The 46392-nt window shown below is 69.4% G+C and carries 49 protein-coding genes and 1 riboswitch; of the genes, 28 read left to right on the top strand and 21 right to left on the bottom strand.

What is annotated here, in order from left to right:
* The first annotated feature begins 90 nt into the window (after window positions 1-90).
* Window positions 91-1071: a calcium/sodium antiporter gene (locus HA630_RS13640; RefSeq protein WP_166834604.1), complete on the top strand. Its 981-nt coding sequence runs from the start codon at window positions 91-93 to the stop codon at window positions 1069-1071.
* On the opposite strand, the gene HA630_RS13645 is transcribed toward HA630_RS13640, so the two are convergent.
* Window positions 1044-1973, bottom strand: coding sequence for an SDR family oxidoreductase (locus HA630_RS13645; RefSeq protein ID WP_166834606.1), 930 nt, complete (start codon window positions 1971-1973; stop codon window positions 1044-1046). The genes HA630_RS13640 and HA630_RS13645 overlap by 28 nt on opposite strands.
* 78 nt (window positions 1974-2051) lie before the next feature.
* On the opposite strand from HA630_RS13645, the gene HA630_RS13650 reads away from it, so the two are divergent.
* Complete coding sequence (locus HA630_RS13650; protein ID WP_166834608.1) at window positions 2052-3083, top strand: CDP-6-deoxy-delta-3,4-glucoseen reductase; 1032 nt, start codon at window positions 2052-2054, stop codon at window positions 3081-3083.
* A 56-nt stretch (window positions 3084-3139) separates the two neighbouring features.
* Here HA630_RS13650 and HA630_RS13655 read toward each other — a convergent pair whose 3' ends face one another.
* Genes HA630_RS13655 through HA630_RS13675 form a run of 5 tightly spaced genes read right to left on the bottom strand, consistent with a single transcriptional unit; the run spans window position 3140 to window position 7229 of the window.
* On the bottom strand, window positions 3140-3745 hold the full coding sequence (locus HA630_RS13655) for an SCO family protein (protein WP_166834610.1): 606 nt from the start codon (window positions 3743-3745) through the stop codon (window positions 3140-3142).
* Between the two features lie 5 nt (window positions 3746-3750).
* A complete protein-coding gene (gene cyoE, locus HA630_RS13660) occupies window positions 3751-4656 on the bottom strand; it encodes a heme o synthase (RefSeq protein WP_166834612.1) in 906 nt (301 codons plus the stop codon).
* On the bottom strand, window positions 4653-5804 hold the full coding sequence (locus HA630_RS13665) for a heme A synthase (protein ID WP_166834614.1): 1152 nt from the start codon (window positions 5802-5804) through the stop codon (window positions 4653-4655). Before HA630_RS13665 ends, cyoE begins: the two co-directional genes overlap by 4 nt.
* A gap of 2 nt (window positions 5805-5806) precedes the next feature.
* A complete protein-coding gene (locus HA630_RS13670) occupies window positions 5807-6532 on the bottom strand; it encodes a hypothetical protein (protein ID WP_208300060.1) in 726 nt (241 codons plus the stop codon).
* Window positions 6489-7229 carry an SURF1 family protein gene (locus HA630_RS13675; protein ID WP_166834616.1) on the bottom strand — a complete coding sequence of 247 codons (741 nt, stop codon included), beginning with the start codon at window positions 7227-7229 and terminating at the stop codon, window positions 6489-6491. The genes HA630_RS13670 and HA630_RS13675 overlap by 44 nt, the downstream gene beginning before the upstream one ends.
* A 15-nt stretch (window positions 7230-7244) precedes the next feature.
* On the opposite strand from HA630_RS13675, the gene HA630_RS13680 reads away from it, so the two are divergent.
* On the top strand, window positions 7245-7469 hold the full coding sequence (locus tag HA630_RS13680; RefSeq protein WP_166834618.1) for a twin transmembrane helix small protein: 225 nt from the start codon (window positions 7245-7247) through the stop codon (window positions 7467-7469).
* 99 nt (window positions 7470-7568) lie between these two features.
* Here the strand turns inward: HA630_RS13680 and HA630_RS13685 are convergent, their stop codons facing one another.
* From HA630_RS13685 to HA630_RS13715, 8 genes are all read right to left on the bottom strand, one after another.
* Window positions 7569-8450 carry a cytochrome c oxidase subunit 3 gene (locus HA630_RS13685; protein ID WP_166834620.1) on the bottom strand — a complete coding sequence of 294 codons (882 nt, stop codon included), beginning with the start codon at window positions 8448-8450 and terminating at the stop codon, window positions 7569-7571.
* 55 nt (window positions 8451-8505) lie between these two features.
* On the bottom strand, window positions 8506-8712 hold the full coding sequence (locus HA630_RS13690) for a DUF2970 domain-containing protein (protein WP_166834622.1): 207 nt from the start codon (window positions 8710-8712) through the stop codon (window positions 8506-8508).
* Window positions 8709-9320, bottom strand: coding sequence for a cytochrome c oxidase assembly protein (locus HA630_RS13695; RefSeq protein WP_166834624.1), 612 nt, complete (start codon window positions 9318-9320; stop codon window positions 8709-8711). The genes HA630_RS13690 and HA630_RS13695 overlap by 4 nt, the downstream gene beginning before the upstream one ends.
* A 5-nt stretch (window positions 9321-9325) precedes the next feature.
* Window positions 9326-9436: a cytochrome oxidase small assembly protein gene (locus HA630_RS23710; protein ID WP_243855445.1), complete on the bottom strand. Its 111-nt coding sequence runs from the start codon at window positions 9434-9436 to the stop codon at window positions 9326-9328.
* 19 nt (window positions 9437-9455) lie between these two features.
* Window positions 9456-11075: a cytochrome c oxidase subunit I gene (gene ctaD, locus HA630_RS13700; RefSeq protein WP_166834626.1), complete on the bottom strand. Its 1620-nt coding sequence runs from the start codon at window positions 11073-11075 to the stop codon at window positions 9456-9458.
* A gap of 35 nt (window positions 11076-11110) precedes the next feature.
* Entirely contained in the window at window positions 11111-12307 is a 1197-nt protein-coding gene (coxB, locus tag HA630_RS13705) for a cytochrome c oxidase subunit II (protein WP_166834628.1), read from the bottom strand.
* A gap of 100 nt (window positions 12308-12407) precedes the next feature.
* A complete protein-coding gene (locus HA630_RS13710) occupies window positions 12408-12890 on the bottom strand; it encodes a DUF2244 domain-containing protein (RefSeq protein ID WP_371809240.1) in 483 nt (160 codons plus the stop codon).
* A 127-nt stretch (window positions 12891-13017) separates the two neighbouring features.
* Entirely contained in the window at window positions 13018-13947 is a 930-nt protein-coding gene (locus tag HA630_RS13715; RefSeq protein ID WP_166834632.1) for a biotin synthase, read from the bottom strand.
* Window positions 13948-13985: 38 nt separating this feature from the next.
* On the opposite strand from HA630_RS13715, the gene HA630_RS13720 reads away from it, so the two are divergent.
* On the top strand, window positions 13986-14708 hold the full coding sequence (locus HA630_RS13720; RefSeq protein WP_166834634.1) for a ComF family protein: 723 nt from the start codon (window positions 13986-13988) through the stop codon (window positions 14706-14708).
* Between the two features lie 10 nt (window positions 14709-14718).
* A complete protein-coding gene (gene trmL, locus HA630_RS13725; protein ID WP_166834636.1) occupies window positions 14719-15180 on the top strand; it encodes a tRNA (uridine(34)/cytosine(34)/5-carboxymethylaminomethyluridine(34)-2'-O)-methyltransferase TrmL in 462 nt (153 codons plus the stop codon).
* Between the two features lie 12 nt (window positions 15181-15192).
* Here the strand turns inward: trmL and HA630_RS13730 are convergent, their stop codons facing one another.
* Together HA630_RS13730 and HA630_RS13735 are read right to left on the bottom strand one after the other, a co-directional pair.
* Window positions 15193-15648, bottom strand: coding sequence for a MaoC family dehydratase (locus HA630_RS13730; protein ID WP_166834638.1), 456 nt, complete (start codon window positions 15646-15648; stop codon window positions 15193-15195).
* A gap of 59 nt (window positions 15649-15707) precedes the next feature.
* Window positions 15708-16478 carry a sulfite exporter TauE/SafE family protein gene (locus HA630_RS13735; RefSeq protein WP_166834640.1) on the bottom strand — a complete coding sequence of 257 codons (771 nt, stop codon included), beginning with the start codon at window positions 16476-16478 and terminating at the stop codon, window positions 15708-15710.
* Window positions 16479-16519: 41 nt separating this feature from the next.
* Here HA630_RS13735 and HA630_RS13740 point away from each other — a divergent pair, with 41 nt between their 5' ends.
* The 13 genes from HA630_RS13740 to tolA all read left to right on the top strand — a co-directional run bounded on the left by HA630_RS13740 (window position 16520) and on the right by tolA (window position 26216).
* Entirely contained in the window at window positions 16520-17158 is a 639-nt protein-coding gene (locus tag HA630_RS13740) for a trimeric intracellular cation channel family protein (RefSeq protein ID WP_166834642.1), read from the top strand.
* 22 nt (window positions 17159-17180) lie between these two features.
* Window positions 17181-17615 (top strand): DUF1841 family protein, encoded by a 435-nt coding sequence (locus HA630_RS13745; RefSeq protein ID WP_166834644.1) that lies wholly within the window; start codon window positions 17181-17183, stop codon window positions 17613-17615.
* 512 nt (window positions 17616-18127) lie between these two features.
* The gene (locus HA630_RS13750) at window positions 18128-18985 is read left to right on the top strand and encodes a lytic transglycosylase domain-containing protein (RefSeq protein WP_371809241.1); all 858 of its coding nucleotides are present in this window, start codon (window positions 18128-18130) and stop codon (window positions 18983-18985) included.
* A gap of 7 nt (window positions 18986-18992) precedes the next feature.
* A riboswitch (ZMP/ZTP riboswitch) is annotated at window positions 18993-19128 on the top strand.
* 36 nt (window positions 19129-19164) lie between these two features.
* The gene (gene glyA / locus HA630_RS13755) at window positions 19165-20409 is read left to right on the top strand and encodes a serine hydroxymethyltransferase (protein ID WP_166834646.1); all 1245 of its coding nucleotides are present in this window, start codon (window positions 19165-19167) and stop codon (window positions 20407-20409) included.
* 7 nt (window positions 20410-20416) lie between these two features.
* On the top strand, window positions 20417-20866 hold the full coding sequence (gene nrdR, locus HA630_RS13760; RefSeq protein ID WP_166834648.1) for a transcriptional regulator NrdR: 450 nt from the start codon (window positions 20417-20419) through the stop codon (window positions 20864-20866).
* A 51-nt stretch (window positions 20867-20917) separates the two neighbouring features.
* Window positions 20918-21559, top strand: coding sequence for a riboflavin synthase (locus HA630_RS13765; protein WP_166834650.1), 642 nt, complete (start codon window positions 20918-20920; stop codon window positions 21557-21559).
* Between the two features lie 12 nt (window positions 21560-21571).
* On the top strand, window positions 21572-22711 hold the full coding sequence (gene ribBA / locus HA630_RS13770; RefSeq protein WP_166834652.1) for a bifunctional 3,4-dihydroxy-2-butanone-4-phosphate synthase/GTP cyclohydrolase II: 1140 nt from the start codon (window positions 21572-21574) through the stop codon (window positions 22709-22711).
* Window position 22712: 1 nt separating this feature from the next.
* Entirely contained in the window at window positions 22713-23183 is a 471-nt protein-coding gene (gene ribH, locus HA630_RS13775; protein WP_166834654.1) for a 6,7-dimethyl-8-ribityllumazine synthase, read from the top strand.
* The gene (nusB, locus tag HA630_RS13780; protein WP_166834656.1) at window positions 23180-23737 is read left to right on the top strand and encodes a transcription antitermination factor NusB; all 558 of its coding nucleotides are present in this window, start codon (window positions 23180-23182) and stop codon (window positions 23735-23737) included. Before ribH ends, nusB begins: the two co-directional genes overlap by 4 nt.
* Complete coding sequence (gene ybgC, locus HA630_RS13785; protein ID WP_166834658.1) at window positions 23712-24161, top strand: tol-pal system-associated acyl-CoA thioesterase; 450 nt, start codon at window positions 23712-23714, stop codon at window positions 24159-24161. Before nusB ends, ybgC begins: the two co-directional genes overlap by 26 nt.
* Window positions 24158-24868: a protein TolQ gene (gene tolQ / locus HA630_RS13790; RefSeq protein WP_166834660.1), complete on the top strand. Its 711-nt coding sequence runs from the start codon at window positions 24158-24160 to the stop codon at window positions 24866-24868. Before ybgC ends, tolQ begins: the two co-directional genes overlap by 4 nt.
* 13 nt (window positions 24869-24881) lie before the next feature.
* On the top strand, window positions 24882-25322 hold the full coding sequence (locus HA630_RS13795) for a biopolymer transporter ExbD (protein WP_166834662.1): 441 nt from the start codon (window positions 24882-24884) through the stop codon (window positions 25320-25322).
* Between the two features lie 9 nt (window positions 25323-25331).
* Window positions 25332-26216: a cell envelope integrity protein TolA gene (tolA, locus tag HA630_RS13800; RefSeq protein ID WP_166834664.1), complete on the top strand. Its 885-nt coding sequence runs from the start codon at window positions 25332-25334 to the stop codon at window positions 26214-26216.
* Between the two features lie 20 nt (window positions 26217-26236).
* On the opposite strand, the gene dnaE is transcribed toward tolA, so the two are convergent.
* The 3 genes from dnaE to HA630_RS13815 form a co-directional block, all read right to left on the bottom strand.
* Window positions 26237-29803: a DNA polymerase III subunit alpha gene (dnaE, locus tag HA630_RS13805; RefSeq protein ID WP_166834666.1), complete on the bottom strand. Its 3567-nt coding sequence runs from the start codon at window positions 29801-29803 to the stop codon at window positions 26237-26239.
* A 107-nt stretch (window positions 29804-29910) separates the two neighbouring features.
* The gene (locus HA630_RS13810; protein WP_166834668.1) at window positions 29911-30465 is read right to left on the bottom strand and encodes a flavodoxin family protein; all 555 of its coding nucleotides are present in this window, start codon (window positions 30463-30465) and stop codon (window positions 29911-29913) included.
* Between the two features lie 52 nt (window positions 30466-30517).
* Window positions 30518-31219: a pirin family protein gene (locus HA630_RS13815; protein ID WP_166834670.1), complete on the bottom strand. Its 702-nt coding sequence runs from the start codon at window positions 31217-31219 to the stop codon at window positions 30518-30520.
* A 113-nt stretch (window positions 31220-31332) separates the two neighbouring features.
* On the opposite strand from HA630_RS13815, the gene HA630_RS13820 reads away from it, so the two are divergent.
* The 7 genes from HA630_RS13820 to HA630_RS13850 all read left to right on the top strand — a co-directional run bounded on the left by HA630_RS13820 (window position 31333) and on the right by HA630_RS13850 (window position 38405).
* Window positions 31333-32295, top strand: a complete 963-nt coding sequence (locus HA630_RS13820; RefSeq protein ID WP_166834672.1) for a LysR family transcriptional regulator — start codon at window positions 31333-31335, stop codon at window positions 32293-32295.
* A gap of 52 nt (window positions 32296-32347) precedes the next feature.
* Complete coding sequence (locus tag HA630_RS13825; protein WP_166834674.1) at window positions 32348-33439, top strand: NAD(P)/FAD-dependent oxidoreductase; 1092 nt, start codon at window positions 32348-32350, stop codon at window positions 33437-33439.
* Complete coding sequence (gluQRS, locus tag HA630_RS13830) at window positions 33436-34356, top strand: tRNA glutamyl-Q(34) synthetase GluQRS (protein WP_166834676.1); 921 nt, start codon at window positions 33436-33438, stop codon at window positions 34354-34356. Before HA630_RS13825 ends, gluQRS begins: the two co-directional genes overlap by 4 nt.
* A gap of 82 nt (window positions 34357-34438) precedes the next feature.
* Window positions 34439-35209, top strand: coding sequence for a tRNA (guanosine(46)-N7)-methyltransferase TrmB (gene trmB / locus HA630_RS13835; RefSeq protein WP_166834678.1), 771 nt, complete (start codon window positions 34439-34441; stop codon window positions 35207-35209).
* 33 nt (window positions 35210-35242) lie between these two features.
* Window positions 35243-36391 (top strand): bifunctional diaminohydroxyphosphoribosylaminopyrimidine deaminase/5-amino-6-(5-phosphoribosylamino)uracil reductase RibD, encoded by a 1149-nt coding sequence (gene ribD, locus HA630_RS13840; protein WP_166834680.1) that lies wholly within the window; start codon window positions 35243-35245, stop codon window positions 36389-36391.
* Window positions 36392-36411: 20 nt separating this feature from the next.
* A complete protein-coding gene (locus tag HA630_RS13845; RefSeq protein WP_166834682.1) occupies window positions 36412-37359 on the top strand; it encodes a pseudouridine synthase in 948 nt (315 codons plus the stop codon).
* Window positions 37356-38405, top strand: coding sequence for an acyltransferase family protein (locus HA630_RS13850; protein WP_166835357.1), 1050 nt, complete (start codon window positions 37356-37358; stop codon window positions 38403-38405). The genes HA630_RS13845 and HA630_RS13850 overlap by 4 nt, the downstream gene beginning before the upstream one ends.
* 118 nt (window positions 38406-38523) lie before the next feature.
* Here HA630_RS13850 and alaS read toward each other — a convergent pair whose 3' ends face one another.
* Together alaS and HA630_RS13860 are read right to left on the bottom strand one after the other, a co-directional pair.
* Window positions 38524-41160 carry an alanine--tRNA ligase gene (gene alaS / locus HA630_RS13855; RefSeq protein WP_166835359.1) on the bottom strand — a complete coding sequence of 879 codons (2637 nt, stop codon included), beginning with the start codon at window positions 41158-41160 and terminating at the stop codon, window positions 38524-38526.
* Window positions 41161-41319: 159 nt separating this feature from the next.
* Entirely contained in the window at window positions 41320-42396 is a 1077-nt protein-coding gene (locus tag HA630_RS13860; RefSeq protein ID WP_166833875.1) for a nitronate monooxygenase family protein, read from the bottom strand.
* A 106-nt stretch (window positions 42397-42502) separates the two neighbouring features.
* On the opposite strand from HA630_RS13860, the gene HA630_RS13865 reads away from it, so the two are divergent.
* From HA630_RS13865 to HA630_RS13875, 3 genes are all read left to right on the top strand, one after another.
* Window positions 42503-43018 carry a dihydrofolate reductase gene (locus HA630_RS13865; RefSeq protein WP_166833877.1) on the top strand — a complete coding sequence of 172 codons (516 nt, stop codon included), beginning with the start codon at window positions 42503-42505 and terminating at the stop codon, window positions 43016-43018.
* Window positions 43019-43026: 8 nt separating this feature from the next.
* Complete coding sequence (locus HA630_RS13870) at window positions 43027-45669, top strand: ATP-binding protein (RefSeq protein WP_166833879.1); 2643 nt, start codon at window positions 43027-43029, stop codon at window positions 45667-45669.
* Window positions 45653-46392, top strand: a 740-nt coding sequence (locus HA630_RS13875; RefSeq protein ID WP_166835354.1) for a GAF domain-containing protein, incomplete at its 3' end; no start/stop codon positions are given. The genes HA630_RS13870 and HA630_RS13875, both read left to right, overlap by 17 nt.

Consider the following 46392-nt stretch of genomic DNA (forward strand, 5'->3'; position numbering starts at 1 on the left):
GTCCGGCCCCCGGCACCAAACTCTAAAAAGGGCAACATTCACAAGATGTTGCCCTTTTTCTTTGTTTTCCCAACGCACAGGAACTGAACCATGTGGATGCCTTTGCTGGCGGTTTTGGCGGGTCTGGCCATTCTGGTCTGGTCGGCCGACAAATTCATCGACGGCGCGGCCGCCGTGGCCCGTCATTTCAGCCTGCCGCCCCTGCTCATCGGGGTGGTCATCGTCGGCTTTGGCACCTCGGCCCCCGAAATGGCGGTGTCGGTGCTGTCTGCCATGGAGGGCAGCCCCGGCATCGCGCTGGGCAACGCCTACGGCTCCAACATCGCCAACATCGCCCTCATCCTGGGCCTGACGGCGCTCATCAGCCCCATCGTGGTCCAGTCCAGCATCCTGCGCAAGGAACTGCCCATCCTGGCCGGCATCACCGCCCTGTCGGTCGGACTCGTGTGGGACCTCGACATCGGCCGCACCGACGCCTGGATCCTGCTCGGCGTCTTCGGCCTGCTGCTGGCCTGGTCGGTGCGTGAAGGGCTGCGCAGCGGACCCGACGCCCTGGGCACCGAAACCGAGGCCGAGCTCGACGCCCACCCCCTGGCCATCGGCAAGGCCTGGTTCTGGCTGGCCGCCGGCCTGCTGCTGCTGGTCGCCAGTTCGCGGCTGCTGGTGTGGGGCGCGGTCACCATCGCGCAGAGCCTGGGCGTGAGCGACCTGGTCATCGGTCTGACTGTGGTGGCCGTGGGCACTTCGCTGCCCGAACTGGCCTCGTGCGTGGCGGCGGCACGCAAGAACGAGCACGACCTGGCGCTGGGCAACGTGCTGGGCTCCAACCTGTTCAACACCTTGGCGGTGGTGGGTCTGGCCGGGGCCATCCAGCCCATGGCGGTGGAGTCGGCGGTGCTGACGCGCGACATGGCGGTGATGGGCGCCCTGACGCTGGCGCTGTTCGTGCTGGGCTACGGCCACCAAGGCCAACCCGGGCGTATCAACCGCTGGGAAGGCGCCCTGCTGGTGCTGACCTTTGCCGGCTACACCGCCTGGTTGCTCTACACCACCCTGGGCACCCCGGCCTGAGCCTGCAGCCCCTCGCGCACCGTGGGGTAGCGCGGGGTCCAGCCCAGTTCGCGCTTGAGCCGGTCGTTGCGCAGGCGGCGCGACTCGTTCATGAAGCTCAGCACCATCAGCGACACCCGGTGCGGAGCCTCGGCCCGAGCGATGCGTTGGGGTCGAGGCAAGCCCAGCACATCGGCGGCCAGGTCGAAGTAGTCGCCCATCTTCAGGTCGGTGTCGTCGCAGGCGTGGTACACCCGCTGCGCCGGGGCGCGCCAGAGCGCGCGCACGCAGGCCTGGGCCAGGTCGTCGGCCTGGACATGGTTGGTGTACACGTCGTCCTCGGGGCGCAGCACCGGCGTGCCCCGCAGCAGGCGCTCGCGGGCGCCGCCGGCCCGGTCGTGGGCGTAGATGCCCGGAATGCGCAGCACCGCCACCGCCACCCCATAGGCTCGGCCCCACCAACGCAGGTAGCCCTCGGCGTCCACCCGGCGCCGGGCCCGGGGGGTGTCGGGCGCCACCGGACGGGTTTCGTCCACCCAGGCGCCCTGGCAGTCGCCGTACACCCCGGTGGTGGAACCGTACACCAGGCGCACCGGGCGGCCGCGCCGCGCCAGGGCCTGGGCCAGGGCGCGGCTGCGCGGGTCTTGCACCCCGCCGGCCGGCTCGTTCGGCGGCGGCGCCAGGTGCAGCACCCGCGTGGCCAACCCCGCCAGGCGCTGCAAGCTGCGCGGGTCGTCCAGGTTGCCCAGCAGAGGCGTCACCCCGGCCTGGCGCAAGCCGGGCACCCGTTCGGGCGACGAGGTCAGGGCCAGCACCCGGGCACGCCGGCCCGCGCCCAGCCCCTGCACGCTGCGCAGCCCCACGTCACCACACCCCACCACCAACACCCGTTCGCGGCGGAACCGCGCCGGCAAAGCCCCCATCCAGACCATGCAGCCTCGCAAATTTGAGAAAATCCCCGGCTCTCGGGCGCACCGGGCGCCCGCACCACCCCGCACAGTATGACATTCCAGATCACCGTCCAGCCCAGTGGGCGCACCTTCACCGCCCAGCCCGACGAGGCCATCCTGGCCGCCGGCATCCGCCAAGGCATCGGCCTGCCCTATGGCTGCAAGGACGGCGCCTGCGGCTCCTGCAAGTGCAAAAAGCTCGAAGGCAGCGTGGTGCACGGCCCGCACCAGAGCAAGGCCCTGAGCGCCGACGAAGAAGCCGCCGGCTTTGTGCTCACCTGCTGCGCCACCGCCACCAGCGACGTGGTGCTGGAGTCGCGCCAGGTGACCGAGGCCGGGGCCTTTCCGATCAAGAAGATGCCGGTGCGCGTCACCGCCCTGGCCAAGGCCTCTCCCGACGTGATGGTGCTGACGCTGCAGCTCCCGGCCAGCGACACCTTCCAGTACCACGCCGGCCAGTACGTCGAGTTCCTGCTGCGCGATGGCGCACGCCGCAGCTACTCCATGGCCACCGCGCCGCACCGCCAGGCCGAAGCCCCGACCATGGAACTGCACATCCGCCACATGCCCGGCGGCAAGTTCACCGACCACGTGTTCGGCGGCATGAAAGAAAAGGAAATCCTGCGCATCGAAGGCCCCTACGGCAGCTTTTACCTGCGCGAGGACAGCGACAAGCCCATCGTCCTGCTGGCCTCGGGCACCGGCTTCGCGCCGATCAAGGCCCTGATCGAGCACCTGCGCTTCAAGAACATCCAACGCCCGGTGAGGTTGTACTGGGGCGGCCGCCGCCCCGCCGACCTGTACCAAAGCGACTGGGTCGAGGCCCAGTGCGCCGACATGCCGCAGCTGCGCTACGTGCCGGTGGTGTCCGACGCCTTGCCCGAAGACGGCTGGACCGGCCGCACCGGCTTTGTGCACCGCGCGGTGCTGGAAGACTGCCCCGACCTGTCGGGCCACCAGGTCTATGCTTGCGGCGCGCCCATCGTGGTCGAGTCGGCGCAGCGCGACTACCTGGCCGCCGGCCTGCCGGCCGACGAGTTCTACGCCGACGCTTTCACCTCGGAGCAGGACAAACTGGGCTGACGCGGCCCATCACCTGGCCCGGTCGCCCCGGGCCGGGTGCCGCGCCGTCCGGTGGCTCACTCCGACAGCAGGCGTTTGACGTCGCTGGCCAGCGCCTGGGCGCCGCTGCCGTAGCGGTGGTACAGGCGGATGCGCCCTTTCGGGTCGTACACGTAGCTGCCCGCCGAATGGTCCATGGTGTAGCTGGTCGGGGTCTGGCCCTCGACCTTTTTGTAGTACACCTTGAACGATTGGGCCAGCGCCGGCAAAGCCTCGGGCGTGGTGTACAAGGCCAGAAAGCTGGGGTCGAAATTGGCCATGTACTCGCGCATCACCTCCGGCGTGTCGCGCTCCGGGTCCACGCTGACGAACAGGCCCTGCAGCCGGTCGCCGTCGGCACCCAGCAGGGCCTTGGCCTGCGCCAGTTCCCCCAGCGAGGTCGGGCAGACGTCCGGGCACTGGGTGAAGCCGAAGAACACCACCACCGCCTTGCCCTCAAAGTCCTTCAGGGTGCGGCGCTGGCCGTTGTGGTCGGTCAGGTCGAAACCGGTGGCGTAATCGGCCCCGGTGATGTCGATGCCCACGAAGGCCGGCTGTTCGCTGCAGGCCGTCAGGGCCCAGGGCAACACGGCGGCGATGGCCAGGGCCCACAGGGCGCGGCGACGGGAAGACACAACAGGCATAGGGCTCACACCAGGTAATGGTCCAGCAGCATCGCCGCGAACAGCAGCGACAGGTGGATCAGGGAAAAACGGAAGGTTTTGCGGGCCAACTGGTCGGAATAGTTGCGCCACAGCGCCCAGGCGTAGCCGGTGAAGCCCACGCTCAGCGCCACCGCCACCGCCAGGTAGAGCCAGCCGTTCATGCGCAGCATGAAGGGCAGCAGGCAGGCCGCGAACAGGATCAGGGTGTAGAGGAAGATCTGCAGCCGGGTGAATTCGGAGCCGTGGGTCACCGGCAGCATCGGCAGGCCGGACTTGCGGTAGTCCTCCACCCGGTACAGGGCCAGCGCCCAGAAGTGCGGCGGCGTCCACAGGAAGATGATCAGGAACAGCACCAGCGCCTCGGGCGTCACGGTGTCGGCCATGGCGGCCCAGCCCAGCACCGGCGGCATGGCGCCCGAGGCCCCGCCGATCACGATGTTCTGCGGCGTCAGCGGCTTGAGCACCACGGTGTAAACGATGGCGTAACCGACAAAGGTGGCAAAGGTCAGCCACATGGTCAGCGGGTTGACCCAGACGTAGAGGAGGACCGAGCCCAGCGCACACAGCAGCGCCGAAAACGTCAGGGTCTGGGCGTTGGTCAGTTCGCCCTTGGCGGTCGGCCGCCAGGCGGTGCGCTTCATCTTGGCGTCGATGTGCTGCTCGACCACACAGTTGAACGCCGCCGCCGCACCGGCCACCAGCCAGATGCCCAGACAGGCCAGTGCGGCCGTGCCCACCTGCGCCGCGCTGGGCACCCCGGGCACGGCCAGCACCATGCCGATCAGCGCGCAAAAGACGATGAGCTGGATGACGCGGGGCTTCATCAGCGCGTAAAACTGCCGCCAAGTGGGCGGCAAGGGAGCGGTCAGGGAGGTCTCGGTGGCACTCATGCGGGGTATCCGTGGGCGGTCGGGGGTGGCGCGGTCTCAACACCACGGGGGTGGGCCTGGGTCAGCCAGCCGGTCAGCACCACCACCAGGGCGGCGGCGCCGCCGGTGTGGGCCACGGCGGCCACCAGCGGCCACTCGAGCACCACGTTGGACAGGCCGGTCAGCAACTGCCAGCCGCCCAGCAGCAGCAGGGTGCGGGCCTGGTCGGCGCGGCCTTCGCGGCGGTGCAGGTGCCAAGCCAGGGCCGCCAGGGCCAGCAGCACGCCGTAGGCCACCAGGCGGTGGGTGTAGTGGATGGCGGTCAGGGCCGGGAAGGGAATGGCGTCGCCCGAGCGGCGCTGGCCCAATTCGCGCCACCACTCGAAGCCGCCGGCAAAGTCCATGACCGGCCACCAGCTGCCCTGGCAGGTGGGGAAGTCGCGACAGGCCAGCACCGCGTAGTTGGTGCTGACCCAGCCACCCAGCGCAATCTGCACCCAGAGCAACCCGAACATGGCCCACAGCGCCCAGCGGGTACCGGCACCCGGGCGTTGGTGGGCCGACGGTGGTTCCAGCAACTGCTGGTAGCGCACCGCCTGCAGCCGCAGCAAGGCCAGCAGGGCCATGCCGCCCAGCAGGTGCAGGGTGACGATGGCCGGAAACAGCTTCATGGTCACCGTCAGGGCGCCAAACGCGCCCTGCAGGCAGACCCAGAACAGGGTCACCAGGGGCCAGAAGAGCGACTGCTGCAGGCGCCGGCGCTCGAACCAGCTCACGCTGGCCAGCACCAGAATCAGCACCCCCACCGCGGTCGCCAGGTAGCGGTGGATCATCTCAATCCAGGCCTTGGAGAACGTCACCGGCCCGGTGGGCATGGCTTCCTGGGCCGCGGCGATGGACGCGCTCGCCCCGATGGGACTGGCACTGCCGTAGCAGCCGGGCCAGTCCGGGCAGCCCAGACCAGAATCGGTCAGCCGGGTGAAGGCGCCGAACAGCACCAGGTCAAAGGTCAGGAACAGGGTCAGGCCGGTGAGCCAGGCCAGGCGCTGGGCCGGGCTGGCGTCGCGCCGGCGCAGCCAGACCCAGGCCAGTGGCCCCAGGGCGATCACCAGGCCCAGCCCCATCAGGCGCAGCACGGGGCTGTAGTCGTACAAGGCTTGTGCGTCCATGCTCAGCGCCCCGCCCGGTCCCAGAAACTGGAGGCGCGCAAGAGCCGGTCCAGGTCGCGCCGCACCTTGGCGGGCTCGGCCTCGGCCGGGAAACGCATCATCCAGTTGCCCAAGGGGTCCACCACGTACAGGTGGTCGCTCAGCCGCTGGCCCGGGGCCGGCTCGAGCCAGCCGGCGATGTCGGATTCCGGCAGGTGCAGCACCACCGCCGTTTCGGTGGCCTTCTTCAACACGTCGGACAACTCCGGGGCGCCGGTGCGCAACCACACCCAATCCATCCGATCCTTTTCGCGGCCCAAGCCCTCGCGCAGCTGGTGCTGCAGGTACAGGTGCCGCTCGCACTGGGCGTTGCAGGCGCTGTCGGCCACGCTGATGAACAGCCACTGGTGCTTCAGGTCGGTCAGCACCTGGGGCTGGCCGGCGTTGTTGGTCCCGCGCAGCGCCGGCATGGGCCGCTGCGGCTCGATCAGCTCGCCGTAGTTGCGCCGGCCTTCAGGTCGGATGACGTAGTAGGTCAGGTAGGAAGCGATGACCGGCGAGGCGCACACCAGCAGCACCAGGAACATCTTCCAGCGACCCGACCGGGTCATGGCCGGGTCGCGCGCGGTGCCGGGCTCGGCGCGGGGCAGGGAATGCACCGTCAGGGTCAGCGGTTCGTCGCGGGCGGTCTGGCGGGCGTGGGCGTCAGCCGCGCCGGCGCCGTGGGACGAGGATTTGGAACCAGACATACAAGATCGTGATGAGCGCACCCAGGCCAAACCATTGCAAGGCGTAGCCGTAGTGCTTGTGGACGTCGGCCCCAACGCGGGGCCAATCGCGGGTCATGCCGTCGGGGGTATCGGGTGCGGACTGCTGCAGCGACAGGGGGTGGAGCCGCAGCGACCATTCGGCCCCATAGGCCGACAGGTCGATATTTTGCCGGATCGGCCCGGGGGCGTCCTCGCCGAAGGCATAAAGCTGCGAAGGGGCTGGGGCCAAACGCCCGGCCACGGCCACTGTGCCGTCGGGCTGGGGCACCGGCGGCAACGCGGTGCGGTCGTCCATGCGGCGCGGCACCCAGCCCCGCTGCACCAGCAAGGCCGGCCCGCCGTGGCTGGGCAGCAAGGGCGTGACCACGATGAAGCCGGTGCGGCCGTTCATCGGGCGGTTGTCCAGGAACACCGTGGCCTCGTGCAGCCAGCGGCCCTGCAGCGTGGCACGGCGGTCGTGCAGGCCGCTCGTGTCGCCGCCCGGCTGCACCGAGTCCAGCGCCTCCCAGCCCACCGGGGCCAGGGTCTCGCGGGCTTCGCGCTGTGCCCACAGGCCGGCCTTCAGCTCGGCCCGCCCCAGCTGCCAAAACCCCAGGGAAGCGGTCACCGCCACCCCGACCGCCGCAGCCAAAGCCACCCACCAACGGCGGGCCGACGCGCGCAAGGCGCGACTCATCGGATAATTCCCGTCATGACTTACCTTGTGATCCTGGCATTTGTGCTCATCGTCGGCAGTTTGGGCGTGGCCCTGGTCTCCATGATGCGCGGCCACTCCAACGACGCCAACGCCACCAAGTCGCGCCGCATGGCCCGCGCCCTGACGGTGCGCATCGGCCTGTCGGTGCTGCTGTTCATCGCGGTCCTGGTCGCTTACCTGATGGGCTGGATCCAGCCCACCGGACTGCCCTTGCGCTGACACCCGACATTTTCGTGGCGCCAAGCAGAACGGCCTGCGCCACCACAACAAAAAAGCGCCCCAGGGCGCTTTTTTGTCTTGCCGGGTTCGGCCGACCCATCACATCCAGTAAACCAGGATGTACAGACCCAGCCACACCACGTCCACAAAGTGCCAGTACCAGGCGGCGCCTTCGAAACCGAAATGGCGCTCCTTGGTGAAATGACCCTTTTGCAGGCGCAGGGTGATGAACAGCAGCATCAGCATGCCCACGAAGACGTGGAAGCCGTGGAAGCCGGTCAGCATGTAGAAGGTGGAACCAAAGATGCCGGAGTCCATGCGCAGGTTCAGGTCGGCGTAGGCGTGGGAATACTCGTAGCCCTGCACGAACAGGAACACCACGCCCAGCAGCACCGTCAGCCACATGAAGGCGATGGTCTTGCTGCGGTTGCCGTCCTGGATCGCGTGGTGGGCGATGGTCAGGGTCACGCCCGAGGTCAGGAGCAGCGCGGTGTTGATGGTGGGCAACCAGAACGGACCCATGGTCTGGAAGGGCTCGACGATGCCAGCGGGCGACGCGGTGACGCCGGCCATGACCGACGGCCAGATCGACTGGAAGTCGGGCCAGAGCAGCGCGTTTTCGATGTTGCCCAGCGCCGGCACCGAATGGGTGCGGGCCCACCACAGCGCGGTGAAGAAGGCGCCAAAGAACATCACCTCCGAGAAGATGAACCAGCTCATGCTCCAGCGGTAGGAGATGTCGATCTTGCGGCCGTAGAGGCCACCTTCGCTCTCGGCCACCGCATCGCGGAACCACTGGTACAGCACGATCAGCCACCAGGCCAGACCGAAGGCCACCGAGAATTTGCCCCAGGCCACGCCGTTGATCCACTGGCCGGCGCCGAGCGCGACAAAGAACAGACCGATCGCGGACATGACCGGGTGCCGGGACAGCCCGGGGACGAAATAGTATGGCGTCTGGCCATGCGTTGCTGCGGACATGCTCACTCCTACTTGCGCTTGATTGTTAAATTAAATTCTTTGCCCAGTGCAGCGGTCAACGGGTCACCCAGAAGACGACACCCATCAGGACGGCCACGAACACAATGGCCAGCACCACCCCGACCACCAGCAAGTGGATCGGGTTGAGCTTGGCGATGTCGTGCTGAAAATCGCTTTTGCGCCGCACCCCCAGAAAACCCCAGAGCACCGCCCGGACCGTGTCCAGCAAGGCGCCCTTGCGTGTGTGTGCGGGGGTGTTCATGAAGCCTCCGCCGCCGTGATGGCTGGCACCACCCGGGGCGCCAGCTGCGCGGTCGGCGCCTCCGGCGTTTTGCCGCCCACCTCGAAGAAGGTGTACGACAGGGTGATGGTGGTCACATCCTTGGGCAGGCGCGGGTCGATGACGAAGGCCACCGGCCACTCTTTCTTCTCGCCGGGAGCCAGGGTGTACTGCGTGAAGCAGAAACACTCGACCTTGCTGAAATGGTTGGCCGCCTGGCGCGGCGCGTAGCTCGGAATCGCCTGCGCCGCCATGGTGCGGTTCTGGATGTTCTGGAACTCGTACATCACCGTGGTCAGCTCGCCCGGGTGGACCTCCATCGAGCGCACCAGGGGCTTGAAGTCCCAGGGGCCACGCACGTTGGTGTCGAACTCGATGGTGATCTTGCGCGAGGTGTCCACCTGGGTGTTGGCCGGCAGCGTCGGGCCCATGCCCGGGACCTGACGCTCCGAAAGCGCCAACACGTTGATGCCCGTCATCTCGCAAATGGCGCGGTAGATGGGCACCAGCGCGTAACCGAAGGCAAACATGCCCAAGGCAATCACGGCCAGTTTGCCGGTCACCTTGAGGTTTTCCTTGCGCAGCGACATACGGCTCACTTTCCAAACAGCACGAACTTGCCCACGAAGCCGACCAGGAAGGCCAGCGCCACCGAAGCGAGGATCAACCCCAGCTTGACGTTGTGCTTGCGTTGTTCAGGCGTCATGGTGGTGCGTGGTGTCGGTTCAGCCGATGACCTTGGTGGCGGTCACGTCCAGCTTGGGCGGGTTCTCAAAGGTGTGGTGCGGGGCCGGCGACGGCACTTCCCATTCCAGGCCCTCGGCACCTTCCCAAGGCTTCTGCACGGCCTTTTCGCCCTTGCCCTGCATCGCGGGGATGATCACGAACAGGAAGAAGTAAACCTGGGCAAAACCGAAGGCAAAGGCACCCACCGACGCGATGGCGTTGAAGTCGGCGAACTGCATCGGGTAGTCGGCGTAGCGGCGGGGCATGCCGGCCAGACCCAGGAAGTGCATCGGGAAGAAGGTGATGTTGAAAGAGATCATCGACCACCAGAAGTGCAGCTTGCCGCGGAATTCGCTGTACATCACACCGGTCCACTTGGGCAGCCAGTAGTAAACACCCGCGAACATGGCGAACAGCGAGCCGGCCACCAGCACGTAGTGGAAATGGGCCACGACGTAGTAGGTGTCCTGGAAGTTGATGTCGATGGGGGCCATCGACAGGATCAGGCCGGTGAAGCCACCGATGGTGAACACGAAGATGAAGCCCACGGCCCACATCATCGGGGTCTCAAAGGTCATCGAACCCTTCCACATGGTGGCGATCCAGTTGAAGATCTTCACACCCGTGGGCACGGCGATCAACATGGTGCTGTACATGAAGAACAGCTGGCCGGTCACCGGCATGCCGGTGGTGAACATGTGGTGCGCCCACACGACGAAGGACAGGATGGCGATGGAGCCGGTGGCATACACCATGGAGGCGTAACCGAACAGCTTTTTGCGCGCGAAGGCGGGCACGACCTGGCTCACGATGCCGAAGGCCGGCAGGATCATGATGTACACCTCGGGGTGGCCGAAGAACCAGAAGATGTGCTGGTACATCACCGGGTCACCGCCGCCGGCGGGGTTGAAGAAGCTGGTGCCGAAGTGGCGGTCGGTCAGCGTCATGGTGATGGCGCCAGCCAGCACAGGCATCACGGCGATCAGCAGGTAGGCGGTGATCAGCCAGGTCCAGGCGAACATCGGCATCTTCATCAGTGTCATGCCCGGGGCGCGCATGTTGAGGATGGTCACGATGATGTTGATCGAGCCCATGATGGACGAGGCGCCCAGGATGTGCATCGCGAAGATGGCGGCGTCCATGGACGGACCCATCTGCAGCGTCAGCGGGGCGTACAGCGTCCAGCCGGCGGCGGGGGCGCCACCGGGCATGAAGAACGACAGCACGATGATGATGGCGGCGGGCACCATCAGCCAGAAGCTGAAGTTGTTCATGCGGGCAAAGGCCATGTCGGAGGCGCCGATTTGCAGCGGCAGCATCCAGTTGGCGAAACCCACAAAGGCCGGCATGATGGCCCCGAACACCATGATGATGCCGTGCATGGTGGTGAAGGAGTTGAACAACTCCGGGTTCACCAGTTGCAGACCCGGCTGGAACAGCTCGGCGCGGATCAGCAGGGCCAGCACGCCGCCCACCATCAACATCGCAAAGCTGAACAGCAGGTACAGCGTGCCGATGTCTTTGTGGTTGGTGGCGAACACCCAGCGGCGCCAGCCGGTGGGCGCGTGGTGGTCATGATCGTGCGCGTGCGCGTCGTGGTGATCAAGAACTGCACTCATGGCATTTTCCTCGTTTCAGTAATTCCAAAGCCGGGTCACTTGCGCGCGGCCAGCACTTCAGCGGGCTGCACCAGCTGCTCGGTGTTGTTCGACCAGCTGTTCTTCGCAAAGGTCATGACAGCGGCAATTTCCGTGTCCGACAGTTGTTTCCAGGACGGCATGGCCCCACCGGCAGCGCCGTTGAGCAGGATCTGCACGAACTGCGACGGATCGGCAGCGGTGACCACCGCGGCGCCGTCCAGCGGCTTGATCGGGCCGGCGCCCTTGCCATTGGCCTGATGGCAGGCCACGCAGTTGGCGGCGTACACGGACTCGCCGCGCTTGACCAGATCGGCCAGGGTCCAGACCTTGTTCGGGTCGTCGGCCTTGGCGGCCATCAGCTTCTGCTGGGCATCGACCCAGGCGGTGTATTCCTCGGCCGAGACCACTTTGACATGGATGGGCATGTAGGCGTGTTCCTTGCCGCACAGCTCGGCGCACTGGCCGTAGTAGTCGCCGGTCTTTTCGGCGCGGAACCAGGTGTCGCGCACGAAACCGGGGATCGCGTCTTGCTTGATGCCAAAGGACGGCACCATGAAGGCATGGATCACGTCGTTGGCGGTGGTGATGATGCGAACCTTCTTGCCGACCGGCACCACCATCGGGTTGTCCACCTTCAGCAGGTAGTTGTCCACGGCTTCGGGCTTGCCCGAGTCGGAGGCGACGCGCTGGCTGTTGTCCAGGGTGGACAGGAAGCCAATACCCTCACCCTCGCCCTTGATGTAGTCGTAGCCCCACTTCCACTGCATGCCGGTGACCTTGATGGTCAGGTCGCTGTTGGTGGTGTCTTTCTGGGCCACCAGCACTTTGGTGGCGGGCAACGCCATGCCGATGACGATCAGCAGGGGCACGATGGTCCAGCCCAGCTCCACCCAGATCGGCTCGGGCAGCTCCTGAGACTTGTGGCCCACGGATTTGCGGTGCTTGACGATGGAGTAGAACATCACCCCGAAGACGATCACGAAAATGACCGAGCAGATGGCCATCATGAACCAGTGCAGCCAGTGCTGCTCTTCGGCGATCTTGGTGACGGGCGGGTGGAAGTTCAGCTGGTTGACCGCTGGGCCACCCGGCAGATCGCTCACCGCGTGCGCCGCGGTGGAGACCCAGGCGGCCGCCCCCAGGGACAGGGTGCCGATGCCGGCTTTGGCGCTGGCCCACAGCCGGCGCAACGAATGTCCTGACTTCTTCATCGTGCTCACTTTTCTCGCCTCAAATATAAGCATTGATTTATATCAACACCGATTACACCAAACTTTTGACCTCTGTGCATCCTCAAAGACCCCAGCCGGCTCAGGCGCCGTGCAAGGCCTGGCGAATTTCCCGGGCCAGCTGCTCGCGCAGGTCGGGCCGCAGAAAACGCCCCACATACACGGTTTGCCCGGCCACCTGCAGCGCCACCAGCGCGCTGCGCTGGGTGACCGGCCGAACCCGCACGCCCTGGCGTGCCCCTTCGTGCCGGCACACGCGCCCACCGTCTTCCCATTCCAGCACCAGGCTGGCGGGGCCGAGGCGGATCTGCTCGCGGTCGGCCGCATGGCGGGCGTACCAGAGAAACGCCGCCGCCAAAGCCAGCAATTCCAGCGCGGTGAAAGGCAACACCCAAACCGCACCGATGGACCAGAACAGCGCGGCCACCGACAGGGACAACACACACAGCCCACCATACGCCGCCAGGAGCTGCGCCGGGGTCAGGGAACAGTTGCGCTTGAGGGTCCAGCACAAGCCCTGCGGCGTGACGGTGGCGAATCGGTAGGACTGCATGGCTGAAGACACGGAAAGCACCTTCTGAAACACAGGCGAGGCCTGGGCGCCACCTTGGCGGGCACGCTCCAGACCTTGATCTATGTCAATTGTAGCCGGGCTTTCCGCCGAATCCCTGACAAAGCCCGTCCAGGGGCTTTCAGGAACGGGGCCGCGGCTGGCGCAGCATGGCGCGCATGTCTTGCAGCGGCACCTGGCTGCTGGCCGCCAGTTTGACGCGGGGCTCGGGTTTGAAAGCGTGACCATAGATCACCTCCACCGTGACCGCCAGGCTGCCGTCGGGCTGGCGCGGCAGGTACCGCTCCACGGCGTCGAGCCACGCCTGCCTGTACCCCTTGCCACGCAGGCCACGGGGCCGCTCGCGGTGCAGGTTGCGCCCCCAGGCGCGCAGGTCGGCCAACAGGCGCTCCGCACTCGGGTAGGTCAAGGTCAGGCGCTCCATGTCCACCACCGGCTCGGCGAAGCCGGCCTCGACCAGCATGTCGCCCCAGTCGTGCATGTCGGTCAGGGGGTGGGCCGGCGGGCACCAGTCCATGCGGGCATGCACGGCCCGCAGTTCGTGCAAGGTGTCGGGCCCCAGACCGGAGAACATGACAAAGCCCCCCACCCGCAGCAGCTCACGCCAGCGGTTGAGCAAGGCCATGGGCTGGGGATGCAGGTGCAGCGCCAGGTTGGCCCAGACCAGGTCGGCCAGGCCCTGTCCGCCATCGGGCACCGGCGCAGGACCGGGTTCTGCCCGGCCCACCAGCCGCTGCGTCCATCCCCTCCATCCGTCCGGCGGCGGCGCGAGCACACGCCGGGCCGCCTCGGCCTGCTCCCCGGCGAGCCACTCGCGGGCCTGCGGGTAGCGCTCGCTCAGGGCCCGGTGGCCGCGCAGCCCTCCCCAGAGCGGCGCCCAGTGCACCCAGTCCTGGGGCACCTGACGCATCCAGTCCAGGCGCTGGGCCATGCGGGCAGCAACTTCTTCGCAAAGCCAGGGGCTCTCGGTGCGCGGGTGTTGGCGCCAGCGGGCCGCCGCCACCGGGTCCAGGTCGGGCACGGCGGGCGTCGGGTCTGAAGGGGCGTTCATGGAGTGGCTCGGCAAGGTCGCGGCAGTATAGTCTTGACATGTCCTTGTTGCCCGACGCCTGGCGCTGGCCCGCCACCTGCGAACTGTGTGCCCGCTGGCCGGCGCGCCCGGTGTGCGACGGTTGCCGGCAGGACTGGGGCCAGATACAGCGCCGCTGCCCCGGCTGTGCTCTGGCCCTGGCGCCCGGATTGGAGCGCTGCAACCGCTGTACGCAGGAGGGCCCGGGGGTGCTGCACCGCTGCCTGGCCCGGGTGGACTACGCTTACCCTTGGACCGGCCTGGTGCAGCGCTTCAAGTTCCAGCAAGAGCCGGCCTGGGCCCGACATCTGGCCGAGCTGATGCGGGAAGACCCCGACGTGACCGAGGCCTTGCGCACCGCCGACCTGCTGGTCCCGATCCCCCTGCCCACCCCACGGCTGCTGGAGCGGGGCTACAACCAGGCTTGGGAACTGCTGCGGCAACTGCGCCGCCAGACGCCCGGCAGCGCCCCGGCGCAGGCCCAGCTGCTGCAACGCAGCGTCGGCGGGGCCGCGATCCACACCCTGCCCCGCGCCCAGCGCATCGACGCCGCCCAGCAGGCTTTCACTGCCGATCCGCGGTTCACCGGCGGGCTGGCCGGCGCCCAGGTGCTGCTGGTCGACGACGTGATGACCACCGGCGCCACCCTGCAGGCGGCCGCCCAGGTCTTGCGGGCGGCCGGCGCGGCCTGGGTGAGCGGGCTGGTGTTCGCACGCACGCCCGCGCCCGACCGCGTGGAATAATCCGCACCCCATGTTTCACATCGTCCTGGTCCAGCCCGAAATCCCACCCAACACGGGCAACGTCATCCGGCTCTGCGCCAACACCGGCTGCCGGCTGCACCTGGTGGAGCCACTGGGGTTTTCCATGGACGACAAGCACATGCGCCGCGCCGGACTGGACTACCACGAGTACGCCGACGTCCAGCGCCACGCCGACTGGGACAGCTTGGTGCGCACCGCCCAACCCGCCCCCGACCGCCTGTTTGCCATGACCACCCGCGGCACCCGTGCGGTGCACGAGGTGGCCTTTCGGCCCGGCGACTGGCTGGTGTTCGGCTCCGAATCCCGCGGCCTGGGCCCGGCCTTGCGCGACAGCTTTGCGCCCGCGCAGCGTCTGCGCCTGCCGATGCGGCCCGGCCAGCGCAGCCTGAACCTGTCGAACGCGGTGGCGGTGGTGGCCTACGAGGCCTGGCGCCAGCAGAGCTTCGCCTGACCCAGGCGCCGTTCAGGCATAGCTGCGGGCCAGGAACTCGGCCACACAGACCGGTTTGTCGCTGCCCTCACGCTCCACGCTCACGTCCCAGGTCGATTGTCGCCCGCGCGGCTCGATCGGGTCGCAGGCTTTCAGCGTGAAATGCGCGCGCAACCGGCTGCCCACCGGCACCGGCGCGGTGAAGCGCACCCGGTTCATGCCGTAGTTGACCCCCATGCGCACCTCGTCGACCCGCAGGGCCGACTCCAGAAACGCCGGCATCAGCGACAGGGTCAGGAAACCGTGCGCCACAGGCGCGCCGAACGGCCCCTGCCGCGCGCGCTCGGGGTCCACGTGGATCCACTGGTGGTCGCCGGTGGCGTCGGCGAAGCGTTGAACCTGGGCCTGGGTGACTTCGTGCCAGTCGCTCACGGCCACGGGCTGGCCGACGCAGGCCGCGAGTTCGTCGAGGGTGCAAAAAGTGCGCATGCCGCCACTGTAGTCCGAGCGGCGGACGCGCCCTGTCCGGCCAGCGACAGGCCAGCGTCTCAGAACCAGCCGTCCCAAACCAGCTTGACGCCGGTCAGGCCCATGCCCCAGTGGATCAGCCAGTAAAACAGCCGGGCGTCGATGCGGCGCGCCAGCGTCACCCCGATCCAGACCCCCAGCGGCGCCAGCGGCAGCAGCACCAGCGAAGTAGCGAAGTTGCGCGTGTCCAGCAGCCCCAGCCACGCATAGGGCAGCCATTTGCTGAGGTTGACCGCGAAAAACAGAAAAGCCATGGTGGCGGTGAACACCACCGGCCGCAGCCGCAAGGGCAGCACGTAGGCGTTGACCGGCGGGCCGCCCGCGTGCGCCACAAAACTGGTGAAACCGGCGGTGACCGTCAGCACCGCGCCCACCCAACGGGGCGGGGCCGGGGCGTCGGCGCGCGGGGGAAACAGCAGCCGCTGGGCCAGGAACAGCAAGGTGACCACGCCGACGACACCGGCCACCAGTCGGGCATCGACGACCCGGAACAGCACCGTGCCCAGCAGCGTGCCCAGCAGGGCAAACGGCAGCAGAAAGGCCAGCAGCCGGCGGTCCAGGTCTTTGCGGAAGGCGGCCATGCCCAGCACATCCATCACCAGCAGCAACGGCATGAGGATGGCCGCGGCCTGCGGCACGGTCACCGCCAGGGCCATCAAAGGCACCGCGAGCGAACCGAAACCAGAGCCGAATCCGCTTTTGCTGATGCCCATGAGCAGCACGGCCGGCACCGCCACGGCGTAGAACCACGGGTCGGCAATGGGGGCAAAGGGTAAAGCGGCAAAGTCCATGGCTGGGCAGGCATGGTAGCGGAGCGCTACCATCGCAGCCCATGCAAGACCTCAATCCCTGGGCCGAGCACCTGCGTCTGGCGGTCGAAGTGGCCGCCACGCTGGCGTTTGCCCTGTCGGGCCTGTTCGCGGCCGCGCGCAAGCGCCTGGACGCGGTGGGCGTGTTCACCGTGACCTTTCTGGCCGCATTCGGCGGCGGCACCCTGCGCGACCTGCTGCTGGACCAGCGCCCCTTCTTCTGGGCCGCCCACGTGCACTGGCTCTGGGCCCTGATGGCCCTGACCGTGGGCGCCATGCTGTTTGTGCGGCACCGCCACTTCGAGCCCACCGAGCGCGCGATGCAGTGGCCCGACGCGCTGGGCCTGGGCCTGTTCGCGGCCGCCGGGGTGAGCAAGGCCCTGCACAGCGGCTCGCCTATGCTGGTGGCGGTGCTCATGGGCGTGGTCACCGGCGTGTTCGGCGGCGTGCTGCGCGACATGGTGTGCAACGAAATCCCGCGCGCCTTCCACGACCACCAGCCCTACGCGGTCTGCGCCTTTGTGGGCGGCTGGGCCTACGTCGGCTGGTGGCAGTTCAGCGGCTCCCCGAGCCAGGCCCTGCTGGTGTGCGTGCTGGTGACGGCCGGCCTGCGCGGTCTGGCACTGTGGCGCAACTGGTCGCTGCCGGCCTGGCGCATCTGATCCTTTTTTTGAACCGATAGCCATGTTCGCCCCCTCCCAAGCCGATGTGCGCCGCTTCTTCTGTGCGGTGTACGACAAAGCCCAGCACGCCGCGCCGATGGAGGCCATCGAGGTGCTGGCCCATGAGTGGATCCAGCGCCACCCCGAATACCACGCCGAGTTGGCCGACGTGGACGCGGCCTTGCGCCGCATGCACGAGGCCGCCGAAGCGCGCGACAACCCGTTCTTGCACCTGTCCATGCACCTGAGCATCAGTGAACAATGCTCGATCGACCAGCCCCTGGGCATCCGCCAGGCGGTGGAACTGCTGGCCGCGCGGCTCGATTCGGTGCACGACGCCCACCACCAGGTGATGGACTGCCTGGGCCGCATGCTCTGGGAAAGCCAGCGCAGCGGCCGGCCGCCCGACGGGCAGGCCTACATCGACGCGGTGCGGGCCCGCGCGACCCGGGACTGAAAAGAAAAAGCCCCGGCAGGCTGCACCCGCCAGGGCTTTCGGCAGAACCCAGTTCGTGCCGATGGGCGGAATGGAAGTTGGATGTCTCACCCCGCCGGAAGCAAGGTATTGCTTCCCGTTGATTGCCAGGCAATCCAGCGGACTGGACCGCGGGCAGTGGCCGGTGGGAACTGTGCTTGAAGCGTCACCACCGACAGTTTCAGTGTAGTGGCATTGGCCCCTGTGGCCAACTGATTTTGCCAATCGCCCACCCCCCGTTCATTGGCATTTTTTTGCCCACGGGCGCCCCTGCGGCGCCGAATTCATATTCTTTTTATTGCATAAAAAGAATGTTCATAAGTATTGACTGGTAATGTCGATCCCCCTAACATCGCGCCACTTTCATCCGTGAGAACCCTTAGACGCCGCCGAAACCGGCCCAGTTGACCGCACCATGGCGGTCGATGGCGACCCCCCAATCTCGCGCCGCCGGGCTTCAACCGCCCGCCCCGACGCCCAGAAAGGAGAGTGCTATGCCAGCGCCCCAAATGCCCCGCTTGTCCGGGGCCCTGCAAGTGACCCAGACCGCGTTCAAGGACGTGGCCCAGGGTTTTGTGTCCGTGACCCACAACAGCCTGGCCCTGCTGGGCCTGCTGCTCGCCGCCTGCCTGGTGCTGTTCGTCAGCCAGCCGGACCTGCGCAGCAGCGCCGAACGCCAGCTGTTCGGCTGGCTGGAAGAGCGCCAGTCGCAGAACGGCGAGATCCCCGCCGACCCCAGCGCGGTGGACCGCGTGACCGCGACCAACCCCAAGGCCCTGCCCCGCGAGCAGGCCCAGGTGGCCGACTGGCTCAGCCGCAAATACCGCGTGGCGCCGGAACCCATCGGCGCGCTGGTGGCCGAGGCCTTCGAGATCGGCGACCGCGCCCGCCTGGACCCGACGCTGATCCTGGCGGTGATGGCGATCGAATCGCGCTTCAACCCGTTCGCGGCCAGCCCGGTGGGCGCCCAGGGTCTGATGCAGGTGATGACCCGGGTGCATGCCGACAAGTACGAGGACTTCGGTGGCCGCCTGGCCGCGTTCGACCCGGTGAGCAACCTGCGGGTCGGGGCCCAGGTGCTGCAGGAAACCATCCGCCGCGCCGGCAGCGTCGAAGGTGGGCTGCGCCTGTACGTCGGCGCGGTGTCCAGCAGCGGCCAGGACTACATCGACAAGGTCCTGTCGGAGCACGAGCGGCTGCAGCGCGTGGCCCAGGGCCAGCGCGTGGCCTTCAACGCCCACCAGCGCCGCACCGTGGTGCCCACAGGCCCCCAAGCGCCACAGAGCGTTGACGCCGAACTGGAAGCCGAAGCCAGCCCAACCCAGACCGGGGCGCTGCCGCAGGCGTCCTGATAAAATCCCGTTCGCGCGCGACTGGCGATAGGTCCCGCCGGCCCTGGCCGGCGCCAAGTGACTGACGTGGGCTTACCACGGGGAAGCGCGCCGCCCTGCCGTCACCGCCGGCGGGTGTTGTGCCGTTCGCCTGGGCAGCCCTTGGTCACCAAGGGTCATTCGACGACTCCAGGACTGCCATGTACGACCGCAACATCCTCATCGAACAGACCGACCCCGAGCTGTTCGCCGCCATCCAGGCCGAAAACGCGCGCCAGGAACACCACATCGAGCTGATCGCCAGCGAAAACTACGCCTCGCCGGCCGTGATGGCTGCCCAGGGCACCCAACTCACCAACAAGTACGCCGAGGGCTACCCCGGCAAGCGCTACTACGGCGGCTGCGAGTACGTGGACGTGGCCGAACAACTGGCCATCGACCGCGTCAAGCAACTGTTCGGTGCCGACGCCGCCAACGTGCAGCCGCACTGCGGCGCCTCGGCCAACGAGGCCGTGTTCCTGGCCTTCCTCAAGCCCGGCGACACCATCATGGGCATGAGCCTGGCCGAAGGCGGCCACCTGACCCACGGCATGCCGCTGAACATGTCGGGCAAGTGGTTCAACGTCGTGTCCTACGGCCTGAACGCCCAGGAAGAAATCGACTACGACGCCATGGAAGCCAAGGCGCGCGAGCACCGCCCCAAGCTGATCGTGGCCGGCGCGTCCGCCTACAGCCTGCGCATCGATTTCGAGCGTTTCGCGAAGATCGCCAAGGAAATCGGCGCCATCTTCATGGTGGACATGGCCCACTACGCCGGCTTGATCGCCGCGGGCGTGTACCCCAACCCGGTGCCGTTCGCCGACGTGGTGACCTCCACCACCCACAAGAGCCTGCGCGGCCCGCGCGGCGGCATCATCCTGATGAAGGCCGAGCACGAGAAGGCCATCAACAGCGCCATCTTCCCCGGCCTGCAGGGCGGCCCGCTGATGCACGTCATTGCCGCCAAGGCCGTGGCCTTCAAGGAAGCCTTGACCCCCGAATTCAAGGCCTACCAGCAACAGGTCGTGAAGAACGCACAGATCGTGGCCGAAACGCTGACCCAGCGCGGTCTGCGCATCGTCAGCGGCCGCACCGAAAGCCACGTGATGCTGGTGGACCTGCGCGCCAAGGGCATCACCGGCAAGGAAGCCGAGGCCGTGCTGGGTGCCGCCCACATGACCATCAACAAGAACGCGATTCCGAATGACCCGGAAAAGCCGATGGTGACCAGCGGCGTGCGCATCGGCACCCCGGCCATGACCACCCGCGGCTTCAAGGACGAAGAGGCCCGCGCCACCGCCCACCTGATCGCCGACGTGCTGGACAACCCGCGCGACCCGGCCAACATCGAAGCGGTGCGTGCCAAGGTCAACGCCCTGACCGCCCGCTTCCCGGTGTACAAGTAAACCGGCCATGAAGTGCCCCTTCTGCGGCCACGCCGACACCCAGGTGGTGGAGACGCGTGTCGCCGAGGAGGGGACCTTCATCCGCCGCCGACGCCGCTGCGGCGCCTGCGACAAACGCTTCACCACCTACGAACGGCCGGAGGTCACCTTCCCGGCCGTGGTGAAAAAGGACGGCCGGCGCATCGACTACGACCCGGCCAAACTGCGCGCCAGCTTCGCCCTGGCCCTGCGCAAACGCCCCGTCAGCACCGAACAGGTGGACGCGGCCATGGAACACATCGAGGAAAAGCTGCTGAGCCTGCCCGCGCGCGAGGTGCCCTCGCACCGCCTGGGCGAAATGGTGATGCGCGAGCTGAAAAAACTCGACCAAGTGGCCTACATCCGCTTCGCCAGCGTGTACCGCAGCTTCGAGGACATCGACGAGTTCAAGACCCTGGTCGACGAAGTGCGCCAGTGACCGGCCGGCCACCGCCGCCCGGGGCCGGGCCAATCCTGCGACAATAGCGGGATGTTCACCGGCATCATCACCGGCGTGGGGCGCATCGCCGCCGTCCACCCCTTGGGTTCTTCTTCGCAACACGGCAAACGCCTGACCCTGGAGGCGCCGCCCGGCTACCTCGACGACGTGGGCCTGGGCGACAGCATCGCGCTCAACGGCGCCTGCATGACCGTGACCACCCTGGACCCGGCGCAGCAGCGCTTCACCATCGACATCTCGGCCGAATCGCTGGACAAGACCGCCGGTCTGGACCAGCCCGGCCCGGTGAACCTGGAAAAGGCGCTGCGCGCCCACGACCGCCTGGGCGGGCACATCGTGTCGGGCCACGTGGACGGTATCGGGCACGTCAGCCACTTTGCGCGCGTGGGCGAAAGCTGGGAACTGCGGGTGCGGGCGCCCGCCGCCCTGGGCAAGTACCTGGCCTACAAAGGCTCGATCACCGTCAACGGCGTGAGCCTGACCGTCAACCGGGTGCAAGACCTGCCCGAAGGCTGCGAATGCAGCATCAACCTGATCCCGCACACGGTGGAACACACCGCCCTGGGCCAGCTGCAAAGCGGCAGCCCGGTGAACCTGGAAATCGACCTGATCGCGCGCTACGTCGAGCGCATGCTGGGCGCCCCGGCCACCGCCGCGACGGCCAGCGCCTGAACCCCACCTCCCATGACCACCCCCAACACCCCTCTGGCGCCGGTCGCCATCTCGCCCGTGGAAGACATCGTTGCCGACATGAAGGCCGGCAAGATCGTCATCCTGGTGGACGAGGAAGACCGCGAGAACGAAGGCGACCTGGTGCTCGCCGCCGACCACGTGACGCCCGAAGCGATCAACTTCATGGCGCGCTTTGGCCGCGGCCTGATCTGCCTGACGCTGACGCGCGAACGCTGCGAACGCCTGCAACTGCCGCCCATGGTGCCGCGCAACGGCACCAAAATGGGCACGGCCTTCACCGTGTCCATCGAAGCGGCCGAGGGCGTGACCACCGGCATTTCGGCCGCCGACCGCGCCCGCACCGTGCAGGTGGCGGTGGCCGCCAACGCCCAAGCCGCCGATCTGGTGCAGCCTGGTCACATCTTCCCGCTGCAGGCGGTCGAGGGCGGGGTGCTGATGCGCGCCGGCCACACCGAAGCCGGCTGCGACCTGGCGGCCATGGCCGGCTGCTCGCCGTCGGCGGTGATCTGCGAGATCATGAAGGACGACGGCACCATGGCGCGCCTACCGGACCTGCAGCTGTTCGCCGCCGAGCACGGCCTGAAGATCGGCACCATTGCCGACCTGATCGAACACCGCAGCCGGGTGGAAAGCCTGGTGGAGAAGGTGGGCCAGCGCCCGCTGCAGACGGCGTTTGGCGAGTTCACCGCGCACGCCTACCGCGACCAGCCCAGCGGCGCGGTGCACCTGGCCCTGGTCAAGGGCAGCTGGGGCGCCACCGACACGGTGAGCGTGCGGGTACACGAGCCGTTGAGCGTGCTGGACGCGCTGGAGGTGGACCGCGCCATGCACTCCTGGACGCTGGAAACCAGCCTGCGCCACATGGCCGACCGGGGCCGCGGCGTGGTGGTGCTGCTGAACTGTGGCGAAAGCGGTGAGCAGCTGCTGGCGCAGTTCGAGGGCACCGCCCGCTCGGCGCAAGCGCCGGAGCGCGGCCGCATGGACCTGCGCACCTACGGCGTGGGCGCGCAAATCCTGCGCGACTGCGGCGTGCACAAGATGCAGTTGCTGGGCACGCCGCGGCGCATGCCCAGCATGACCGGCTACGGCCTGGAAGTGACCGGCTTTTTGAGCAAAACCGAAGGAAATTGAGATGTTGGGTGCCAACAAGGGCAGCGCCGGTGCGCTGGACGGAACGAATTTGCGCATCGGCGTCGTGCAGGCGCGCTTCAACCAGGGCATCACCGACGCCCTGGCGCAGGCCTGCGTGGGTGAGCTGCAGGCCCTGGGCGTGCAGGCCGGCGACATCGAGCACGTGCAGGTGGCCGGCGCGCTGGAGGTGCCCACCGCGCTGCAGGCCATGGCCGAAAGCGAGCGCTTCGACGCGCTGATCGCGCTGGGCTGCGTCATCCGCGGCGAAACCTACCACTTCGAGCTGGTGTGCAACGAATCGGCCGCGGGCGTGACCCGGGTGGCACTGGACCACCAGATCCCGGTGGCCAACGCCATTCTGACGACCGAAAACCTGCCGCAGGCCGTGGCCCGCCAGGAAGAAAAAGGCCGCGACGCCGCCCAGGTGGCGGTGGAAATGGCGCGCCTGCTGCAACGGTTGAACCGCGCATGAGCCAGCCCACCCCCCCCACGGGCACCGAGCGTCCGCGCAAGGCCGCCGACAAGTCGGCCCGCACCCGCGCCCGCGAATTCGCGCTGCAGGCCCTCTACCAGCACCTGGTCGGCCGCAACGAGGCCGAAGACGTGGACCAGTTCACCCGCGACCTGAGCGGTTTCCACAAGGCCGACAGCGCCCACTACGACGCGCTGCTGCACGGCTGCATCGCCGAGGCGGTGGAGCTGGACGCGGCCATCACCCCCTGCCTGGACCGCCCGCTGGCCGAGATTTCGCCGATCGAGCGCGGCGTGCTGTGGATCGGCGCCTACGAGTTCCGCCACTGCGTGGACGTGCCGTGGCGGGTGGTGATCAACGAGTGCATCGAACTGGCCAAGTCTTTCGGTGGCACCGACGGGCACAAGTACGTCAACGGCGTGTTGAACCAGTTGGCGCCGCAGTGGCGTGCGCTGGAGGTGGAGCGCGACCAGAAGCGCGGCCACGGCCGGCCGGCCAAGGCGGTCGTGCCCACCAGCGCACCGGCCGATGCGCCGCCGGCCGCCGACGCCTGAGGGGAGCACCCAGGTGTTTCAATGGCCGGTGCGGGTGTATTGGGAAGACACGGATGCGGGCGGCATCGTCTTCTACGCCAACTACCTGAAGTTTTTTGAGCGCGCCCGCACCGAGTGGCTGCGCAGCCTGGGGGTGGAGCAGCAGCGGCTGCGCGACACCACCGGCGGCATGTTCGTGGTCACCGGCACCGAGCTGCGCTACCACCGCCCGGCGCGGCTGGACGATTTGTTGCAAGTCAGCGCCCGGGTGACGGAACTTGGCCGCGCCTCCATGACACTGCAACAGGAGGCCTGGCTGCTGCGCGATGGCGCCCCCGAGCAGCGGCTGTGCGAAGGCACGATCCGCATCGGCTGGGTGGACGCCGCCCGCCTGCGGCCCGGCCGCATCCCCGATTCCATCCTCCACGCCCTGACGCCCCCATGACCCACGACTTTTCCATCGTCTCGCTGATGCTCAACGCCAGTTGGGTGGTGCAGGCCGTGGTGGCCCTGCTGATAACGGTGTCGGTCATCAGCTGGGCCGCGATCTTCCGCAAGGTGGTCGCCCTCAAGCGCGTGAACGGCCTGACCGAGACCTTCGAGCGCGACTTCTGGTCGGGCGCCAACCTGAACGACCTGTACGACGCGGCCAGCCGCAACGCCCAGGCCGGCAGCCCGATGGAGCGGATTTTCGCCAGCGGCATGCGCGAGTTCCAGAAGCTGCGCGAGCGCCGCATCACCCAGCCGGACGCACTGCTCGACGGCGCGCGGCGCGCCATGCGCGCGAGCTACCAGCGCGAGGTGGACGCGCTGGAGGTCAACCTCTCCTTCCTCGGCTCGGTCGGCTCGGTGTCGCCCTACGTCGGGCTGTTCGGCACGGTCTGGGGCATCATGCACGCCTTCACCGGCCTGGCGGCGCTGACGCAGGTGACCCTGGCCACGGTGGCCCCCGGCATCGCCGAGGCGCTGGTGGCCACGGCCATCGGTCTGTTCGCGGCGATTCCGGCGGTGGTGGCCTACAACCGCTTCACCCACGACATCGACCGCGTGGCCAACCGGCTGGAGACCTTCATGGAAGAGTTCTCCAACATCCTGCACCGCAACGTCGGGGCCGCGGGTGCGCCCGCCGGCCTGGCCCCGGCCGGCCGCTGACCGGAACGCCGCCATGCCCGCCCTCGCCTCTCGCGGCAAAGGCCGCCGCACGATGAACGACATCAACATGGTGCCGTTCATTGACGTGATGCTGGTGCTGCTGATCATCTTCATGGTGACTGCGCCGATGCTCGCACCGAGCCAGATCGAGCTGCCCAGCGTGGGCAAGAGCGCGGCGCCGCCCAAGCGCTTTGTCGAGGTGCTGATCGACAAGGAAGGCCGGACCGCGGTGAAGGAAGGGGGCAGCCCCGGCCCGGGCGAGCCGGTGACCGCGGCCAACCTGGTGGGCCGGGTGCAAGCGCTGCAAGGCACCCCAGCCGCGGGCGAAGGCCCGGCACCGGTCATCATCAGCGCCGACAAGGCGGTGCAGTACGAGGTGGTGGTGCAGGCCATGAACGCCTTGCAGGTGGCCGGCGTGGCCCGCGTGGGCCTGTCGGTGCAACCCGGCCGCTGACCCCAGGCGATGCAGGCCACCGCCGACACCCTGGACCTGAACCCGCCCGACGGCGGCCGCTGGCGCGGCCCGCTGGGCTGGGCTCTGGGCGTGCACGCGCTGCTGGTGCTGGCCCTGACCTGGGGTGTGGGCTGGCAGACCGACACGGTGGTGGTGGCCGAGGCCGAGCTGTGGTCGCGCCTGCCGCAGGTGGCGGCGCCCAAGCTGGTGGCGCCGGAACCGACGCCTGCGCCGGCCCCCGCCCCCAAGCCGCGGCCCGCCGAACCGCCCCCGCCCGACGTGTCGCAGGCGCGGCGCGACGCCGACATCGCCCTGGCCCAACAACAGAAAAAGGCGCGCGAGGAGCAAGCCCGGCAACAGGCGCTGGCGCGTGAGGCGGAACACAAACGGCGGGAGCAGGAACGCCGGGAGCGGCAGGCCCAGGAGCGGGCGGCCCAAGCCAAGGCAGACCAAGAAAAAGCCGCCCAGCTGGCGCGCGACAAAGCGGCGCGCGCCAAGGCCGAGGCCGCCAAACAAGACGCCTTGCTGGAGGCCGAACGCCAGAAAAACCTGGCCCGCATGATGGGGCAGGCCGGGGCCACCGGGTCGGCGGGTGCGCGCGGCACGGCCCAGCAGTCCAGCGGGCCGTCGGCCGGCTACGCGGGCAAGCTGGTGGCACGCATCCGCCCCAACATCGTCTTCGCCGACGCCGTGGCCGGCAACCCGCGTGCCGAGGTGGAGGTCAGAACCCTGCCCGACGGCACCATCGTGGGCAGCCGCTTGCTGCAGTCCAGCGGCCACCCGGCGTGGGACAACGCGGTGCTGCGCGCGGTGGAACGCACCGGCAAACTGCCGCAGGACGAGAACGGCCGGGTGCCCGGCACGCTGATCCTGGGCTTCCGGCCGCAGGACTGAACAACCGCTCGGGCGCGGGGTCAGTCGAACACGATTTCGGCGCGGCGCTCGTGGGCCTGGGCCTTCCAGGCGGCCAGGGCCGCGTCCGACGGGAACACCAGCGCCTGCTCGCCCAGCTGGATGTCGCAGCGCGCGGTCCCGCGCAGCACCTGCAGGCGCACCGGCAGGCCGCGCACCAGTTCGCCCTGCTCGCTCATCTCGCGCTTGGCCGGGAACTCGCGCAACAGCGCCGCCACGTCGGGCGCCTGGCCATTGACCGCCACGCGCAGGTATTTGCCAAAGCGGCAACGCGCCGCGCCCAAATCCCACAATTGCTGCACCTTGAGCCGCAAGCCGCCCGAGAAGCGGTCCGGCTGCGCCAGCACCTGGGCCAGCACCAGTTCGTCGTCCTTCAGCAGGTTTTTGTGCTGGTTGATGAGGGCTTCATCGGCGGTGGCTTCCAGCGTGCCGGTCTTGTCGTCCAGCTTGAAAATGGCGACCTTGCCGCGCTGGCCATTGATGATGCGCAGGTCGGTGACGATGCCGGCGAGCAGCACCGGGTCGCGGCTGTCCACCACGTCACCGATGGGGGTGCGGGCGAAGCGGCGCACCTCGCGCTCCACCTCGTCGAACAGGTGGCCGCTGAGGTAGAAGCCGATGGCGGTTTTCTCGTGCGTCAGGCGTTCCTTGATGCCCCAGGGCAGCATGTCCACCAGGTCGGGTTCCTGGGTGCTGGCGCCGTGGTCGTCGGCACCGAACATGTCGAACAGGCCGCCCTGGTTGGCGTTGGCCTGCTGGGCGTTGGCGTAGTCGAAGGCCCGCTCCACCGAGGCCAGCAGCGCCGCGCGGTTGAGGTCGAAATGGTCGAAGGCGCCGGCCTTGATCAGTGCCTCCACCGTGCGCTTGTTCAGGCGGCTGCGGTCCACCCGGTTGCAGAAGTCGAACAGGCTCTTGAACGGGCCCACGGTGTCGCCGGCCGGGCCCACGCCCTTGCCCTCGCGGGCCGCCACGATGGCTTCAATGGCCTGCTGGCCGGTGCCCTTGACGGCGCCCAGGCCGTAGCGGATGACCTTGTCGCTGACCGGCTCGAAGCGGTAGGTGCCGCGGTTCACGTCGGGCGCCTCGAAGGTGATGCCGAACTTGAGCGCGTCCTCGAACAACACCTTGAGCTTGTCGGTGTCGTCCATTTCGATGGTCATGTTGGCGCAGAAGAACTCCGCCGTGAAATGGACCTTGAGCCAGCCGGTGTGGTAGGCCAGCAGCGAGTAGGCGGCGGCGTGCGACTTGTTGAAGCCGTAGCCCGCGAACTTTTCCATCAGGTCGAAGACCTCGTCGGCCTTGTCTTGGCCGATGCCGTGGGTGGCCAGGGCACCGGCGCGGAACTTCTCGCGGTGCTCGGCCATTTCCTCGGCCTTTTTCTTGCCCATGGCGCGGCGCAGCAGGTCGGCGCCACCCAGGCTGTAGCCGCCCAGGATCTGCGCGGTCTGCATCACCTGCTCCTGGTAGACCATGATGCCGTAGGTCTCGGACAGCATGTCGGCCACCGCCGGGTGCGGGTACTCCACTTCTTCGCGGCCGTGTTTGCGCGCCACGAAGCTGGGGATCAGGTCCATCGGGCCCGGGCGGTACAGCGCGTTCAGGGCGATCAGGTCTTCCAGCCGGGTGGGCTTGGCGTCGCGCAGCATGCCCTGCATGCCGCGGCTTTCAAACTGGAACACCGCTTCGGTCTTGCCGTCCTGAAACAGTTTGTAGGTGGCTTTGTCGTCGAGCGGGATGTTCTCGAACGCAAAGCCGGCCTGGCTGGGGTGGCGCCGCAGAATGAATTCTTTGGCCAGTTCCAGAATGGTCAGCGTGGCCAGGCCCAGGAAGTCGAACTTCACCAGGCCCACGGCCTCCACGTCGTCTTTGTCGTACTGGCTGACGGCCGATTCGCTGCCTGGCTGCTGGTACAGCGGGCAGAAATCCGTCAGCTTGCCGGGCGCGATCAGCACCCCCCCGGCGTGCATGCCGATGTTGCGCGTCATGCCTTCGAGCTTCTGCGCCAGCTCGATCAGCTGCTTGACCTCTTCCTCTTTCTGGATGCGCTCGGCCAGTACCGGCTCCATGGCGATCGCGTAGTTGTTCTTGTCGCCGGGCTTGGGCGGGTCGGGCGGGTACTGCAGCGTCACGCTCATGCCCGGCTTGTTGGGAATGAGCTTGGAAATGCCGTCGCAGAAGCCGTAGGCAAAGTCCAGCACCCGGCCCACGTCGCGGATGGCCGCACGCGCCGCCATGGTGCCGAAGGTGGCGATCTGGCTCACCGCGTCCTTGCCGTACTTGTCCTTGACGTAATCGATGACGCGGTCGCGGTTGGTCTGGCAGAAGTCGATGTCGAAGTCGGGCATGGACACCCGCTCCGGGTTCAGGAAGCGCTCGAACAGCAGGTTGTACTGCAGCGGGTCCAGGTCGGTGATGAGCAGCGCGTAGGCCACCAGCGAACCGGCGCCGGAACCCCGGCCCGGCCCCACCGGGCAGCCGTTTTCCTTGGCCCACTGGATGAAGTCGCCCACGATGAGGAAGTAGCCCGGGAAGCCCATCTTGAGGATGGTGTTGAGCTCGAACTCCAGCCGTTCCACGTAGCGCGGGCGCTCGGCTTCGCGCTGGGCTTCGTCCGGATAGAGGTGGATCAGGCGCGCCTTCAATCCCTCGTGCGAGACGTGGCGGAAGTAGTCCTCCACCGACATCACCACGCCATCGACCGGCGGAATGGGGAAGTTGGGCAACTGCGGCTTGCCCAGCGTGAGCGTGAGGTTGCAGCGCTTGGCGATTTCCACCGTGTTGGCCAGGGCACTGGGCACATCGGCGAACAGCGCGGCCATTTCTTCGGACGACTTGAAATACTGGTCGCGGGTGAACTTGCGCACCCGGCGGTGGTTGCCCAGGATTTCGCCTTCGGCGATACAGACACGTGCTTCGTGGGCTTCGTAGTCGTCCGGGCCCAGGAACTGCACCGGGTGGGTGGCCACCACCGGCAGCTTGAGCCGAGCGGCCAGGGGCACGGCGGCGGCCACGTGGCGTTCGTCATCGGGGCGGCCGGCACGTTGCAGTTCGATGTAGAAACGGTGCGGAAAGGCGCCGGCCAGTTGCAGCGCCAGGTCGGCGGCCTTGGCCTCGTCGCCGGCCAGCAGGGCCTGGCCCACCGGGCCGCTGTGGGCGCCGGACAGCACGATCAGCCCGTCGTTCAGCTCCTGCAACCACTCCCACTTGACGCCGGCCTGGTCGCGCACCACGTTGCGCGTCCAGGCGCGCGCCAGCAGCTCGCACAGGTTGAGGTAGCCCGGGTGGCTTTGCACCAGCAGCAGCAGGCGCGGCAGGCTCTGCGCCTGCACCGACGCGCCGGGGGCGACCTCGCCGCCCAGGCCCTGCACAAACACCTCGGCACCGATCACCGGCTTGACGCCGGCGCCGCGCGCGGCCTTGTAGAACTTGACCGCGCCGAAGAGGTTGCTCAGGTCGGTGATGGCCAGGGCCGGCTGGCCATCGGCCGCGGCGGCCTCCACCGTTTCGTCAACGCGGGTGGTCCCATCGACCACGGAAAATTCGGTGTGCAGGCGCAGGTGGACAAACATCCGGGGATTGTAGAGGCCCCCCCTGGCGCAGGGGGCCGGCAGGCCAAGCCCGGGGCGACCCCGTCGCCGGGCACGAGACGCATCACCGCGGCCCAGCCTAGGTCAGGTCAGCCGCGCAACTTGGCCGCCACCGCGGCCACCCGCGCGCCGTACAGGCGGGCGGTGTCCAGGTCGCCTTGGGGGATTTTGTCGGCGCCGGCGTCGGACGGCGACTGCACCAACAGGCCGACCGAGCCGCCCAGGTTGTTGACGTCTTGGCGGGTGGCGGCCAGGGTGTTGGCCGGCAGCAGCCCCAGGCTGACCCACAGCCCACCGTGTTGCGACGCCAGGGTCTGGAGCTGGATCAGCGTGGCGCCCTTGTCGCCGTTCAGGCTGGCGCTGTTGGTGAAACCGCCGAACACCTTGTCCTGCCAGGCGCGACCGAACCAGGCCTTGGACGACGCGTCGGCAAACTTCTTGAACTGCCAGCTCGGGCCGCCCATGTAGGTGGGGGTGCCGAAAATGATGGCGTCGGCCGCGTTCAGCGTGTCCCAGCCGCCGTCGGGCAGGTTGCCGTCGGCGTCGATGGGCAGCAGCTCGGCTTGGGCGCCTTCGGCCACGAGCTGGGCCACGCGCTGGGTGTGGCCGTAGCCGGAATGGTAAACAACAACGACTTGGGTCATGGAAACAACTCCTGCAAGGGAAGGGCCCGGGCGGGCCGAGGGGGTGAAAAATTCAGGGGGCCAGGTCGAACACCAGCACTTCGGCCTCACAGCCCTGGTCGAGCCGCAGGGACGATTCGTCCTGGAGCATCAGCGCATCGCCAGCGCTCAGCGGCTGGCCGTTGGCGCGCAGGCGGCCGCGCACCAGGTGCACGTAGGCCTTGCGGGCCGGATCCAGGGCCAGTTCGGCGGTTTCCGGGCCGTCGAACAGGCCGGCGTACAGGCGCGCATCGGCGTGCAGGGTCACCGCGCCGTCGGCGCCGTCGGGCGCGGCCACCAGGCGCAGGCGGCCGCGTTTGTCGGCCTCGGCAAAGGCTTTTTGCTCGTAGCCGGGGTCGATGCCGCGCTCGCTCGGTTCGATCCAGATCTGCAGGAAATGCGTGGTCTGGTTCGGGGCGTGGTTGAACTCGCTGTGCGTCACGCCACGGCCGGCGCTCATGCGCTGCACCTCGCCGGGGGGGATGCCCTGCACGTTGCCCAGGCTGTCGCGGTGGGCCAGGTTGCCGGCCAGCACGTAGCTGACGATTTCCATGTCGCGGTGGCCGTGGGTGCCAAAGCCGGTGCCCGGAGCGATGCGGTCTTCGTTGATGACGCGCAGGTTGCCCCAGCCCATGAAGGCGGGGTCGAAGTAGTCGGCGAAGGAAAAGGAATGGTGGCTTTGCAACCAACCGTGGTCGGCGTGGCCACGCTCTTGCGAGCGGCGCAGTTGCATCATGGCGGTCTCCGGTGTGGGGTGGCGAGGACTCCACTGTAGCCCGCGGCGGCCGGGGTGACGGCGCAGCGGTTTGCTGGCATGATTCAAAAATACTGAACACTCCAGACCCTTGCATGCAAAAACAGCGCGCCGCCCTGTCACCCGAAAACCTCACCCTGATCGGCACCGTGGCACGCGCCGGCAGCATGGCCGCGGCCGCGCGCGAACTGGGCCTGGTGCCCAGCGCCCTGACCTACCGGGTGCGCCAGGTGGAGGAGGCGCTGGACGTGTTGCTGTTCGACCGCCACGCGCGCCGCGCCCAGCTCACCCCCGCCGGCGCCGAGCTGCTGCGCGTGAGCGAGCACCTGCTGCTGGAACTGGACGCGGTGGCCCAGCGCGTCAAGCGCATCGCCACCGGCTGGGAGCCGCAGCTGACCATCACCGCCGACGCCATCGTCTCGCGCACCACCCTGTTCGAGCTGTGCGAGGCGTTTTACGAACTGGGTGCGCCCACCCGGCTGCGGCTGCGGGCCGAAACCCTGTCGGGGACGCTGGAGACGCTGCTGACCGGCCAGGCCGACCTGGCGCTGGGGGTGACGCTGGACAGCGTGAACGCCCAGGGTCTGCACAGCGCGCCGCTGGGCGAGGTGCAATTCGTGTTTGTGGTGGCGCCGCACCACCCGCTGGCCCAGGCCACCGAAGCGCTGACCCCCGCCGACCTGCAACCCCACCGGGTGGTGGCGGTGGCCGATTCGACCCAGCGCGGCAGCGGCCTGACCTTTGGCCTGCTGCCCGGCCAGGACGTGCTGACCGTGCCCACAATGCAGCACAAGCTGGAGGCGCAACTGCGCGGCCTGGGTTGCGGCTCGCTGCCGCTGCCGCTGGTGCAACCGTTTGTGGACGCGGGCCGGCTGGTGGTGAAGGCCACCACGCTGCCGGCGCGCCTGTACCGCCCCAGCTACGCCTGGCGCGGCCACGCGGCCCCCGGTGGGCGCCGCGGCAGCGGCCAAGCGGGCCGCGCCCTGGCCTGGTGGACCGCCCAGCTGGCCCGACCCGCCACCCGACACGCCCTGCTGCACAACCACCACGCCCGCTGAGGCCCGCAGGGCTGGTACAGTGGCTGCACACACCGCCCTGGAGACCCCCACCATGCCCGCACCGCGCCGCCGCACCGCTCCCAGCGCCTCCCCTGCTGAACCCCGCCACATCGCCGTCGTCGGGGCCGGCATGGCCGGCGTGGCCTGCGCCCGCACCCTGGTGCAGGCCGGCCACCGCGTCACCCTGTTCGAGAAAAGCCGGGGCGCCGGCGGTCGCATGGCCACCCGCCGCAGCGACTTCGGCGGCTTCGACCACGGCGCCCAGTTCTTCACCGTGCGCGACCCGCGCTTCCAGCAGGCGCTGGACACGGTGCCCGGCCTGACCGCCCCGTGGCGGGTGAACACCGTGCGCGTGCTGGACCACCTGGGCCAGACCATGGCCAGCGCCCCACCCCCGCGCGAGGCCCACTGGGTGGCCACCCCCGGCATGAACGCACTGGTGAAAACCTGGGCCGCGCCCCTGGCCGACGGCAGCCTGAACGCCCAGACCGTGCTCGAAACCCAGGTCACGCGGCTGGAGGCCGACGCCGTCTCGCCCCTGCGCTGGCAGCTGCGCACCCAAGGCCCGCAAGGCGCCCAGCAGGTGCATGGCGGCTTTGACCAGGTGGTGCTGGCCGTGCCGCACCCCCAGGCCCAGGCGCTGCTGCGCGACAGCGGCCTGGCCCCAGCCTGGCAGACCCAGCTGGACGCGGTGGCGGTGGCCCCCTGCTGGACGCTGATGGTCGCCTTTCCCCAGGCGACGCAGGCCGGTGCCGCGGGCTTTGGGCCGCGCTGGCACGCCGCGCGCGGCGACCACCACCGCATCCGCTGGCTGGCGCGGGAAACCAGCAAACCCGGCCGCAGCCCGGTGGAGCGCTGGACGGTCCAGGCCAGCCCGGCCTGGTCGGCCGAACACCTGGAAGACGACGCCGAGCGCGTGACGGCCAAACTGCTCAAGGGTTTTGCCGAGATCACCGGCATCCGCGCCCAGCCCGGGCACGCCGCGGTGCACCGCTGGCGCTACGCGCAAACGCAAACCCCGCTGGGCCTGCCCTTCTTGTGGGACGCGCGCCAGGGCCTGGGCCTGTGCGGCGACTGGTGCCTGGGGTACCGGGTGGAAAACGCTTTCGTGTCGGGCCTGGAACTGGCACTCGCCATGGCATGACGGCGCGGCCCGCCGGCTACCACGGGCGCTTCGCGCCCTCGCCCACCGGGCCCTTGCACGCGGGCTCGCTGGTGGCGGCGCTGGCCAGCTGGCTGGACGCCCGCGCCCACCACGGCGTCTGGCGGGTGCGCATCGAGGACGTGGACGCGGGCCGCTGCGTGCCGGGGGCCGACGCGCAGATCCTGCAGCAACTGGCCGCGCTGGGCCTGCACCCCGACGGGCCGGTGTGCTGGCAATCGCGGCGCGGCGCGCTGTACCAGGCCGCGCTGGACCGACTGGTGGCTGCGGGGCTGGCCTACCCCTGCGCCTGCACCCGCAAGGACATTGCACAGGCGCTGGCGGCCCAGGGCTGGGCGCACGAACGGCACGTGGAACGGCCCTACCCCGGCACCTGCCGCCCGGAACGCGGCGGGCTGCAGGGCCGCCCCGCGCGCGCCTGGCGGCTGCACGTGCCGGCGGCCTTGGCCGCCACCGGCAGCGCCACGCCCCTGCGCTGGCACGACGCGCGCCTGGGCGCGCAGCACCAGGACGTGGCCCAGGCCGTGGGCGACTTCGTGCTGCGCCGCGCCGACGGCCTGTGGGCCTACCAGCTGGCGGTGGTGGTGGACGATGCGGACCAGGGCATCACCCATGTGGTGCGTGGCGAGGACCTGGCCGACAACACCGCACGGCAAATCCTGCTGCAGCGGGCGCTGGGCCTGCCCACGCCGCGCTACCGCCACACCCCGCTGGTGCGCGGTGCGGACGGCGAAAAACTCTCGAAGCAACACGGCGCCCCGCCGCTGGACGTGCGCGACCCGCTGGCCGCCCTGAACGCCGCCGCCCGGGCGCTGCACCTGCCCGCCCAGCACGGCCCGGTGGAAGCGGCGCTGGCCGCCTGGACCGAGCACTGGGCCCGGCGGGCGGCGCTGACCTGACCCCCGCGCCGCCCGCGTGCGCCGCCATGGTGGCCAGCCGGCACATGGCCAGCAACGGCCCGGGTGCCTACAATGCCGGGCTGTGAACGCTACCCCATCCCCCACCCCGGGCGACACCGCCCCCCACCAGCCGCCCGCCGACGCGGCCGGTGCGCCCCAGGGCGTGCCGCACCCCAAAACCATCAAGAGCTTCGTCAAGCGCGCGGGCCGCACCACCACCGGCCAGGCCAAGGCCTTTGCCGACCTGGGGCCGCGTTTTCTGCTGCCTTACGCGCCGCAGGCGCTGGACGCACCCGCCGCCTTCGGCCGCAGCGCGCCGCTGATTCTGGAAATTGGCTTTGGCATGGGCGAAGCCACGGCGCACATCGCCCGGGTGCGCCCGGACGAGAACTTCCTGTGCTGCGAAGTGCACGAGCCCGGCGTGGGCGCGCTGCTCAAACGCATCGGCGAGCAGGCGATTGCCAACATCCGCATCCTGCAGCACGACGCGGTGGAGGTGCTGGACCACATGCTGCCCGAGGGTACGCTGGACGGGGTGCACATCTTCTTCCCCGACCCCTGGCACAAAAAGAAGCACAACAAGCGCCGCCTGATCCAGCCGCCGCTGGTGGCCAAGCTGGTGAGCCGGCTCAAGCCCGGTGGTTACATCCATTGCGCCACCGACTGGCAGCCCTACGCCGAGCAGATGTTGGAGGTGCTGACCGCCGAGCCGCTGCTGGCCAACACCGCCACCGACGCCGGCCTGGGCGGCTACGCACCCAAGCCCGAGTACCGGCCGCTGACCAAGTTCGAGAACCGGGGCCTGCGCCTGGGCCACGGCGTGTGGGACCTGGTGTTCCGCCGCCCGGCCTGAACCGCGCCGCCCCCGGCCGCACGGCGCGCTGACATGAACGCCCCCTCCCCCGCCCCCTGCCCGCCCGAGTGGCTGGACGGCCTGGACGCGTTGGCGGCCCAGGCCATCGGCCTGTCCGACCCGAACCCGCGGGTGGCGTGCCGGCTGGTCACCCGCAACGGGCAGGTGTTTGAGGGGCACACCCAAGCAGCCGGTGGCGCACACGCCGAAGTGGTGGCGCTGCGCGCCGCCCAGGCCTCTGGGGCCGACCTGCGTGGGGCCACCGCCCTGGTCACGCTGGAACCCTGCAGCCACCACGGCCGCACCCCGCCCTGCTGCGACGCGCTGATCGCCGCCCAGGTGGGGCGTGTGGTCGTGGCCCTGCCCGACCCCAACCCGCTGGTGGGCGGCCAAGGGCTGGCGCGGCTGCGCGCCGCTGGCATTGACGTGCACCTGCTGGACCCGCAACACCCCCTGGCCGTGGCCAGCCGCGAGCTGAACATCGGCTTTTTGAGCCGCATGGAACGCGGCCGGCCCTGGGTGCGCCTGAAAATTGCGGCGTCGCTCGACGGCACCACCGCGCTGGCCAACGGCGTGAGCCAGTGGATCACCAGTGAAGCCGCCCGCACCGATGGCCACGCCTGGCGCCGGCGCGCATCGGCCGTGCTGACGGGCATCGGCACCGTGCTGGAAGACGACCCCCGGCTCGATGTGCGGCTGGTGCCCACCCCGCGCCAGCCGCTGCGGGTGGTGGTGGACTCCCGGCTGGAGATCGCGCCAGCCGCGCGCATTCTGCCGCCGCCGGGCGAGGTGTTGATCTACACCGCCAGCGACCCGCCCGCCACCGCCGCCCAGCGCGCCGCGCTGGCGCAAGCAGGCGCCACCGTGGTGGACTGTCCCGGTGCCCCCGGCGCTGCGGGAGCGCACGCCAAGGTGGACCTGGCCGCCATGCTGGCCGACCTGGCCCGGCGTGGCGTGAACGAACTGCACCTGGAGGCCGGCCACAAGCTCAACGGCTCCTTTCTGCGCGAAGGGCTGGTGGACGAACTGCTGCTCTACCTGGCGCCGCAATTGCTGGGCCCCGGCGCCGGGCTGGCGAACATCGGCCCGTTCACCGAACTGGACCAAGGGCCCAAGCTGGCTTTCCACGAGGTGACGCCCGTGGGGCCGGACCTGCGGGTGCGCGCCCGCTTCCTGCGCTGACCGCGCCCCCAAAAGCCACCATGGCCCACGTGCCCAAAAACGCGTCCATCCCCATGCGCGACGGGGTCTCGCCCAGTTGCGTGGCGCTGCCGCGCATGCGCGTGGCGCCCTGGCCCACGCTGCTGGACTTTCTGGCCGAGCGCCTGCCGCGCGTGCCGCGCACCGAATGGCTGCAGCGCATGCAAGCCGGCGAGGTGGTGGGCGACGACGGCTTGCCCTTGCCACCCGAAGCCCCTTACGAGAACGGCGCCCGCGTGTACTACTGGCGCGCGCTGCCGCAGGAGCCGGTCATTCCGTTCGAGGAAACGGTGGTGTTCCAGGACGAACACCTGGTGGTGGCCGACAAACCGCACTTTCTGCCCGTCACTCCCGGTGGGCGCTACGTGCAGCAGAGCCTGCTGGTGCGCCTGAAAAGACGGCTGAACCTGCCCAACCTCAGCCCGCTGCACCGCATCGACCGCGAAACCGCCGGGCTGGTGGTGTTCAGCGTGCGCCCGCAAGACCGCGACGCCTACCAGCGCCTGTTCCGCGAACGGCACATAGCCAAAACCTACGAAGCCATCGCCCCCGCTGCGCCGCACCTGGCCTGGCCGCAGACGCGCCGCAGCCACATCCTGGAGTGCGAGGACGCCTTCTACAAAATGCGCGAAGCCGCGCCGCACGAAGGCCTGCCCGACAACAGCGAAACCCACATCCACCTGCTGGAGCAGCGCGGCCCGTGGGCGCGCTACCGGCTGGAACCCGTGAGCGGCAAACGCCACCAGTTGCGCGTGCACCTGAACGGCCTGGGCCTGCCGATGGCGGGCGACCAGTTCTACCCGGTGGTGCGGCGCGCACCGGGCGAGGCCGAAGACTTTACCAACCCGCTGCGCCTGCTGGCCCAGGCCATCGCCTTCACCGACCCGGTGACCGGCGCGCCCCGGCGCTTCGAGAGCGCGCGTTGCCTGCGCTGGCCGGACGCACCGTGACCACCGCCCGCCAACCCGGCATCGACGCGCTCAAGGTGCTGGCGTCGCAAACCATCGTGTTGCACCACCTGTCGGCCTACGGGCCGGTGGCCGAGGCCATGGAACACGCCGCCCCGGCCCTGATGGACTGGCTCTACGGCTACGGCCGCATGGCGGTGCAGGTGTTTCTGGTGCTGGGCGGCTACCTGGCCGTGCCCAGCCTGATGCCGGCCATGGCGGGCGGTGTGTCGGCCCTGGGGCTCAGCCTGTGGCGGCGCTACCTGCGGCTGGCCCCGCCGTTCCTGGTGGCGCTGGCGCTGGCCATGGCGGCCGCGGCCGTGTCCCGCCCCTGGCTGAGCGCCGACCTGGTGCCCGAGCACCCCTCGCTGGACGAATGGCTGGCCCACGCCCTGCTGCTGCAGGAGGTGATGGGGGTGGAAGCCCTGTCGGCCGGCATCTGGTACGTGGCCATCGACTTCCAACTGCACGCGCTGCTGGCCTTGCTGCTGTGGTTGGGGCAACGCGGCGGGCAAGCGCGCACGGCACAGGCGCTGGTGCTGGGGGTGGCGGCCGCCTCCCTGCTGTGGTGGAACCGCGCCCCGGGGCTGGACGACTGGTCGATCTACTTCTTCGGGGCCTACGGGCTGGGGGTGATGGCGCGCTGGTCCGGGCAATGGCCACAGGCGTGGGCCCGGGGTGCGTGGCTCGCCGGCCTGGTCGTGCTGGGCACGCTGGCCCTGCTGCTGGAATTCCGACACCGCATCGCCCTGGCGCTGGCCGTGGCCCTCTGGCTGGCCACCGCGCAGCGTTGGACCTGGCGCCTGCCCTTGCCCTGCGGCCTGGGCGCGGCGCTGCACGCGTTGGGGCGCTCGTCGTACGCCTTGTTCCTGGTGCACTTTCCGGTGCTGCTGCTGGGCAATGCGCTGTTCGCGGCCCTGGGGCTGAGCGGCCCAGCAGCCGGGGTGGCGTTGTTCCTGGCGGTGTGGGGCATGAGCGTGCTGCTCGGCGGGGCGTTCGAACGCTGGGTGGAGGCACCGCTGGGGCGGTGGGTGCGGCGGAAGGATTGAACGGGCCCATGGGCACTGGCCTGCAAGCTGTGCCTGCACGCCACCCGGGCCGCCACAAAAAAAGCCGCAACGCTCAGACGTTGCGGCTTTCCCATTCAGCCAGGGAAGGCTGCGGCGGTCACACCCGCTCGGTCACCCACGCCTGAACGCTGGCCAGGGCCTGGGGCAGGCCTGCGGCATCGGTGCCGCCGGCCATGGCCATGTCGGGCTTGCCGCCGCCCTTGCCGCCCACCTGCTGGGCCACAAAGTTCACCAGCTCGCCGGCCTTGAGCTTGCCCACGCTGTCGGCGGTCACGCCGGCGGCGATCTGCACCTTGCCACCGTCCACGGCGGCCAGCACGATGGCGGCGGTTTTCAGCTTGTCTTTGAGCTTGTCCATGGTGTCGCGCAGCACCTTGGCATCGGCACCGTCCAGCTTCGCGGCCAGCACCTTCAGGCCCTTCACGTCCACGGCCTGGCCCAGCAGTTCGTCGCCTTGGGCCGAGGCCAGCTTGCCTTTCAAGGCAGCCACTTCCTTTTCCAGCGCCTTGATCTGCTCCAGCGTCTGCGCGACACGGGCGGTCAGCTCGGCGGTGGGGGCTTTGAGGGCACCGGCGGCTTCGCCCACGGTACTTTCCAGCTGCTGCAGGTAAGCCAGCGCGTTGGCGCCGGTCACCGCCTCGATGCGGCGCACACCGGCGGCCACGCCGCCTTCGGCCACCACCTTGAACAGGCCGATGTCGCCGGTGCGCTGCACGTGGGTGCCACCGCACAGTTCGCGGCTGGAGCCGATGTCGAGTACCCGCACCGTTTCACCGTATTTCTCACCGAACAGCATCATGGCGCCGGTCTTCTGGGCGCTTTCGATGTCCATCACCCGCGCATCGGTGGCGCTGTTGGCCAGGATTTCGGCGTTGACGATGGCCTCGATCTGGCGGATTTCGGCGTCGGTCACCGGGGCGTTGTGGGCAAAGTCGAAGCGGGTGCGCTCGGCGTTGACCAGCGAGCCTTTTTGCTGCACGTGGCCGCCCAGCACTTCGCGCAGGGCCTTGTGCATCAGGTGGGTGGCGCTGTGGTTGCGCACGGTGGCGGCGCGCAGGGCGGTGTCCACCTCGGCGGCCACGTGGTCGCCCACGGCCAGGGTGCCTTGTTCCAGCACGCCGTGGTGGCCGAAGACATCGGCCTTGATCTTCAGGGTGTCTTCGACCGCGAAGCGGGCCGAGCCGCTGGTCAGCGCGCCTTGGTCGCCCACCTGGCCGCCGCTTTCGGCGTAGAAGGGCGTGGTGTCCAGCACCACCACACCGGTCTGGCCGTGCTTCAGTTCGGCCACCGGGGTGCCGTCCACGTACAGGGCCAGCACCTTGGCCTGGGTGGCCAGCTGCTCGTAACCGACGAAGGTGTTGCCGGCACCGGTGTAGTCCAGCGCCTTGTCCATTTTGAACTTGCCGGCGGCGCGGGCCTGGGCTTTTTGCTTTTCCATGGCGGCTTTGAAGCCGGCCTCGTCCACGCCCAGGCCGCGCTCGCGGCACACGTCGGCCGACAAGTCGAGCGGGAAGCCGTAGGTGTCGTGCAGCTTGAAGGCCACGTCGCCGGGCAGCACCTTCGCGCCGTCGGCCAGCGCGGCGTCCAGGATCTGCATGCCGTTTTCCAGCGTCTCGTAAAAGCGCTCTTCCTCGGCCTTCAGCACCTCGGTGATGCGCTGGGCTTGTGCCGCCAGGTTCGGGTAGGCCGCGCCCATCAGGCGCACCAGGTCGGGCACCAGCTTGTGGAAGAACGGTGCCTTGCGCCCCAGCTTGTAGCCGTGGCGGATGGCGCGGCGCACGATGCGGCGCTGCACGTAGCCGCGGCCTTCGTTCGACGGAATCACGCCGTCGCTGATCAGGAAGGCGGTGGCGCGGATGTGGTCGGCGATCACCTTCAGCGACGGGTTGGCCAGGTCGCTGCAGCCGGTTTCGCGGGCGGCGGCCTGGATGAGCGCGTCGAAGATGTCGATTTCGTAGTTGCTGTGCACGTGCTGCAGGATGGCCGCCAGGCGCTCCAGGCCCATGCCGGTGTCCACGCAGGGGGCGGGCAACGGGGTGACGGAGCCGTCTTCGTGCATCTCGAACTGCATGAACACGTTGTTCCAGATCTCGATGAAGCGGTCGCCGTCTTCTTCCGGGCTGCCCGGGGGGCCGCCGGGGATGTGGTCGCCGTGGTCGTAGAAAATTTCCGAGCACGGGCCGCAGGGGCCGGTGTCGGCCATCATCCAGAAGTTGTCGGACTTGTAGCGGCCGCCTTTGTTGTCGCCAATGCGGATGACGCGCTCGGGCGGCAGGCCGATTTCCTGGGTCCAGATGTCGTAGGCCTCGTCGTCCTCGGCGTACACGGTGGCGAGCAGGCGCTCGGCCGGCAGCTGGTAGACCTCGGTCAGCAGTTCCCAGGCCCATTTCAGCGATTCGCGCTTGAAGTAGTCGCCGAAGGACCAGTTGCCCAGCATCTCGAAGAAGGTGTGGTGGCGGGCGGTGTAGCCCACGTTTTCCAGGTCGTTGTGCTTGCCACCGGCGCGCAGGCAGGCCTGCACGGAAGCGGCGCGCACGTAGCTGCGCTTGTCGGTGCCCAGGAACACGTCCTTGAACTGCACCATGCCGCTGTTGGTGAACATCAGTGTCGGGTCGTTGCCGGGCACCAGCGGGCTGGACGCGACCACGGTGTGGCCCTTGGCGGCGAAGAAGTCCAGGAAGGTCTTGCGGATCTCGGCCACGGAGGCCACGGGTGTCGCGGAAGGCTGGGTCATGGTCGGCTGCGGCGTGGCGGCACCACGCGGGGGGTCGGGGTTGAGGGGCCGGCGCAGCGGCGCACGGGCACCGGCTGGGCTAACCCTTCATTTTAGCGACAGGCACCGCCGGGCGACGGTCGGGCACGCCGAAGCGGCCCGCCGTGGCGCGGCCGGCGCTCAGGTCCGCCAGCCGCTGGCCAGTGCCTGGGTCAGCGCGCCCGCCGGCAGGGGGCGGCAGGCGGGCGCGCCCTGGCCCGCCCACAGCGGGGTGAAGTCGCTGCGGCCCGCGCTTTCGGCGGCGGCGCGCAAGGGCGCCATGGCGCTGGCCGCCAGCGGAAACGCCGGGGCCAGCGGGTTCAGGCCCACCGTGCCGGCGGCCAGTTCGCGCATGGCGCGGTTGACGATGCCGCGCGCCGGTCGCCCGGTGAACAGGTTGGTCAGCGCGGTGTGCTGTGCCGCGTCGGACCGCAGCGCCTGGCGGTGCAGCGGCGTGGGGGTGGCCTCGGGGCACAGCAGGTAGGCGGTGCCCACCTGCACGCCGGCTGCGCCCAGGGCCTGCGCGGCGGCCACGCCGGCGGCGTCCACAATGCCCCCGGCCGCGATCACCGGCACCCGCACCGCGCGCACCACCTGGGGCAGCAGGGCGAAGGTGCCCAGCTGGGTGGTCAGGTCGTCGGTAAGGAACAGGCCGCGGTGGCCGCCGGCCTCCAGCCCCTGGGCGATCACGGCGTCGGCGCCGTGGGCTTCGAGCCAGCGCGCCTCGTCCACCGTGGTGGCGCTGGCTAGCACCTTGGCCCCCCAGGCCTTGACCTGCGCCAGCAACGCCGGCTCGGGCAAGCCAAAGTGAAAACTCACCACCGGGGGGCGGAAGGCGGCCAGCAGCTCGGCGGCGGCGGCGCTGAAGGGGGCGCGCGCCGCCACGGCCGGGCCACTGGGCGGCGGCAGACCGGCCTCGGCGCAGAACGGCGCCAGAGCCCGGTGCCAGGCGGCTTCGCGCGCCGCGTCGTGCGTGGGCGGGCGGTGGCAGAAGAAGTTGACGTTGTAGGGGCCGGCCGCCTGCGCCTGCAAGCGCTGCAGTTCGGCACGCAAAGCGTCCAGGCTCAGGGTGGCGGCGGGCAGGGAGCCCAGGCCGCCAGCGGCGCACACGGCCAACGCCAGCGCGCTGTCCTGCGAGCCGGCCATGGGCGCCTGGACCACGGGGTGACGCAGGCCCAGCCAGGCACAAAAGGGAAAGGCGGCGGTGGTGTTCGGCATGCGGGCATTGTGCCCAAACCGGGCCGGGCGGTGGCGGCGGATGGGCCAGGACGGACCATACCCCCCGGCCAGCCACGGCGGGGCGGGGCTGCTATGCTGGGCCGCCATGCGCATCAACCTCATCTACGCCCGCGCCGCCAACGGCGTCATCGGCCGGGACAACGCCATGCCCTGGCACCTGCCGCAAGACCTGGCGCACTTCAGGCGCCACACCCAAGGCTGCCCGGTCGTCATGGGGCGGGCCACCTGGGAGTCGCTGCCGGCGCGCTTTCGGCCCCTGCCCGGCCGCCTGAATCTGGTGCTGACGCGCGACCCCCAGCGCGCCGCGGCGCTGCAGGCCGAAGGCGCCGTGCCCGTGGACAGCCTGGAGGCGGCCCTGGCCCGGTGCCGCGCTCAAACGCCCGCCCCGGCCGAGGTCTGGGTCATGGGCGGCGCACAAATCTACGCCCAAGCCGAACCGCTGGCGCAGCGGGCGCTGGTGACCGAAATCGACCGCGTGTACGACGGCGACGCCCACGCCCCCACCCTGGGGCCGGACTGGACCGAAACCGCCCGCGAGCGCCACCGCAGCGACGACGGGCTGGCCTTTGCCTTCGTGACCTACGAGCGCCGGCCCCGCTGACCCGCGCCATGGCCTGGACGCTGACCGACGCACTGTCACTGCCCCACCCGGCCCCCAGCCCGGACGGCTGGCTGGTGGCGCTGTCGGCCTTGGCCGCCGTCACCGCCTGCGTGCTGGTGATGCAGATCACCGGCCTGGCCCACAAGGCCGCGGTGCCGCTGCAGGCGCGCCTGGCCCACCTGAGCGCGGCGCTGACCCTGGGCACCGGCCTGTGGGTGGTGCACCTGTTGGGGGCGTTTGCCCTGGGGCTGCAGGGCACGGCCCTGCCGGCCGACGACGGCGGGCTGCTGCTGTCGATCGTGCCCACCGTGGCCGCGGCCTGGCTGGGCCTGGACCGGCTGGCGGCGCCGCCGGTGTCGTACCGGCGCTGCGCCACCGCCGGGCTGCTGATCAGCGCCGGCATGCTGGGCAGCCACATCGGCGCGGTGGCCGCCGCCGGCACCCCCTGGACGGCGCTGCTGGGCTGGCACGACCTGCCGCCGCTGCTGCTGTCGGGTCTGGGCTTTGGCTGGGCCTTCTGGCTGCGCCTGGGGCGCGGCACGCTGGGCCGGTCAACCGGCCAGCTGCTCAAGCGCGACCTGCTGGCCGGGGGGGTGGCGGGGGCGGGGCTGGTGCTGAGCCACTACCTCTCGCTGCTGGGCATGCACCACGTGCTGGCGTCGCTGCAGGTGGGCACCGACCCGATCCGCCTGTCGCAAACCCTGCTGGTGTTCCTGCTGGTGCTGCTGGTGGCGGGGGGCAGCGCCACCTGGCTGGCCTACCGTCAGACCGTGCAGGCCCTGTCCGACAAGGAACACCGCTTTGCGGCCATTCTGGACAACGCGCTCGACGGCCTGGTGACTTTCGACGCCCAAGGCCGGCTGCTGACGGCCAACGTGCGGGCCCGCGAGCTGCTGGGACTGCCCGCTGACGGCCTGCCCGAGCGCCGGCTGCACAGCTGGCTGTGCACCGACACCGACGCGCCCGACCCCGACCCGCTGGGCCTGATCCGGCCCGGCGTGCGCGAACTGCTGCTGCTCAAGGCGGACAGCCGCCGGCTGGCGGTGCGGCTGTCGGTCGGGCAGGCCCGGCTGCCGCCACAGGACGTGTTCGTCGGCCTGCTCAGCGACATCACCGAGGAAACCCACAACCGCCGCCGGCGCCAGGAACTGCGCAGCGAACTGGCCTCGTTCGCGCGCGCCATGACCGAGCACAGCGTGTACGCCGAAACCAACAGCGCCGGCACCATCACCCGGGTCAACGAGGCCTTTGCCCGCATCAGCGGCCACCCGGCGGAGGCGCTCATCGGCCAGGACCACCGGCTGCTGCGCTCCGGCGTGCACCCCCGGGAATTCTGGGACGACCTGTGGGCCCACATGCGCAGCGGCCGGCCGTGGCGGCGCGAGGTCTGCAACCGTGCCCGCGACGGCCACCTCTACTGGCTCGACAGCACCGTCACCCCGGTGCTGGACAGCCACGGCCACATCCGCCGCATCGTCTGCATGAGCCACGACATCACCGCGCGCAAGGCCGACGAAAAGCTGCTGCGCAACACCCAGCAGGCGCTGGAGATGTCGAACCGGGCCGCCGGCATTGGCACCTGGGACCACGAGGTGGGCAGCGCGCAGGTGCACTGGTCGCCGGTGACCTGCCAGATCTTTGGTGTGCCCAGTGGCACCGCGCTTGGCCTCAGCGATGCGCTGGGCCGCGTGCGCCAGGTCCATGCCCTGCGCCTGGCGGCCGGGCGCGCCCTGCGGCACGGCCAGGGCTGGGACCTGGAGCTGACCATCGTCACCGCCGACGGCCGCGAGCTGTGGGTGCGACACATCGGCAACGCCGAGTGGCACGAGGGGCGCTGCGAACGGCTCTACGGCACGGTGCAGGACATCGACAGCCGCAAACGCCACGAACTGGACCTGGCCGAGGCGCGCGAAGCCGCCGAGGCCGCCTCGCGCAGCAAGGACCGCTTCCTGACCACCATGAGCCACGAGCTGCGCACCCCGATGAACGCCATCCTGGGCTTTGGCCAGATGCTGCAGATCGACCCCGAGCTGACCCCGCTGCAACAGGACAACGTGGCCGAAATCCTGCAGGCCGGCGGGCACCTGCTGGAGCTGATCAACGACGTGCTGGACCTGGCCAAGATCAACACCGGCAAGGTGGAGATGTCGCTGGAGCCGGTGCCCCTGGCCAACACCCTGCGCGACTGCGAGCAGCTGGTGCGCGGCCTGGCCGAGCGCCACGGCGTGACGCTGCACCTGCCCGAAGCCCCCACCGCCGTGCTGTGGGCCGACGCGCTGCGGCTGCGCCAGGTGCTGCTCAACCTGCTGACCAACGCGGTGAAGTACAACCGCGCCGATGGGCAGGTGGTGGTGGCGCTGCAAGCCGGGCCCCGGGGCCAGCTGCGGCTGGAGGTGAGCGACACCGGTCGGGGCATCCCGCCCGAACGCATGGACGACCTGTTCAAGCCCTTCCAGCGGCTGGACACCGACGGCGCCAGCATCGAAGGCACCGGCATCGGGCTGTGCATCACCCGGCAACTGCTGGAACTGATGGGCGGTACCATCGGCGTGCGCAGCCAGCCGGGGCTGGGCAGCACCTTCTGGATCACCCTGCCCCTGGCGCCCACCGCCGCCCCACACCCGAAGGTCCCACATGCAAGCACCGCCTGAGCTGCCCCGCGAAGCCGAACGGCTGGCCGCCCTGCACGCCCTGCGCATCCTGGACACGGCCGCCGAGGCGGCCTACGACCAGGTCGTGGACTTCGTCTGCCAGCAATGCCAGGTGCCGATGGGGCTGGTGACCCTGGTGGACGCGGACCGCCAGTGGTTCAAGGCGCGGCGCGGCGTGGCGCTGAGCGAAACGCCGCGCCGGGTGTCGTTCTGCGGCCACGCTTTGAGCGAGGCGGAGCTGCTGGAGGTGCCCGACGCGCTGAAAGACCCGCGCTTCGCCGACAACCCCCTGGTGACTGGGGCGCCGTTCATCCGCTTTTACGCCGGCGCGGTGGTGCACGACGAGGCCGGGCTGCCGCTGGGCACCGCCTGCGCCCTGGACACCGTGCCACGCCAGCTGACACCGCAACAGCGCCAAGCGCTGCTGCAGGCCGCGCGCAATGCCGCCCTGCTGCTGGCCCTGCGCGCCAGCAGCCAGCGCATGCTGGAACTCCATTCCAGCCTGGCCGACAAACAGGCCGCGCTGGGCCAGCTGCAGGCCGTGGCCAGCCACGCGCTGGCGCAGCACCAGCCGGCCTTCCTGTCCCACATGGGGCACGAACTGCGCACCCCGCTCAACCTGATGCTGGGCTACGCCCAGACGCTGGACCTCGACCCCCGGCTGGACGCGCAGCACAAGGACAGCGTGGAGGAGATCCTGCGCGCCGGCTGGCAGCTGCTGCA

It is taken from the genome of Aquabacterium sp. A08, from assembly GCF_011742065.1.

Coding starts and splice junctions, on each gene's coding strand:
- HA630_RS13640 (WP_166834604.1), top strand. CDS start 91: ATGTGGATGCCTTTGCTGGCGGTTTTGGCGGGTCTGGCCATTCTGGTC.
- HA630_RS13645 (WP_166834606.1), bottom strand. CDS start 1,973: ATGGGGGCTTTGCCGGCGCGGTTCCGCCGCGAACGGGTGTTGGTGGTG.
- HA630_RS13650 (WP_166834608.1), top strand. CDS start 2,052: ATGACATTCCAGATCACCGTCCAGCCCAGTGGGCGCACCTTCACCGCC.
- HA630_RS13655 (WP_166834610.1), bottom strand. CDS start 3,745: ATGCCTGTTGTGTCTTCCCGTCGCCGCGCCCTGTGGGCCCTGGCCATC.
- cyoE (WP_166834612.1), bottom strand. CDS start 4,656: ATGAGTGCCACCGAGACCTCCCTGACCGCTCCCTTGCCGCCCACTTGG.
- HA630_RS13665 (WP_166834614.1), bottom strand. CDS start 5,804: ATGGACGCACAAGCCTTGTACGACTACAGCCCCGTGCTGCGCCTGATG.
- HA630_RS13670 (WP_208300060.1), bottom strand. CDS start 6,532: ATGTCTGGTTCCAAATCCTCGTCCCACGGCGCCGGCGCGGCTGACGCC.
- HA630_RS13675 (WP_166834616.1), bottom strand. CDS start 7,229: ATGAGTCGCGCCTTGCGCGCGTCGGCCCGCCGTTGGTGGGTGGCTTTG.
- HA630_RS13680 (WP_166834618.1), top strand. CDS start 7,245: ATGACTTACCTTGTGATCCTGGCATTTGTGCTCATCGTCGGCAGTTTG.
- HA630_RS13685 (WP_166834620.1), bottom strand. CDS start 8,450: ATGTCCGCAGCAACGCATGGCCAGACGCCATACTATTTCGTCCCCGGG.
- HA630_RS13690 (WP_166834622.1), bottom strand. CDS start 8,712: ATGAACACCCCCGCACACACACGCAAGGGCGCCTTGCTGGACACGGTC.
- HA630_RS13695 (WP_166834624.1), bottom strand. CDS start 9,320: ATGTCGCTGCGCAAGGAAAACCTCAAGGTGACCGGCAAACTGGCCGTG.
- HA630_RS23710 (WP_243855445.1), bottom strand. CDS start 9,436: ATGACGCCTGAACAACGCAAGCACAACGTCAAGCTGGGGTTGATCCTC.
- ctaD (WP_166834626.1), bottom strand. CDS start 11,075: ATGAGTGCAGTTCTTGATCACCACGACGCGCACGCGCACGATCATGAC.
- coxB (WP_166834628.1), bottom strand. CDS start 12,307: ATGAAGAAGTCAGGACATTCGTTGCGCCGGCTGTGGGCCAGCGCCAAA.
- HA630_RS13715 (WP_166834632.1), bottom strand. CDS start 13,947: ATGAACGCCCCTTCAGACCCGACGCCCGCCGTGCCCGACCTGGACCCG.
- HA630_RS13720 (WP_166834634.1), top strand. CDS start 13,986: ATGTCCTTGTTGCCCGACGCCTGGCGCTGGCCCGCCACCTGCGAACTG.
- trmL (WP_166834636.1), top strand. CDS start 14,719: ATGTTTCACATCGTCCTGGTCCAGCCCGAAATCCCACCCAACACGGGC.
- HA630_RS13730 (WP_166834638.1), bottom strand. CDS start 15,648: ATGCGCACTTTTTGCACCCTCGACGAACTCGCGGCCTGCGTCGGCCAG.
- HA630_RS13735 (WP_166834640.1), bottom strand. CDS start 16,478: ATGGACTTTGCCGCTTTACCCTTTGCCCCCATTGCCGACCCGTGGTTC.
- HA630_RS13740 (WP_166834642.1), top strand. CDS start 16,520: ATGCAAGACCTCAATCCCTGGGCCGAGCACCTGCGTCTGGCGGTCGAA.
- HA630_RS13745 (WP_166834644.1), top strand. CDS start 17,181: ATGTTCGCCCCCTCCCAAGCCGATGTGCGCCGCTTCTTCTGTGCGGTG.
- HA630_RS13750 (WP_371809241.1), top strand. CDS start 18,128: ATGCCAGCGCCCCAAATGCCCCGCTTGTCCGGGGCCCTGCAAGTGACC.
- glyA (WP_166834646.1), top strand. CDS start 19,165: ATGTACGACCGCAACATCCTCATCGAACAGACCGACCCCGAGCTGTTC.
- nrdR (WP_166834648.1), top strand. CDS start 20,417: ATGAAGTGCCCCTTCTGCGGCCACGCCGACACCCAGGTGGTGGAGACG.
- HA630_RS13765 (WP_166834650.1), top strand. CDS start 20,918: ATGTTCACCGGCATCATCACCGGCGTGGGGCGCATCGCCGCCGTCCAC.
- ribBA (WP_166834652.1), top strand. CDS start 21,572: ATGACCACCCCCAACACCCCTCTGGCGCCGGTCGCCATCTCGCCCGTG.
- ribH (WP_166834654.1), top strand. CDS start 22,713: ATGTTGGGTGCCAACAAGGGCAGCGCCGGTGCGCTGGACGGAACGAAT.
- nusB (WP_166834656.1), top strand. CDS start 23,180: ATGAGCCAGCCCACCCCCCCCACGGGCACCGAGCGTCCGCGCAAGGCC.
- ybgC (WP_166834658.1), top strand. CDS start 23,712: ATGCGCCGCCGGCCGCCGACGCCTGAGGGGAGCACCCAGGTGTTTCAA.
- tolQ (WP_166834660.1), top strand. CDS start 24,158: ATGACCCACGACTTTTCCATCGTCTCGCTGATGCTCAACGCCAGTTGG.
- HA630_RS13795 (WP_166834662.1), top strand. CDS start 24,882: ATGCCCGCCCTCGCCTCTCGCGGCAAAGGCCGCCGCACGATGAACGAC.
- tolA (WP_166834664.1), top strand. CDS start 25,332: ATGCAGGCCACCGCCGACACCCTGGACCTGAACCCGCCCGACGGCGGC.
- dnaE (WP_166834666.1), bottom strand. CDS start 29,803: ATGTTTGTCCACCTGCGCCTGCACACCGAATTTTCCGTGGTCGATGGG.
- HA630_RS13810 (WP_166834668.1), bottom strand. CDS start 30,465: ATGACCCAAGTCGTTGTTGTTTACCATTCCGGCTACGGCCACACCCAG.
- HA630_RS13815 (WP_166834670.1), bottom strand. CDS start 31,219: ATGATGCAACTGCGCCGCTCGCAAGAGCGTGGCCACGCCGACCACGGT.
- HA630_RS13820 (WP_166834672.1), top strand. CDS start 31,333: ATGCAAAAACAGCGCGCCGCCCTGTCACCCGAAAACCTCACCCTGATC.
- HA630_RS13825 (WP_166834674.1), top strand. CDS start 32,348: ATGCCCGCACCGCGCCGCCGCACCGCTCCCAGCGCCTCCCCTGCTGAA.
- gluQRS (WP_166834676.1), top strand. CDS start 33,436: ATGACGGCGCGGCCCGCCGGCTACCACGGGCGCTTCGCGCCCTCGCCC.
- ribD (WP_166834680.1), top strand. CDS start 35,243: ATGAACGCCCCCTCCCCCGCCCCCTGCCCGCCCGAGTGGCTGGACGGC.
- HA630_RS13845 (WP_166834682.1), top strand. CDS start 36,412: ATGGCCCACGTGCCCAAAAACGCGTCCATCCCCATGCGCGACGGGGTC.
- alaS (WP_166835359.1), bottom strand. CDS start 41,160: ATGACCCAGCCTTCCGCGACACCCGTGGCCTCCGTGGCCGAGATCCGC.
- HA630_RS13860 (WP_166833875.1), bottom strand. CDS start 42,396: ATGCCGAACACCACCGCCGCCTTTCCCTTTTGTGCCTGGCTGGGCCTG.
- HA630_RS13865 (WP_166833877.1), top strand. CDS start 42,503: ATGCGCATCAACCTCATCTACGCCCGCGCCGCCAACGGCGTCATCGGC.
- HA630_RS13870 (WP_166833879.1), top strand. CDS start 43,027: ATGGCCTGGACGCTGACCGACGCACTGTCACTGCCCCACCCGGCCCCC.